Source organism: Schinkia azotoformans LMG 9581 (genome assembly GCF_000307855.1).
Lineage (GTDB): Bacteria > Bacillota > Bacilli > Bacillales > Bacillaceae_J > Schinkia > Schinkia azotoformans.
In genome coordinates this window covers 1-57,671 of sequence record NZ_AJLR01000005.1, presented here as the reverse complement: position 1 = coordinate 57,671, position 57,671 = coordinate 1, and the positions used below count along the sequence as shown (strand labels likewise).

56 protein-coding genes, 4 pseudogenes and 1 riboswitch are annotated in these 57,671 nt (G+C 38.1%); of the genes and pseudogenes, 19 read left to right on the top strand and 41 right to left on the bottom strand.

Features of this window, described 5'->3' with window-relative positions; genetic code table 11:
- Positions 1–42: 42 nt before the first annotated feature.
- A complete protein-coding gene (locus tag BAZO_RS00680) occupies positions 43–645 on the top strand; it encodes a lysozyme (RefSeq protein ID WP_004430922.1) in 603 nt (200 codons plus the stop codon).
- Between the two features lie 187 nt (positions 646–832).
- On the opposite strand, the gene BAZO_RS22825 is transcribed toward BAZO_RS00680, so the two are convergent.
- Positions 833–1,261, bottom strand: coding sequence for a hypothetical protein (locus tag BAZO_RS22825; RefSeq protein ID WP_004430920.1), 429 nt, complete (start codon positions 1,259–1,261; stop codon positions 833–835).
- A gap of 391 nt (positions 1,262–1,652) precedes the next feature.
- Between BAZO_RS22825 and BAZO_RS23340 the strand changes: the two are divergent.
- Together BAZO_RS23340 and BAZO_RS00670 are read left to right on the top strand one after the other, a co-directional pair.
- A pseudogene (locus BAZO_RS23340) lies at positions 1,653–1,859 on the top strand (IS1634 family transposase); the annotation flags it as partial.
- A gap of 274 nt (positions 1,860–2,133) precedes the next feature.
- Positions 2,134–2,862, top strand: coding sequence for a hypothetical protein (locus tag BAZO_RS00670; protein WP_004430918.1), 729 nt, complete (start codon positions 2,134–2,136; stop codon positions 2,860–2,862).
- Positions 2,863–2,941: 79 nt separating this feature from the next.
- On the opposite strand, the gene BAZO_RS00665 is transcribed toward BAZO_RS00670, so the two are convergent.
- From BAZO_RS00665 to BAZO_RS22610, 3 genes are all read right to left on the bottom strand, one after another.
- Positions 2,942–3,250, bottom strand: coding sequence for a M23 family metallopeptidase (locus BAZO_RS00665; RefSeq protein ID WP_268869811.1), 309 nt, complete (start codon positions 3,248–3,250; stop codon positions 2,942–2,944).
- Between the two features lie 612 nt (positions 3,251–3,862).
- The gene (locus BAZO_RS22130; RefSeq protein ID WP_157382027.1) at positions 3,863–4,195 is read right to left on the bottom strand and encodes a hypothetical protein; all 333 of its coding nucleotides are present in this window, start codon (positions 4,193–4,195) and stop codon (positions 3,863–3,865) included.
- 229 nt (positions 4,196–4,424) lie between these two features.
- Positions 4,425–4,577, bottom strand: a complete 153-nt coding sequence (locus BAZO_RS22610; RefSeq protein ID WP_004430913.1) for a hypothetical protein — start codon at positions 4,575–4,577, stop codon at positions 4,425–4,427.
- Positions 4,578–5,234: 657 nt separating this feature from the next.
- On the opposite strand from BAZO_RS22610, the gene BAZO_RS00655 reads away from it, so the two are divergent.
- Positions 5,235–5,672 (top strand): hypothetical protein, encoded by a 438-nt coding sequence (locus BAZO_RS00655; RefSeq protein WP_157382026.1) that lies wholly within the window; start codon positions 5,235–5,237, stop codon positions 5,670–5,672.
- A gap of 94 nt (positions 5,673–5,766) precedes the next feature.
- On the opposite strand, the gene BAZO_RS00650 is transcribed toward BAZO_RS00655, so the two are convergent.
- From BAZO_RS00650 to BAZO_RS00630, 7 genes and pseudogenes are all read right to left on the bottom strand, one after another.
- Positions 5,767–6,378, bottom strand: a complete 612-nt coding sequence (locus BAZO_RS00650; RefSeq protein ID WP_157382025.1) for a hypothetical protein — start codon at positions 6,376–6,378, stop codon at positions 5,767–5,769.
- Between the two features lie 67 nt (positions 6,379–6,445).
- Positions 6,446–7,075 carry a helix-turn-helix domain-containing protein gene (locus BAZO_RS00645; protein WP_004430907.1) on the bottom strand — a complete coding sequence of 210 codons (630 nt, stop codon included), beginning with the start codon at positions 7,073–7,075 and terminating at the stop codon, positions 6,446–6,448.
- Positions 7,054–7,357, bottom strand: a pseudogene (locus tag BAZO_RS23335) (transposase). Before BAZO_RS23335 ends, BAZO_RS00645 begins: the two are co-directional and overlap by 22 nt.
- Positions 7,358–7,625: 268 nt before the next feature.
- Positions 7,626–7,808, bottom strand: a complete 183-nt coding sequence (locus BAZO_RS22120; RefSeq protein ID WP_157382022.1) for a hypothetical protein — start codon at positions 7,806–7,808, stop codon at positions 7,626–7,628.
- Between the two features lie 95 nt (positions 7,809–7,903).
- Positions 7,904–9,145, bottom strand: a complete 1,242-nt coding sequence (locus BAZO_RS00640; RefSeq protein ID WP_004430901.1) for an efflux RND transporter periplasmic adaptor subunit — start codon at positions 9,143–9,145, stop codon at positions 7,904–7,906.
- 44 nt (positions 9,146–9,189) lie between these two features.
- A complete protein-coding gene (locus BAZO_RS00635; protein ID WP_004430900.1) occupies positions 9,190–11,550 on the bottom strand; it encodes an ABC transporter permease in 2,361 nt (786 codons plus the stop codon).
- On the bottom strand, positions 11,550–12,254 hold the full coding sequence (locus BAZO_RS00630) for an ABC transporter ATP-binding protein (protein WP_004430898.1): 705 nt from the start codon (positions 12,252–12,254) through the stop codon (positions 11,550–11,552). The genes BAZO_RS00635 and BAZO_RS00630 overlap by 1 nt, the downstream gene beginning before the upstream one ends.
- A gap of 280 nt (positions 12,255–12,534) precedes the next feature.
- Between BAZO_RS00630 and BAZO_RS00625 the strand changes: the two genes are divergently transcribed.
- Complete coding sequence (locus BAZO_RS00625; protein WP_004430895.1) at positions 12,535–14,025, top strand: peptide MFS transporter; 1,491 nt, start codon at positions 12,535–12,537, stop codon at positions 14,023–14,025.
- Between the two features lie 342 nt (positions 14,026–14,367).
- Positions 14,368–15,354, top strand: coding sequence for a diaminopimelate dehydrogenase (locus BAZO_RS00620; RefSeq protein WP_004430892.1), 987 nt, complete (start codon positions 14,368–14,370; stop codon positions 15,352–15,354).
- A 261-nt stretch (positions 15,355–15,615) separates the two neighbouring features.
- Here BAZO_RS00620 and BAZO_RS00610 read toward each other — a convergent pair whose 3' ends face one another.
- The 14 genes from BAZO_RS00610 to BAZO_RS00545 form a co-directional block, all read right to left on the bottom strand.
- A complete protein-coding gene (locus BAZO_RS00610; protein WP_004430891.1) occupies positions 15,616–16,101 on the bottom strand; it encodes a PaaI family thioesterase in 486 nt (161 codons plus the stop codon).
- A 152-nt stretch (positions 16,102–16,253) separates the two neighbouring features.
- Positions 16,254–18,806 carry a bifunctional diguanylate cyclase/phosphodiesterase gene (locus BAZO_RS00605; RefSeq protein WP_004430889.1) on the bottom strand — a complete coding sequence of 851 codons (2,553 nt, stop codon included), beginning with the start codon at positions 18,804–18,806 and terminating at the stop codon, positions 16,254–16,256.
- A 165-nt stretch (positions 18,807–18,971) separates the two neighbouring features.
- Complete coding sequence (locus BAZO_RS00600; protein WP_004430888.1) at positions 18,972–19,679, bottom strand: ABC transporter ATP-binding protein; 708 nt, start codon at positions 19,677–19,679, stop codon at positions 18,972–18,974.
- Positions 19,672–20,457 carry an ABC transporter ATP-binding protein gene (locus tag BAZO_RS00595; protein WP_004430886.1) on the bottom strand — a complete coding sequence of 262 codons (786 nt, stop codon included), beginning with the start codon at positions 20,455–20,457 and terminating at the stop codon, positions 19,672–19,674. Before BAZO_RS00595 ends, BAZO_RS00600 begins: the two co-directional genes overlap by 8 nt.
- Positions 20,447–21,394 (bottom strand): branched-chain amino acid ABC transporter permease, encoded by a 948-nt coding sequence (locus BAZO_RS00590; protein WP_004430884.1) that lies wholly within the window; start codon positions 21,392–21,394, stop codon positions 20,447–20,449. The genes BAZO_RS00595 and BAZO_RS00590 overlap by 11 nt, the downstream gene beginning before the upstream one ends.
- Before the next feature lie 12 nt (positions 21,395–21,406).
- The gene (locus BAZO_RS00585; RefSeq protein ID WP_004430882.1) at positions 21,407–22,282 is read right to left on the bottom strand and encodes a branched-chain amino acid ABC transporter permease; all 876 of its coding nucleotides are present in this window, start codon (positions 22,280–22,282) and stop codon (positions 21,407–21,409) included.
- Positions 22,283–22,386: 104 nt separating this feature from the next.
- The gene (locus BAZO_RS00580; protein ID WP_004430880.1) at positions 22,387–23,586 is read right to left on the bottom strand and encodes an ABC transporter substrate-binding protein; all 1,200 of its coding nucleotides are present in this window, start codon (positions 23,584–23,586) and stop codon (positions 22,387–22,389) included.
- 432 nt (positions 23,587–24,018) lie between these two features.
- On the bottom strand, positions 24,019–25,338 hold the full coding sequence (locus BAZO_RS00575) for a UDP-glucose dehydrogenase family protein (RefSeq protein ID WP_004430878.1): 1,320 nt from the start codon (positions 25,336–25,338) through the stop codon (positions 24,019–24,021).
- Position 25,339: 1 nt separating this feature from the next.
- Complete coding sequence (gene galU, locus BAZO_RS00570) at positions 25,340–26,266, bottom strand: UTP--glucose-1-phosphate uridylyltransferase GalU (RefSeq protein WP_004430876.1); 927 nt, start codon at positions 26,264–26,266, stop codon at positions 25,340–25,342.
- Positions 26,267–26,402: 136 nt separating this feature from the next.
- Positions 26,403–27,179 (bottom strand): HipA family kinase, encoded by a 777-nt coding sequence (locus BAZO_RS00565; RefSeq protein WP_004430874.1) that lies wholly within the window; start codon positions 27,177–27,179, stop codon positions 26,403–26,405.
- Positions 27,176–28,291, bottom strand: a complete 1,116-nt coding sequence (locus BAZO_RS00560) for a glycosyltransferase family 4 protein (RefSeq protein ID WP_004430871.1) — start codon at positions 28,289–28,291, stop codon at positions 27,176–27,178. The genes BAZO_RS00565 and BAZO_RS00560 overlap by 4 nt, the downstream gene beginning before the upstream one ends.
- A 76-nt stretch (positions 28,292–28,367) precedes the next feature.
- Positions 28,368–29,438, bottom strand: a complete 1,071-nt coding sequence (locus BAZO_RS00555) for a hypothetical protein (RefSeq protein WP_004430868.1) — start codon at positions 29,436–29,438, stop codon at positions 28,368–28,370.
- A gap of 249 nt (positions 29,439–29,687) precedes the next feature.
- A complete protein-coding gene (gene msrA / locus BAZO_RS00550) occupies positions 29,688–30,644 on the bottom strand; it encodes a peptide-methionine (S)-S-oxide reductase MsrA (RefSeq protein ID WP_004430865.1) in 957 nt (318 codons plus the stop codon).
- 112 nt (positions 30,645–30,756) lie between these two features.
- Positions 30,757–31,419 carry a sensor histidine kinase gene (locus BAZO_RS00545; RefSeq protein WP_081585612.1) on the bottom strand — a complete coding sequence of 221 codons (663 nt, stop codon included), beginning with the start codon at positions 31,417–31,419 and terminating at the stop codon, positions 30,757–30,759.
- A gap of 52 nt (positions 31,420–31,471) precedes the next feature.
- On the opposite strand from BAZO_RS00545, the gene BAZO_RS23275 reads away from it, so the two are divergent.
- Positions 31,472–31,627: an anti-repressor SinI family protein gene (locus BAZO_RS23275; protein ID WP_326154000.1), complete on the top strand. Its 156-nt coding sequence runs from the start codon at positions 31,472–31,474 to the stop codon at positions 31,625–31,627.
- A gap of 72 nt (positions 31,628–31,699) precedes the next feature.
- Here the strand turns inward: BAZO_RS23275 and BAZO_RS00540 are convergent.
- Both BAZO_RS00540 and BAZO_RS00535 read right to left on the bottom strand, forming a co-directional pair.
- Positions 31,700–32,836, bottom strand: a pseudogene (locus BAZO_RS00540) (glycosyltransferase family 4 protein); the annotation flags it as partial.
- On the bottom strand, positions 32,833–34,101 hold the full coding sequence (locus BAZO_RS00535) for a CotS family spore coat protein (RefSeq protein ID WP_235786679.1): 1,269 nt from the start codon (positions 34,099–34,101) through the stop codon (positions 32,833–32,835). The pseudogene BAZO_RS00540 and the gene BAZO_RS00535, both read right to left, overlap by 4 nt.
- A 394-nt stretch (positions 34,102–34,495) precedes the next feature.
- On the opposite strand from BAZO_RS00535, the gene BAZO_RS00530 reads away from it, so the two are divergent.
- A complete protein-coding gene (locus tag BAZO_RS00530; RefSeq protein ID WP_004430855.1) occupies positions 34,496–35,488 on the top strand; it encodes an NAD-dependent epimerase in 993 nt (330 codons plus the stop codon).
- 60 nt (positions 35,489–35,548) lie between these two features.
- On the opposite strand, the gene BAZO_RS00525 is transcribed toward BAZO_RS00530, so the two are convergent.
- On the bottom strand, positions 35,549–36,745 hold the full coding sequence (locus tag BAZO_RS00525; RefSeq protein WP_004430854.1) for a phosphoglycerate dehydrogenase: 1,197 nt from the start codon (positions 36,743–36,745) through the stop codon (positions 35,549–35,551).
- A 240-nt stretch (positions 36,746–36,985) separates the two neighbouring features.
- Positions 36,986–37,069: riboswitch (ZMP/ZTP riboswitch) on the bottom strand.
- 75 nt (positions 37,070–37,144) lie between these two features.
- On the bottom strand, positions 37,145–38,746 hold the full coding sequence (locus BAZO_RS00520; protein ID WP_004430852.1) for an FMN-binding glutamate synthase family protein: 1,602 nt from the start codon (positions 38,744–38,746) through the stop codon (positions 37,145–37,147).
- 274 nt (positions 38,747–39,020) lie between these two features.
- On the opposite strand from BAZO_RS00520, the gene BAZO_RS00515 reads away from it, so the two are divergent.
- Both BAZO_RS00515 and BAZO_RS00510 read left to right on the top strand, forming a co-directional pair.
- Positions 39,021–39,530, top strand: a complete 510-nt coding sequence (locus tag BAZO_RS00515) for an OsmC family protein (RefSeq protein WP_004430850.1) — start codon at positions 39,021–39,023, stop codon at positions 39,528–39,530.
- A 177-nt stretch (positions 39,531–39,707) separates the two neighbouring features.
- Entirely contained in the window at positions 39,708–40,136 is a 429-nt protein-coding gene (locus tag BAZO_RS00510; RefSeq protein WP_004430848.1) for a YugN family protein, read from the top strand.
- Between the two features lie 246 nt (positions 40,137–40,382).
- On the opposite strand, the gene BAZO_RS00505 is transcribed toward BAZO_RS00510, so the two are convergent.
- Positions 40,383–40,697, bottom strand: coding sequence for a thioredoxin family protein (locus tag BAZO_RS00505; protein WP_004430846.1), 315 nt, complete (start codon positions 40,695–40,697; stop codon positions 40,383–40,385).
- Positions 40,698–40,913: 216 nt separating this feature from the next.
- On the opposite strand from BAZO_RS00505, the gene BAZO_RS00500 reads away from it, so the two are divergent.
- Positions 40,914–41,684: a formate/nitrite transporter family protein gene (locus tag BAZO_RS00500; protein ID WP_004430845.1), complete on the top strand. Its 771-nt coding sequence runs from the start codon at positions 40,914–40,916 to the stop codon at positions 41,682–41,684.
- A gap of 144 nt (positions 41,685–41,828) precedes the next feature.
- Here the strand turns inward: BAZO_RS00500 and BAZO_RS22115 are convergent.
- Positions 41,829–41,955: pseudogene (locus BAZO_RS22115) on the bottom strand (M20/M25/M40 family metallo-hydrolase); the annotation flags it as partial.
- A 92-nt stretch (positions 41,956–42,047) separates the two neighbouring features.
- On the opposite strand from BAZO_RS22115, the gene BAZO_RS00495 reads away from it, so the two are divergent.
- Positions 42,048–42,767 carry a class I SAM-dependent methyltransferase gene (locus tag BAZO_RS00495; protein ID WP_235786678.1) on the top strand — a complete coding sequence of 240 codons (720 nt, stop codon included), beginning with the start codon at positions 42,048–42,050 and terminating at the stop codon, positions 42,765–42,767.
- 58 nt (positions 42,768–42,825) lie between these two features.
- On the opposite strand, the gene BAZO_RS00490 is transcribed toward BAZO_RS00495, so the two are convergent.
- On the bottom strand, positions 42,826–43,155 hold the full coding sequence (locus BAZO_RS00490; protein WP_004430841.1) for an LSm family protein: 330 nt from the start codon (positions 43,153–43,155) through the stop codon (positions 42,826–42,828).
- A gap of 282 nt (positions 43,156–43,437) precedes the next feature.
- Between BAZO_RS00490 and BAZO_RS00485 the strand changes: the two genes are divergently transcribed.
- Positions 43,438–43,842 carry a hypothetical protein gene (locus BAZO_RS00485; RefSeq protein WP_004430840.1) on the top strand — a complete coding sequence of 135 codons (405 nt, stop codon included), beginning with the start codon at positions 43,438–43,440 and terminating at the stop codon, positions 43,840–43,842.
- Positions 43,843–43,858: 16 nt separating this feature from the next.
- Here the strand turns inward: BAZO_RS00485 and crcB (BAZO_RS23330) are convergent, their stop codons facing one another.
- The 4 genes from crcB (BAZO_RS23330) to BAZO_RS00465 all read right to left on the bottom strand — a co-directional run bounded on the left by crcB (BAZO_RS23330) (position 43,859) and on the right by BAZO_RS00465 (position 45,505).
- Positions 43,859–44,218, bottom strand: a complete 360-nt coding sequence (crcB, locus tag BAZO_RS23330; RefSeq protein ID WP_004430837.1) for a fluoride efflux transporter CrcB — start codon at positions 44,216–44,218, stop codon at positions 43,859–43,861.
- Positions 44,219–44,221: 3 nt separating this feature from the next.
- Positions 44,222–44,602, bottom strand: a complete 381-nt coding sequence (gene crcB / locus BAZO_RS00475) for a fluoride efflux transporter CrcB (protein ID WP_004430836.1) — start codon at positions 44,600–44,602, stop codon at positions 44,222–44,224.
- Between the two features lie 105 nt (positions 44,603–44,707).
- On the bottom strand, positions 44,708–45,115 hold the full coding sequence (locus BAZO_RS00470; RefSeq protein WP_004430834.1) for a hypothetical protein: 408 nt from the start codon (positions 45,113–45,115) through the stop codon (positions 44,708–44,710).
- A gap of 60 nt (positions 45,116–45,175) precedes the next feature.
- Positions 45,176–45,505, bottom strand: coding sequence for a PepSY domain-containing protein (locus tag BAZO_RS00465; protein WP_004430832.1), 330 nt, complete (start codon positions 45,503–45,505; stop codon positions 45,176–45,178).
- A gap of 208 nt (positions 45,506–45,713) precedes the next feature.
- Here BAZO_RS00465 and BAZO_RS00460 point away from each other — a divergent pair, with 208 nt between their 5' ends.
- The 3 genes from BAZO_RS00460 (at position 45,714) to BAZO_RS00450 (ending at position 47,719) form a co-directional block, all read left to right on the top strand.
- The gene (locus BAZO_RS00460; RefSeq protein WP_004430830.1) at positions 45,714–47,027 is read left to right on the top strand and encodes a cation:proton antiporter; all 1,314 of its coding nucleotides are present in this window, start codon (positions 45,714–45,716) and stop codon (positions 47,025–47,027) included.
- 143 nt (positions 47,028–47,170) lie between these two features.
- Positions 47,171–47,491 carry a YbjQ family protein gene (locus BAZO_RS00455; RefSeq protein ID WP_004430828.1) on the top strand — a complete coding sequence of 107 codons (321 nt, stop codon included), beginning with the start codon at positions 47,171–47,173 and terminating at the stop codon, positions 47,489–47,491.
- Positions 47,492–47,494: 3 nt separating this feature from the next.
- Positions 47,495–47,719 carry a hypothetical protein gene (locus tag BAZO_RS00450; RefSeq protein WP_004430827.1) on the top strand — a complete coding sequence of 75 codons (225 nt, stop codon included), beginning with the start codon at positions 47,495–47,497 and terminating at the stop codon, positions 47,717–47,719.
- A gap of 523 nt (positions 47,720–48,242) precedes the next feature.
- Here BAZO_RS00450 and BAZO_RS00445 read toward each other — a convergent pair.
- From BAZO_RS00445 to BAZO_RS00430, 4 genes are all read right to left on the bottom strand, one after another.
- Entirely contained in the window at positions 48,243–49,424 is a 1,182-nt protein-coding gene (locus BAZO_RS00445) for a NupC/NupG family nucleoside CNT transporter (RefSeq protein WP_004430826.1), read from the bottom strand.
- A 99-nt stretch (positions 49,425–49,523) separates the two neighbouring features.
- Positions 49,524–50,198, bottom strand: a complete 675-nt coding sequence (deoC, locus tag BAZO_RS00440; RefSeq protein WP_004430825.1) for a deoxyribose-phosphate aldolase — start codon at positions 50,196–50,198, stop codon at positions 49,524–49,526.
- Between the two features lie 20 nt (positions 50,199–50,218).
- Positions 50,219–51,520 carry a pyrimidine-nucleoside phosphorylase gene (locus BAZO_RS00435; protein ID WP_004430824.1) on the bottom strand — a complete coding sequence of 434 codons (1,302 nt, stop codon included), beginning with the start codon at positions 51,518–51,520 and terminating at the stop codon, positions 50,219–50,221.
- Positions 51,521–51,763: 243 nt separating this feature from the next.
- Positions 51,764–53,314, bottom strand: coding sequence for a flavin monoamine oxidase family protein (locus tag BAZO_RS00430; protein WP_004430823.1), 1,551 nt, complete (start codon positions 53,312–53,314; stop codon positions 51,764–51,766).
- A 213-nt stretch (positions 53,315–53,527) separates the two neighbouring features.
- Between BAZO_RS00430 and BAZO_RS00425 the strand changes: the two genes are divergently transcribed.
- The 3 genes from BAZO_RS00425 (at position 53,528) to BAZO_RS00415 (ending at position 56,346) form a co-directional block, all read left to right on the top strand.
- A complete protein-coding gene (locus tag BAZO_RS00425) occupies positions 53,528–55,327 on the top strand; it encodes a spermine/spermidine synthase domain-containing protein (protein ID WP_004430822.1) in 1,800 nt (599 codons plus the stop codon).
- Between the two features lie 151 nt (positions 55,328–55,478).
- Complete coding sequence (gene speD, locus BAZO_RS00420) at positions 55,479–55,892, top strand: adenosylmethionine decarboxylase (protein ID WP_004430820.1); 414 nt, start codon at positions 55,479–55,481, stop codon at positions 55,890–55,892.
- Entirely contained in the window at positions 55,882–56,346 is a 465-nt protein-coding gene (locus BAZO_RS00415; RefSeq protein ID WP_004430818.1) for a hypothetical protein, read from the top strand. Before speD ends, BAZO_RS00415 begins: the two co-directional genes overlap by 11 nt.
- Before the next feature lie 70 nt (positions 56,347–56,416).
- On the opposite strand, the gene BAZO_RS00410 is transcribed toward BAZO_RS00415, so the two are convergent.
- Positions 56,417–57,409 carry a spermidine synthase gene (locus tag BAZO_RS00410; RefSeq protein ID WP_004430814.1) on the bottom strand — a complete coding sequence of 331 codons (993 nt, stop codon included), beginning with the start codon at positions 57,407–57,409 and terminating at the stop codon, positions 56,417–56,419.
- Between the last annotated feature and the right edge of the window lie 262 nt (positions 57,410–57,671).

Sequence of the window (57,671 nt, the reverse complement as noted above, 5' to 3'; positions counted from 1 at the left end):
AAAACTTAATAACAAAAAATCAATTAACAAAGGAGTTTTATTATGTCAAATTTTTCTTTAGGCACAGATGGGGCAAACCTTATCAAAAAATATGAGGGATTTAGCTTGAAATTTTATGGAGATCCATATGGGTATCCGACAGTTGGATGGGGACATTTGATAACAAAGACTAAAACATATACTAAAAATACAACAGGTAATCCAAATGATTCTCTTCTATCCCAAGCAGAAGCTGATGCTTTATCAAAATCTTTAAATCTGGGTTATACTTCACCAATTTCTCAGGCTAAAGCAGATACTTTCTTTGCTAATGATACTGTAAAAGCTGTAGGGGATGTAAATAAGTTAGTACTTCCTACAGGTTGTCAACTTTCACAATCTCAATTTGATGCACTTGTTTCATTAACATTCAATGGAGGTTCTAAGGTGCTTGAAACTAATGATGTACAAGTTATGCTTGCCACTCCGCAAATATATCCAAATTTTGTTGGACCAATTACACCAACTGAAATTGATACTTGTTCAAGATTAGTCAGCAAAGCATTTTCATATGACAGGAATTTACAAAGAAGAAGAAATGAAGAAGCAACTTTATTTTGTAAAGGCCGAGTATATACACACAAATACCCAGTATATACATTATAGTTTAATCGAGTAGAAATATAAAGCAATTTTTACGATATCAACAAGAAAGATTAGCCTTTAGGCTAATCTTTCTTAATTTAAAGACAAGATTCACAAGCATTTTCAGAATCACTACACAGGCCATCTTTCCCTTCTTGGAGATTTTCTATTCTATTAGCACAAAGTTTATTACATAACCTGAATTCATTTAATCAGTGACTTTTTTCAACTCAAAATTTGTTGCCTCTAATAACAAGATAAGCCTATCATTATTAACAATAAAAAAGCTTAGAGGTACACCAAGTTCTGCAGAGGGGCCACGTATTGATATCCATTTCACTTTATCATTTAAATTTATATTTAAAACATCAGGATCTAATTTAAATAATCTGTAAAAAGAAGTTGTATTATAGCATATCGATTCAATACTGTATAATGGATCTTTTATTTCATATTGATAATCATTATAGTTTTTAAGCCCTTTTGATGAAAAGAAGTCTTTTTTGATTATAAATTCATCCCCAATAATTTTTTGCCCTGTTGGATATTCAGAAGCATCATTATATGAATTTGCAAATCCTAAAAGTTTCTCAACTTTCCAAGTTCCATAGAAAGACTTTTCAGTTTCACTATCCAAATTTATCCGTTCATGAGAACAATATTCAGCTGTATTTTTTGGAATAATAGGCTCATCCGTTTCAGGTTCAGGCTCACTAGAAGGATTTGTTTGAGAAGTTTCTGCACTTGAAGAAACAGTTGCATTTTCTACGCTATTATTCGAAGGATTTGAAGTCCCGGAGTTGATGTCGTTTCAACACTTTCACAAGCCGATGATAGCATCAACATGAGCGTAATACAAACCAATAATCTTTTTTTCATATTGCACACCCTTTTTTGATTGTGTCATAATCTCCTTTATCTTGTTCATCTTACCCAACCTTTCTATGCATCATCACTATCATATCCTTAAAATGGAAAAATATAAATATAAAAATTATGAAAAGCCTTGAAAAACAGGGCTTTTTGTGGAGTTATTTGATGGTTTTTATGCTATATGTGCGAATTTAGAAGATCATGCTCCAGACATTATAAAGATTAATCACAGACGTTGGAAAATAGAAGAGTGTTTTTTCATCATGAAAAGCGAATTTAAAGCTAGACTCGTATACCTAAGCCGGGACGATAGGATAGAGGCTCATTTCACTACCTGCTTTCTATCAATGATATTATTAAGAGACACAAAAAGATAAAAAAAGCACTCCATTTTTATAACATATAGAAAAGCTTGAAATGCCCTAGTTATAAGGGATTCCAAGCCTTTTCTGTTCTCCAAGTGTCAAAGATGGGATTTTACCCCTTTAATATATTTCATATGAAGTATAGCCTCGTGTAATAAGAACCAAATAATTTCCGGTATTTTACAAACCTTACAGTAATATTCCGATTTTTTCATGTTAAAATTAGACTTGAATGCTCTATTTAAAATTGAATGGGGGTACAGATATATCCATGAAGAAAGAGATTATGCTATATTGTCTAATGATTTTTTTACTGGTTGGAGGGGTTGGTTGTAATCAATCTTCTAAAAGAGAAATTTTAAATGTTAACGGTCAGCGGCAGGAAGGAAATGTAACCTCTGAGGAGAAAAGTTTATCCATTAGCATTATTCCAAAAGATGAAGTACTAATTATATTAAATAATATTAAGAATCCAATTGAATTAAATGAACAGTTATTAAATAGTGATAAACAATCAATAGTTGATGCTTTTATCCAGATTGAAGAATGGACAAATAATGCTTTAACTTTAAGTGGTATAGGTGATGGTAGTTATATCGATTATAAGGCTAGAGAGGAAATTAAAAAGAAATTAATGGCTTATCATGATGTAGAACACATAGATAAACTACTAGCCTATTACTATCCTGAAAATCCTGAATATATACCTGCAGAACACTATGGAAAGGCTAAGGGCCTTTACCTTATGCGAGCGACTGAAGCTTGGGGTACCGGTTCACTGGACTTTGCTAACAAAAAAGGAACAGTTTCAAACATTAGTGTTAAGTATAACGAAGATAATATTTTAGTCACTTTTGAGGGTGAATACAAACAAATAGATGATGTTATTCATTTTAAGAGAACTTTTTCGTTAATTAAACAGAAGCGTGAAGGGAATTTTGTAATTCATAACTCCGCATTAGAAGAGCCCCTAGGTAACTTTCCATCATTACCGTTTTAAAAACATTATACTTTTTCTGTAACTGTACTTTATTAAAAATTTAAGGGAAGTCGTAGTATATCGGACTTCCCTTAAACAACTAAATATAATTCCGAGGATTTACAGGTGTTGAGTTACTGTTTGAATTTGTACATCCTGAACTTGGACATGTTCTCGTTTCAAAATGAAGATGTGTACCAGTTGATGTACCTGTATTACCCATTTCTCCAATTTTTTGTCCTGCTGTTACATAATCGTTAAGATTTACAATAATTTTAGATAAATGAGCATACCTTGTTTGGACATACTGCCCATTAAGGCTGTGATTGATATAAATTACGTTTCCATAACCGCTAAGTTCCCCATCTTTAAATACACCACGAACATTCCCATTCGCCATTGCATAAATTGGGTCTCGGTCTACTTTAGATGTTTTTGCTCAGATATCAATACCTTTGTGAGAACCTGAAAATTCTTGTGTTACTCTAGTTGATTCTGTTGGCCATGTATATGTCATTGTGCATACCTCCTAAATTAATTTAAATTGAGTTTCAGCAATGAGGCCAAAATAGAAAGTTGCCTCAAACTTTCTACTTTTTTGGTGCTGATATTATATAAAGGAAAAATGTCTAACTATTTTACAACCCAAATTACAAAAAATTTAATTTTGTCTATAGAATCCACAGGTTCTTTTTTTCAAATATGGAGGACTAATCCCACAAAGGCTTCAACCCTTCAAAATCCCAATGCAAAAGCCAAATTAAAAATCAGGTGGTACCCAATCCATCTGATTTTCCAATTCTAAGACAAAATAAAATTACTTCTCCCCCTTACCAAAGCCCTCCAGTAGAGGATTTTAAAGGAACACGGGGGTCGGTTTGCGTGTTCCATTTGGAACATGAGAAATTGAAAAAATACAAAAACAAATGGAGAAAAACGACTCGTTTTTCTCCATTTGTTTTATTTCAGGGGCTTATCAGACGACCCCCTCTTTAACTTAATAATACCTTTCATTATCACCCTAAAAATACCCTCTAGCAAAAATATCTTTATCATTCACATCTACTGGGGAAATCCCTTCTGAATATGAACCACTTATTTTGATTCCCTTTATTCCATATTTGAAAAATAGAGCACCTGTGGATTTATCCACAAGTAGTTCATAAGGTCCCTCTAATATCCAATATCCCGCTATTTCATCTTTATATTCTAATTTATCTATTTTTTGTCGAATCTCAGCCAATGCCCGATTTGAGCTATCACTACCATTTACATATTTATCATTCATTAAAAATGTGCTGTACGCCGTTTCCATGGCTTTTCCAGCTAACTTCAAAGCATCTTCTTTTGACACCTCATTCGCTCTATTATCAAGAGAAATTAATGGATTCCCAAAGGGCATAATGGGGACACAGTTCCCGACCCTCTGGCTCAATATGGTCACTATAATCTGATAACCCAGTAACCCCCACTTTATTTCATAGTCTATTTCATGTATAATAAGAATATAATAAAAAAGAGAAGCGTGCCAAACGCTTCTCAACGCAACTGCTACCATTAGGGTGGTGGTTGTCTATAAAGGTTTACTTTTTACGAGAACCACCCTTTTGCTTGCGACGGCGTAGGGTGGTTTTCTCGTGTACTTGTTCTAAAAAGTTTTTCCGAAAGAAATATGCACCAATTTCACGTACAATCCCCTTCAGAACTTCTCTGAAAAATTCAAGAAACGTTTCCATGATTATCACCTCCTTTCCAATAGGAAAGAAGAGTAACAACCATCCACCCTTTAGTATTCAGTTGCCTATTTATTTTAACACAACCTACTAATCAACCATCCTCACATTCTTCGACAAAATCCGGGACGTCACTGTAACGGGGCCTTTTAAAATCCCATATTCTACTATTCTCGACTTTTTTCGAGCGGTGACAGGCACCTAATAATAATAAAGAAATTGAATCCTATATAAATGAATTTGGTAATATTCTACAAATGTACAACGAAATGTTTAATACAAATTATTCACTGCTGAATATTGCCATGCATTAGTACCAGCATTGCCTTCTTTTTGATCCACTCAAATTTGCTATGTCAAAATAGGTATTTGAACCTAACCTTAAGGGGTGGTCCCATTTTGAGGTCTTGACAATGAGCCTCTGTGGTAATAGTTTTAGGCAATAAACGGCAGGTGAAAGCTTGCCCCCGGCAAGGAAGCCTACCATTACCACCTCTCATTGTAAAGACCATTTTCAATTCCTTGTAGTAGGTCCATAGTACTAGATCTCTTCATGACAGAGGTGGCTCAATTTGGTGTCCTATGTGGATCAATTTCATGGCATAGGTGGTTCATTTCAATGGCAATAATCAACTGCCACCTGTAGTTATTTTATTACCTATGAACATGAATATTAGTTATAGTTTCGTTAATTCCTTTGGCGATAAAGACCATATCATACTTCAAATTAACCCTGTAGATTTCACGAAATTTGCAGGTATTAATGACTTAATACCTCTTCAAATAGATATGGCATTTGGTGACAGCCAGTTTAATGACGCGAAAAATTATGCGAAATGGCTTGTATTTAACGGTAAGTTAGGAATTTATCTCGATAGTTCAAGTTCTAATGTATCTGAAACAACAATATTAGGAAACTTTTTGGTAAATATCCCCAAACAATATATGATGGATACTAAAGATGGTCAAATATTATTAAACATTGACGATAAAAAGTTATCGAATAATCTATTTATGAAATGGAAGGAGATTCTTTTAGATAACAATCAAAATGATTGGAAACAAATAAATGAGATATTGACGAATAACTTAGATTAGTTCTAAGCTATTCTTTATTTAGGATATGTTTAACTTGAAGGCTAAATAAAAACAAAGCATGAGAAAAATAAAATGTATTCTCATGCTTTATTTATTAAAATTCTTTAGACCATCGTTCATTTTCATACATAATATTTACACTTGCGTGTTCGACATTTAATTCATATTGGAGATAATCAATGAAAGATTCAAACATATCTTCGTTTATCTCTTCTTTTTTGTTATTTAATTTAATATTAAGCATAGGGGGGTAATTCATTTGTGGCGTAAATGCCATACCTTGTGGTTCTCCGAATGTTTCAGTTATATAACTGTAAATTTTCGGTTTTACTTGTTCTATGAATTTTGTTAATTCTTGAAATGCTATATCATCTTCCATTTGTTTCGTATGTCTATTTTCATAAACCAAGAACTTATTTTGTGTTTCTGTATTTAAAATCACTGCAGCATAGTCAAATTCACCATATTGCTCATCAGCGTCATACTCAAAACCAGAGATTTCATATTCCATAGTTGGATATTTCTCTTGTAAGTATTGTTCGGCTTGTGAAATTACCTTTGCTACTTCTTTTTCATCTGGTATTAACGATGCCCTAAAATAAGAAATTGAAAAGACAGTCCCGAATATTAGTAATATCACTAGTAATATCACTATTCCGCCAACTGAAAAAATGAATATGCTCCAACCCTTTAACCACTTATTCATCATTTCACCCCCCTTATCAGTATATCTGTTTATTTCGCGGATATTCATACTCCCTTCGGCTAGCCCGTTATATAAGGAAAATAAATGCATTTTCAACTGCATCTATATCTTTTTTCAAGCCGTTAAGAAAACTATTTAATTCACTTAATTCAAGACTTTCTGCCTCTTCTATCCATGCTTGTAAAGATTCCTTCTTTCCAGAAAGAAGAATCTCCTTAAAATACCAAACCAAGTCGTGTAATTTACTTAATAACGGATATTTGTTGAAGGCATTCTTGACTTGTTCATGAGTGAGTTGTTTAACTTTCTCCAGCGGTTTATAGAGTAACTTTAAAAGCCACTTTCTTTCTATAATCTCAGTAGAACCGGTAGAATCATAGTCTTTTAGATCTCTTTCTAGCCTTTTTTCCTTCGCTATGAATTGTCTGATGGCAGCTACTGAACCTTTATATCCTTTTTTACAAATCGATGCATGAATATCTTTATAAGGAATTCCATTCGAACGCATTGAAATAACTTCATTTCTAAAGGGAGAAAGTTTTCCGGAGCGCTGTACACCATATTGGCCGTGGATGGGGTTGAAATTGGGGGATAGGTAATTTTTTATTGTTTTCTTTGTATGCCCTGTCTCATCAACTATTTGTCTTATACTATATCCTTTATCATGTAAAGCCCTTACTTTTTCAGCTCTAGCCAAGATTTTTTCGATAGCTTCTCTGTGTTCTTGGCCACGTAACTACATTGCGTGATCGCATCCGTCAAATTTTTTACTAAATGAAACTGATCGCTGATGTGGTGAGCATCTGGATGAGCTTCTCGAATAGCAGAAGCATATGTGAGAGAGCCAAGCGACAACGTCATCTTTATCCCTTGAGTCTATTATATCTATGACTCTACCATCATTTAGATCGACCATGATAGTACCGTAACTTGATCTTTTTTTCAGAGCGAAATCATCGATACAGACAGCATCTATCATCTCCTTATTTATTATTGGTTCGTTTTTTTTTTTTTTGATAATTACAGATCGAACTCTTTTTAACATTGGCTATATGTTGCGTTAGATAAGTTGCAGCTGACACAGAACTTTGTGTCAGCGAAATTTCTATAATCACTTCTAATAATCGTTTAGTTTTTTTAGCTTTATTATCTATAAAGGAAAAGGATTCTGCAAAAGTTGTACGATCACATAGTGGGTTATCACAAAACATTTTTCGATTAGTTAACGTAATCATTACCTTTTTATCTTAAATAAGCAAATCTTGGAAGGTCCGTTTATAGCGAGAGTGGATTCGAGAAGATACCGTTTGACAAGATGGGCATGTACATTCTTTTTGAGTAGATTCAACATAGAAATGAATGAAATTTGCCGTGATGTCAGTACTTGTACAAATTAAATTATCGTCAAGTAGTTTCACTAATTCATCCATCGTACGACCCTCCAGTTATTCTTTCTTAATTTTAGTATAACATGGTAGAATACTAATTCAACTAACGCTGGAAAGAACCAGTTTGACGCTTACATCTATTTAACTTCCTTTCCCTCTTTTATCCCCTCAAGCTGAGGATTTTTGACAACTAGATCACCAGCTTTTAGACCTTTTTCAATCACAACCAACTCGTCAGTCTCCATGCCTTTTTCAACCTTTTGTATCGTCACTTTCCCATCCTTTACTAGCCATAATGCATCGCCATCATCATACGGAAACAACACAACCTTTGGTACGGCTAGTTTATTTTCTTGCTCTAATGTAGTGAACTTGACATCCAACGCATAGCCCGGCCGCAGCTCTGGCGCTTTATTTGCCTCAGGGGCTACCGTTACTTTCACCTTATGCTCGGTTAATCCCAACGCCGAAATTTTTTCCTCAGCTGCCGGTGCGATGGCTGTTACAACACCGGGAAATTCCAAATCGCCGTTTTTTCTTTTTTGAATCAATGTAACCGGCATGCCTTCTTCTATGGTTATGACATCCTCAGTTAAAAGAAATACTTCAACCTGCAGCTCATCATTAGAAGTCAACGTCATTAAAGGGGTTTGCGCTGTTACCATTGCCCCTTCCCGAACAGGCAATTCATTCACGATCCCGCTGATTGGCGCAACAATTCTATTGTTTGAGATTAAATATTTAAGATGATCTATTTGCTCAGTTAGTGATTCTTTTAAACCTTTAAAATACTGATCCGTTCCTGCCAACGGCTTAGATTGTTCTTCTATTAGCTTTAACGCTTGTTCCTGCTGCAACAGGTTATTTTCAAGCTGTTCCACTCTATTTTGGGCGTCATCTAATTCTTTTTTTGAAACGGCCCCGCTGTCGTATAATGTTTTGATTCGATTATAATTTTGCTTTTCAAGTTCGATTTGCCGCTTCGTTTCATCCATCATTAACTGCTGCTGCTTTTCTTGAGCTACATACGGGGTCCTTTTTGCCTGTTTTTCCTGACCGTTGATGCTTTCGAGCTGAGCCTTCAACTGACTGAGCTGCGATTCGAGGTCCTTTGATTCAATCTGAACAAGCAAATCTCCTTTGTTCACCTGTTGTCCTTCTTTGACAGGAATATTGATTATTTTTCCGTTAATGACACTGTACACAGGCCGCTCGACCGCTGCTGTCACAAGCCCTTCTTCCTTAAAGGACTGGGATATCGTTTGTGCTTTAACTTCAAGCAGCTCTGCTTCAAGGGGTTTTGTAGAATTATAGACAAAATAGCCGCCTATACCTAATGCCAAAATTGCTCCGATGATCCACTTTAAATGTGATTCCATTGTGCCTTCTCCTCCCGGAACACGGGGACGGTTCGCGTGTTCCACTATTCTCTTTCCTTCAAAACCGCCACCAAATCAAGCTGCTTTACTTTCCTAGAAATCGAAGCTTGCGAAACTGCTATGGCAAAAATCGTTCCGATAAAAGCGAGCACAATCGCATTGCCGCTCGTTCCCGGCGGTATTGTATACAGATCATTACTCATACTTGTCGACATCATTTGATTCATTAAAAACGCCAACGGAATCCCGGCTATCATTCCGGAAAAACCAATAAACCATTGCTCGACCGAAACAACCTCCATCACTTCCTTCGGGGTCATCCCCATCACACGAAGGGAAGCTAGCTCTCTTTTCCGCTCCGCCAACGAAATAATGCTAGAGTTATAGACAATGGCAAAGCCAGTGATAATTGAAATAATCGCCATCACCCACATCGCATAGGTTGCTGAACCCATCAATTCCTCGTATTTATCGATCATTTCCTGGCGAACCTCAATGGTACTAATATATTTTGACGCTCTGTACTCATCTTTTAATGACGGCATCGCCCGCTTATCGATTGCAATCAGGGCAGATGTCATCATCTCGCCTTGCTTTAACAGCCCCAGTAGCGCATCCTGATTCATATAAATATTGGCCCCTAAATATTGTGGAATAATTTTTTCAATCTTAATATTCAGCTTTTCGTCCTTCGCAAAAATACTTTCCACCTGGAGCACATCGCCAACCTGAACACCAAGCTTATCAGCAACCTGTTCAGAAACCATCATTCCTGACTTCGGAACCTCAAGGCGGTTTCCCTCTTTATCAAATACATTGTAAAGCTCCGAATCAACAGAAATCCCTAATGCAATCACATCTTTTTTATGATTTAAAAATTTCAATGAAACTGGTATTTCGAGAAATGGCTCGACTCGTTTTACCCCGTCAACATCGTTCAGCTCACGGATGACATCTGAGCGCGGCATTGGTTTTACAAAGGTCAACTTCACATCCTGCTTTTGCACCCTTGTAAACTGATCCATGATCATCGTTTCTGACATACTTGATAAAGAAAAAAAGGACGCCATCATACTAAAAGTAAAAATCATTCCGATAAGTGTGAAAATACTCCGGTTTTTGTTTCTCAACAAATTTCGAATGGCCATCCGTCCCTGGACATTGAATGCCCGCCAAAACCCAGGGATTTTTTCTAAAAATGTCTTTTTTACAAAAGTCGGCACAACAGGGTGCATTGCCTCTGCAGGTTGAAGACGGATCACACCTCGTACACCTTGAAAGGAGGCGACCGCACTGAAAAGCACCGCCATTATGATGCCAAGATAAAAATACTTCATGGAGGTATGTGCCCCAATATTGGGGAGGTTAAAAAACATCTGATAGATCTGTAAATAATATTTTGAAACCCAAATGCCCAAAACCCCTCCGAGCACTCCGCCAAAAATACCTATAAATATGCCATACCATAAATAATGAAACAGTATTTCCGATCTGCGATAGCCAAAGGCCTTCAATGTACCAATTTGACCTCGTTGTGACTCAACAAGCCGTTTTAACATGATATATAAAATAATCGCTGCGATTATTAGAAAAATCACTGGGAGGCTACTTGCCATTCTTTCGAGCTGCTTTAGTTCTTCTGTCAGCATCGCATTACTAAGCTGGTCTTTGGCAGCATAAAGGCTCTCCAGCTCATAACGTTCTAAATCTGACTTGACCGCTTGTTCAACATCCTCATAAGTCACGCCCGGTTTAAGCGTGAACGAAATATCATTTACCAAGCCTTTTTGATTAAAAAGCTGCTCCATATCCTCATATGGTACGTAGGCCACTTCGAAGGTCAGCGGATCTGAAGCCACACTCTGAAGCTCCTTCAGAGCATAAATATACTCGGGACTCATCCCCGTACCACTAACAGAAAGCTCCACTTGCTTCCCTTCAATAATTACATTGATTTTATTGCCAATTTGCAACTGGTGTGCCTCATAAAATTTATCAGCAACTAAAATCTGCTGCCGATTAGTTGAAGGAAACGTGCCCTTTTCAAGCTTAATGCCATTCAACTCATTTCCTTCCGGGGCATTCAAAGAAATCAATCTAAGATAGACATTTTCCTCCGTATCCGGCATCAACACCCTAACATCTTTTACAAGACGGCCACTGACTACATCAATTCCATCTATTTCTTCCAGTGCTTGAGCCCTTGTAATCGGAATAGCTTTTACCTTAGCAAAACCATCGGCAAAGCTGTATTCCTGGTAAAATTGATCTTTTGCATTAAACAAACCGTCTTTTGCAATCGACATCGATGTATAGGTCATCAGACCAATGGCGATGACAATTGCACAGGCGATATAGGCGACTTTATTTTCAAGAATATCTCGGAACATTTTGCGCCACAACATTACCAAGACACCTCCTCCGGGTCAAGAGGGTGTTCGTTCACTTGAATTTTTTCAAGCCTTCCATCTTTTATAAAAAAAACACGGTCTGCCATATCGGCAATGCCAGCATTATGAGTAATGATCATCACCGTTTTACCCATCGTTTTATTGAACTCACGCAGCAGCTCCAGCACCTGAATTCCAGTAGAGAAATCTAAAGCCCCTGTTGGCTCATCACATAATAAAATCTCCGGGTTTTTGGCGACGGCGCGAGCAATCGCCACCCTTTGCTGTTCACCCCCCGACAATTGTGCCGGAAAATGACCGGCCCGGTCAGCCAACCCCACTTGAGCCAAAACCTCCATCGGATCGAGGGGGTTCCTCGCAATTTGGGTCGACAACTGAATATTCTCAAACGCCGTTAAGTTCGGCATTAAATTATAAAATTGAAAAACAAAGCCTACTGCATTGCGCCGGTATTCCGTTAAAATTCTCTCGGTCGCCTGGTGTAATGGCTGTTCTTGATAGTAAATTTCTCCCGAGCTTGCCGTATCCATGCCGCCGATTAAATTAATCATTGTACTTTTTCCGGACCCACTTGGACCTAAAACGACAATAAATTCACCTTTATTTATTTCAAAATTAACATCCCTCAATGCTTGGACAGTAACCTCACCCATTTGGTAGACCTTCGATACTTTTTTTGCAGTTAATAGAACGGTCATAATCTCACTCTTCTCCAAAATGAAGTTCGAAAATGTATAGAAATCTCACCTTTACCATACATTAAAAGTTAGGAAAAAGATGTTAATTTTTTTTAACAATTAGTTAAAGTTTCATTGTTTTCCTGCAATTCAATTAATTGGTTATATTAAAATAATTTTATAAAATTTAAAAATATATGATGAAACTATATTTATCAATGCTTACAAAATTTTATTTTGACAATTTTGAGTAATTAAAAGTATTATAAAATAGTATCAAATTTTTTATGGAGGTTTCACTATGGCTAAATGGAGTAAACAAGAAATAGTGAATAGCGTCCCACAAAAAGGATTCTTTGGCCATCCTAAAGGGTTATTCACGCTATTCTTTACTGAATTTTGGGAGCGTTTTTCTTATTACGGAATGCGGGCAATCCTTGTTTTCTATATGTATTATGAAGTGTCAAAAGGCGGATTAGGACTGGATGAAACTACAGCGCTTTCAATCATGTCGATTTATGGATCGTTAGTCTATATGTCCGGTATTATTGGAGGCTGGCTGGCTGACCGGATATTCGGTACACAAAAAGCCGTTTTCTACGGTGGGATTTTGATCATGTTTGGTCATATCGCCTTGGCTATTCCTGGGAACATAGCAATGTTCTTTATTTCAATGGTACTTATCATTCTTGGTACAGGTTTATTAAAACCGAATGTTTCCAGCGTAGTTGGTGATATGTATGCGGAAACGGACGACCGCCGTGATTCTGGTTTTAGTATTTTTGTTATGGGGATTAATGCTGGTGCCTTTATTTCACCGTTAATCGTTGGCTCTGTTATGAAGACAAGCTTCCATTTAGGATTTGGGATTGCTGCAGTCGGTATGTTTGCAGGATTAGTAATGTTTGTGTTAACAAAGAAGAAAAACTTAGGTTTGGCTGGTACTCAAGTAGCAAACCCATTATCACCTGAAGAAAAGAAAAAAGTATTTACTAGAATTGGGATCGGGATTGCACTCATTGTTATTTTATGTGTTGTTTTAATTCCTGCCGGTATTTTAACAATTTCTGTATTTATAAAACTCGTCGGTATTCTTGGCATCTTAATACCAACTATGTATTTCGTTGTAATGTATCGCAGTTCAAAAACGACGGATGTTGAGCGTTCTCGACTACTTGCTTATATTCCATTATTTATTGCAGCCGTTATGTTCTGGTCGATCCAAGAACAAGGTTCAACCATTCTTGCTAATTATGCAGACAAGCGTACACAATTAGATTTTGCTGGAATGCATATTTCTCCAGCATGGTTCCAATCGTTAAACCCATTATTCATTATTATTTTAGCTCCTGTATTTGCATGGTTATGGGTGAAGTTAGGTAAGCGCCAACCAACAACCCCACAAAAATTCTCATTGGCGTTACTATTCTCTGGACTTTCATTCTTAGTCATTCTTTTACCAGCCTATTTCGGCGGTACAGGGGGATTAGTAAACCCATTGTGGTTAGTTCTTAGCTATTTAATCTGTGTAATCGGTGAATTGCTGTTGTCACCTGTTGGTTTATCAGCCACTACCAAACTGGCGCCAGCTGCATTCTCAGCTCAGACCATGAGCTTGTGGTTTTTATCTAATGCAGCGGCACAAGCAGTTAATGCACAGATCGTTAAGTTCTATACACCTGAAACAGAAATGGCTTACTTTGGAGTAATCGGCGGTGCTTCCATCGCATTGGGAATTATCTTATTGGTGATCTCTCCAAAAATTCAGGGGTTTATGAAGGGTGTTCGTTAATTTTGATACAAAAGGCTGTCCCCATTTGGGAACAGCCTTTTTTCTGAGTCAGAGGGTCGGGTTCTGTGGCCCGCAGGGAACTGTGGCCCACAAACCCACTGATCCAACACAAGATTCATCTCACTCCGATATTGATTTTATCCAAACAATATATTGTTTCAACTTTTAATCAAATATAAAATAGACGTGGGATATCTTGGCGCCTTTTACAAAAATATTGTATTCAACAAATTTGGACAGTTGAAAAAATGGATGGTATACTAAATCATCATGACAGAATCTAATTGAGAACGTTTGTCATTTGCGAGTGCTTATTTTTATTTTATATTTGGAGGAAATAATATGGGAAATCAAATTAGACTTGGGATTGTAGGATACGGAAACATTGGGCGAGGTGTACAAGCTGCTGTTAAGAAAAATAGCGACGTTGCTCTTTCATATGTTTTTACAAGAAGAGCGCCTGAAAGTGTTAATGTGAATGATGCAAGTATTAAAGTACTTTCTATTGATGAAATTGAAAACTACACAAATGAAATTGATGTATTGATTTTATGTGGCGGTTCTGCAACTGACCTTCCCGAGCAAGGCCCTGCATATGCAAAACTATTCAATACAATCGACAGCTTTGATACTCATGCTAGAATCCCTGAGTATTTCGAGTCTGTTGATGCATCAGCTAAGCCAAATAATAAGACAAGCATCATTTCAGTAGGATGGGATCCAGGTTTATTCTCGTTAAACCGTTTAATGGGAGAAGTCGTAGTACCTGATGGTGCTACCTATACATTCTGGGGTAAGGGCTTAAGCCAAGGCCACTCAGATGCGATCCGCCGTGTTCAAGGCGTTAAAGCCGGCGTCCAATATACTATTCCAATCGAAGAAGCTGTACAGCGTGTACGCAATGCTGAAAACCCTGAGCTTTCTACTAGAGAAAAGCATTTAAGAGAATGCTGGGTAGTGGCTGAAGAAGGTGCAGATCTTGCGGAGATTGAAACGGCTATTAAAACAATGCCTAACTATTTCGCAGATTACGACACAACTGTAAACTTTATTTCTGAAGAGGAATTAAAAGCAAATCATTCAACAATGCCACATGGTGGATTCGTCATCCGCAGTGGCCAATCTAGCGATAATACGAACCATGTAGTAGAATATTCAATAAAGCTTGACAGCAATCCTGAATTTACTTCAAGCGTCATCGTTGCTTATGCACGCGCGGCTTACCGTATGAACCAAGAAGGTCTATATGGAGCAAAAACTGTATTCGATGTTGCACCAGGCTACCTTTCTCCTAAATCAGCAGCAGAATTGCGTAAAGAGCTTTTATAATAAAAATACAAGGGCAATCTAATTAGTCGATGCTGACTATTGGAGGCCCTTTAATTTTGCCCAAAAGCTTTGCCTGTACGGATATAGTGGCTGATCTAGAAGGAAAAGCAGGACTCCGGTCACTAAAAGGTTATTTAGAACCCGTATCATGAAAAAAAGTATCGCTCTAGTCACTAAAAGTCCGTGAACGTGCCCAATACCCGTGTCAAAGCCCAAAAGGGGCACGTCCCCTTTCGGACTGCCCCTTGGTTTTATTACTTATTAATCCTTCTTTGCAAACGTACTCGGCATAACTACAGCAATGACTTCACCGCGGGCACAAAGCGTGTCTTCTGCATAAACTTCGGCATTGACCTTCCACTTTTTCGGATGAATTTCTTCTACTGTTCCAATCGCTTTTAATGGTCCGCCATTGGGCGTCGGCTTTAAAAAGTCCACGTGTAGGGAAGCGGTTACAAAACGCGGCGGATCTGCTTCATCTCCTGGTTCATGTCCATTCTTTCGATGCAGAGCAAGTGATGCTGATCCTGTGCCATGGCAGTCTACAAAGGATGCGATTAAGCCTCCATAAACAAAGCCCGGAAGTGCTGTATGTTCAGGCTCAGGGTTAAAAATAGTGACCGTATTTTCCCCTTCCCACCCTGTTCTAAAGTGATGACCACTTTCATTCAGTCTTCCACAACCATAACACCATGCAAAATCGTCTGGATAATCGTCTTGAATCGCCTTTACTACCTTTTCCTCCATTACAAAACCCCCATTCCCAGCCCAAGCCTAGCCTCGCTTTGCTTGTCCTGTTTTCAGAATATTATAACACATTTTGGTAAAAAAGCGATGCCTTAATTTTAAAAGCATCGCTCTGCTAACCTTAACCATTATTATAAATATTACAGCTTATCTCATTCCATTCCTTTTTCTACATAAGCTTCTACAACTTCTTTTGCCTTTTGCCCAATCGCATTAAATTCATCATACAATTTATCTGGCGGGAGCGGCTTACTAATTAAGTAGCCTTGAACTTGTGTGCAATGCCGGCTTTGCAGCATTTCTTTTTGAAAAATAGTCTCCACACCTTCAGCGATGACTTCAAGGTTTAAGAAGTGCGCCATCGAAATGATCGTTGATATGATCGTTAAATCACTGTCTTTATTCACGATGTCTTGAACAAAAGACTTATCGATCTTTAAACGGTCCACAGGCAAATGCTTTAAATAAGATAAAGAAGAATAGCCTGTTCCAAAATCATCGACTGCGATCCGAATGCCCAACTCCTTTAGGTCATCCAAGGTTTTCTTCGTATGTTCGATATTCATCATCATACTTTCTGTTATTTCCAGCTCTAAATACTCGGCCGGCAAGCCTGTTTCCTCTAAAATATCTTTGATCGAATCTACTAAATTTTGCTGATAAAACTGTCTGATTGATAGATTGACTGAAACCCGTAAAGGAGGAATGCCTCGGTCCTGCCACTCCTTCACTTGCAGGCAGGCTGTACGTAGAATCCATTGGCCAATAGGAATGATTAACCCTGTTTCCTCAGCAATCGAAATAAACTTAAGCGGTGAAATCCAGCCGTGGACAGGATGTTGCCAGCGCAATAAGGCTTCAAGTCCAATAACCTGGCCTTTAAAAATATCTACCTGTGGTTGGTATACAACATGAAGTTCATTTTTAGATAACGCATGGTATAAATCATTTTCAAAAACAAGATGATCCAATGCCTTTCCATCCATTGACAACTCATAAAATTGTACTGACTTATTTTTGTTTTGCGCCTCCACAAGGGCACTATTGGCATGTTGCAGCAAAATGTCTAGATTTGCCCCATCTTCAGGATAAAGAGCCACCCCGCATCTCATTGTCACATTTAATAGTAAATGCTGAGCTTGAATCGGCTCTTTGAAGCTTTGGTGGATTCGATTATAAATGGTTATGACTTCCTGCTCATCTCCTGTTGGCAGAACAAGAACAAATTCGTCCCCTGTCAGTCTGCATAACTGCATCTCTTTTGAAATGTTCTCATGAAGCCGGTTGGCCGCAGCTTGGAGAATCAAGTCTCCAAACGAATGGCCTAATGCTTCATTAATATTTTTAAAACGATTAATATCCAGTATAAGGATAGCCGCCTTATTTGTTGGAAGGCTCTTAACTGTTTCGTCCCATCTTTCTTTTAAATAACGGATATTCGGCAGCTTCGTTAATTCATCATAGAAAGCCATATATTGAATTAGTTCCTGGTCTTTTTTCATCTTAGTAATATCACGGAAAACCAAGATCGATCCCGTCTCTTGACCTTCCTCCTGGAAAGGGGAAGCAGCATATGAAACAGGAAAAATAACGCCATCTTTACGAATGAAGTAATCTTCATTAATCCGATATACTTTTCCCAGTTTACCAGCCCTTAACCCATAACATTTTTCACGGGGAATATAGCCACCGTCTTTATGCCGATGAATATAATCATGAACATTCTTTCGTAACAGCTCTTCCTCTGACCAGCCAAGAAGCCGTTCCGCCTCATGGTTCATATACGTTAATTCTCCATTACCATTCATTACAATGAGCCCTTCACCCATATTAGAAGTAATCGTTTGGAGAAACCTTTCATTTTGGATTAACAGGTTTTCCGTCTCTTTTTGTTTTAGAAATGGTTCTTCCACCGAAGATTGATAGACCGCCCTTTGCAAAAAATAGAAGCCTGCCAACTGAAACCAGTGGCCTATAAAGTTATTAACATCGTAAACACTTTTATAGGTTGTAAAAAAATAATCAGCGGTCATCAAATACACCGATGCCATTACTAACATAGAATTGAAAACTTCCTTCGAACGAAAGCGGACAGCAACAACATAAATAATTATTAACTCCACAGCCATTCCGGCATATTGAAGATTGTTTTTTAAAGTTGTTGTTCCAACTCCTTCTTTTACAAGGTCCGGAAATAAAGAGGTTGGGTAGTATAGGGCGATTAACCAAAATACAGCATACACCAAGGCTATGGTATAAGCTACAAACCTTTTGCTGGAGCTTACCAATCTATCCTTTGAGGTCACAATGAATAACAATCCTACAACCTCTGTTAGCCTTGACACCATAAAAAACCATGTGGCTTTATAAGCAGAGCTTTCAGATAGAAAAAACGGCATCCCTTTAAATGTGATAGCATGCGCCACTTCCAAGAGGCCAACCGCAAAAAATAACGCTCCGATCCACAACCGATAGCTTGATAGAATGTGAGGAAAAACCATCCACGATTGAATCGCAATTGAAAAAGCAATGGTTATGATAAAAAACTCCATAATTAAATGGATCGTTAAATAATTTTGTTCACCAAAAACTCCATACAATGATTCCCGAAAGAACACGGTTAAGAGTAAAAAAAGGACTGATAAGGCAATAATCGTTCCGTTTCCATTTTTTAATGTTAAACAATCTTTTAGAATCGATTTCATAGGGATACCTTCCTTCTAAAAAGGCGGTTATTTTATAGTAACTATACGCATATTGTACTATATCCTACGGTAGTTATAGGAATAATTTTTTAAAATAATAGTAAAAAAGAAGGAAGCAGGGGACGGTTCTTTTGCTTCCTTTACCGTCCCCTTGCTTCCCCTTCATTATATGCCACCGAGATAGGCTTGCTTAATTTGTTCACTAGCTTGCAGTTCTTTCGCTGTTCCTGATACGACTACACGGCCGGTTTCAATAACATAAGCCTGGTTTGCGATTGATAAAGCCATATTGGCATTTTGCTCTACCAATAGGATCGTTGTACCAGTACGGTTAATTTCTTCAATTGTTGTAAAAATGGTTTTAACCATGAGTGGTGCAAGACCCATTGATGGTTCGTCAAGTAAAAGCAGTTTTGGTCTTGCCATGATTGCTCTCCCCATTGCAAGCATCTGCTGTTCTCCCCCTGATAAAGTCCCTGACAGCTGTTTGCGGCGTTCCAACAGTCTTGGGAAAATTTCATATACTTTATCGAGGTCGTTACGGATTTCTTTTTTATCTTTTCTTAAATAGGCACCTAATTCTAGGTTTTCTTCAACGGTCATATTCGCAAATACGCGACGGCCTTCGGGTACATGGGAAATACCCGATTTTACGATAGTTTGAGCTGGTTTACCAGCGATATTGCCGCCCATGTATTGGATTTCGCCATTTTTCGGCTTTAATAAACCTGACAATGTTTTTAGAAGAGTACTTTTACCAGCGCCGTTTGCACCGATTAAAGTTACAATTTCTCCCTCACTTACTTCTAAAGAAACCTCTTTAAGAGCTTGAATATTTCCATAGTAGACATCAATTTTGTCAACCTTAAGCATCGCCCGCGACCTCCTCTCCTAAATAAGCTTCAATAACCTTCGGATGGTTACGGATTACTTCCGGTGTACCTTCAGCAATAAGCTGACCATGGTCCAGCACATAAATTCTTTCACAAATCCCCATTACTAGTTTCATATCATGTTCAATTAAGAGAATCGTCAAGTCAAATTGGTTGCGGATGAAAGCAATTAATTCCATTAATTCATGTGTTTCCTGCGGGTTCATACCTGCAGCAGGCTCGTCCAACAACAATAGCTTCGGACCGGCTGCAAGGGCCCTCGCAATTTCCAATCTTCTTTGCTGTCCATATGGTAGGTTTTTTGCCTTTTCATCTTTTAACTTATCTAATTGAAAGATTTTTAGAAACTCAATCGATTTTTCCTCCATCTCTTTTTCACCGGAAAAGTGAGATGGCAAGCGGAAGACTGAGCTAAGAATGGAATGCTTCGCCAACGAATGATAGGCAACCTTAACATTGTCTAAAACAGACAGTTCGCTGAATAGACGAATGTTCTGGAACGTACGGGCAATTCCTTTTCGGGTAACTTTATAGGGTGGAAGTCCATTTAGGCGTTCACCGTTAAATAAAATGTCGCCTTCAGTTGGAACATATACACCCGTAAGTAAGTTAAAGCATGTTGTTTTTCCCGCACCATTTGGTCCAATCAGACCAATCAGTTCACCCTGATTGATTTCCATATTTACCTCAGAAACCGCCTTTAGCCCACCGAATTGGATGCCGGCTTTTCGAACCTGAAGCAAAGGTTTATCGGCCATACTCGTTGCCTCCTTTCGCATTCTTCCACTTAAATAAATCGGTGATTTCACGCGTACCCATTAAACCTTGAGGACGATATAACATCACGATAACAAGCACAAGACTATAGACGATCATCCGTGTTTCCGGATATTCCTGTAGGAATGTTGAAACAACCGTCAATAAAATTGCAGAAATGACGGCACCCGACAAGCTTCCAAGTCCACCTAATACAACAAAAATTAAAATATCAAAGGATTTGAAGAAGCCGAAATTCCCCGGCTGTATAATATAGAAGTTATGTGAGTATAAGCCCCCGGCAATCCCGGCAAAGAATGAACCTAACGCAAACGCAATGACTTTATAATACGTGGTATTAATCCCCATGGCATCGGCTGCAATTTCGTTTTCGCGAACGGCAATACAAGCTCGACCATGCCTTGAATTTGTAAAGTTCATAATAACTAGGATCGTAAAAAATAAACAAATAAAAGCATAGGTCCAAGTCGTTAAGTGTGAAACTTGCATTCCTGCCGCTCCACCCACATAATCAATATTTAAAAAAATAATCCGAATGATTTCAGCAAATCCTAATGTTGCAATTGCTAAATAATCGCCCCGTAAGCGCAAGCTTGGAATACCGACAACAAGTCCGGCAAGCGCCGCAACTACGCCACCAACGATTATCGCAACCGGGAAAGGCAGGTGCAATTTCATCGTTACAATCGCTGATATATAAGCACCAACCGCTAAAAAGCCGGCATGTCCGATCGAGAATTGACCGGTGATTCCAATTACTAAATGAAGACTGACAGCCAAAATCACATTAATACTGATAAAAATGAGCGTGTTCGTATAAAACGGATTTAGCATGCCGGAATTAATCAAAAATTGAACAGCTCCATAAAGTAAGACTGATAGAATGACAAATAGCCAAAACCCTTTTCCTTTTTTCATTGTGGATCTCACCTACACTTTCTCTCTCGTATTTTTACCGAAAAGACCGGATGGTCTAAAAATCAGAATTAATATGAGAATAACGAATGCTGCTGCATCTCTCCATAGAGAATAACCCATTGCTGTTACAATCGACTCTACTACCCCTAACAATAATCCGCCAACCATCGCCCCTGGAATGATCCCAATTCCACCTAACACAGCGGCTACGAATGCTTTAATACCAGGGATTACCCCCATTAATGGTTCAATTTTCGTATAATAAGCACCAAAAATGACGCCTGCTGCTCCTGCTAGGGCTGAACCGATCGCAAATGTTGCAGAAATAGTTGTATTTACGTTGATCCCCATCAATTGTGCTGCTTCTGTATCATAGGAAACGGCACGCATCGCCTTCCCGATTTTCGTACGTTGAACAACAATTTGTAAAATGATCATAAGAATAATTGAGATAGCTAGAATTAAGAGGGATTGACTGCTGATTTGAGCGCCGAAGACATCAAAAGTTTTGTTAGGCAATACACTTGGGTAAGTTTCTAGCTGGGCACCGCGAATATAAATTGTGCCATATTCGATTAGGAAAGAAACCCCAATTGCCGTAATCAATGCTGCAATCCTTGTTGCGTTACGAAGTGGTTTATAAGCAATTCTTTCTATTAAAACTCCAAATATTGCGCATGCTGCCATCGCTATTAGCAAGGCGGGAAGGAATCCTAAGCCCCAACCAACAATGGCATAAAATCCAATAAAAGAACCAACCATGAAGACATCGCCATGGGCAAAGTTAATTAATTTTATAATTCCATAAACCATCGTGTAACCTAAAGCTATTAAAGCATAAATACTCCCAAGCGATATACCATTTACGAGTTGTTGGACCCATTCCATAATTTCTCACTCCTTCAAATAAAATCCAAACATGTTCGGACAAAAAAAGGGAAATGGAAGAATTTCCTCCCATTTCACTCATTTCATCCTTCTCTCAGTTAATCTTAAGGATTAACTTTAGTTTTAAACGTTTGCTTTCCATCTACATATTCAACAACAGTGGTTGCTTTAATTGGATGGTGGTTTTCATCAATTGTAACTGAACCTGTTACTAGTGCTAAATCTTTTGTTGCTGCTAAAGCATCTTTAACTGCTACTGGATCTAAGCTGCCAGCACTCTCAATTGCAGCTTTTAATAGGTAAACTGAATCATATCCTAAACCGTTAAATGCATCTGGTGATTTTCCATTGTACTTCTCTTTAAACTTTGTAACGAAGTCTTGAATCTTTTGGTCCGGATCTTCAGCAGAATAGTGGTTTGTAATAAATGTGTTATTTAAAGCTTCAGCACCAGCTAATTCTACTAATTTTGGAGAATCCCAGCCGTCGCCACCCATTAATGGAATTGTAATTCCCATTTCACGAGCCTGCTTAATGATTAAGCCTACTTCTTCATAATAACCAGGAATAAAAATGAACTCCGGATTTTTTGATTTAATACGAGTTAATGTAGAACGGAAGTCCGTATCTTTTGCTACATAAGCTTCCTCAGCTACAATTGTTCCACCAGCTGCTTCAAACGTTTCTTTAAATGATGCTGCAAGACCTTTTGCATAATCACTAGCGTTGTCAGCAAAAATGGCTGCATTTTTTACACCTAGTTCATTTGCGAAGTTGGCTGCAACTGTTCCTTGGAATGGGTCGATAAATGATGTACGGAATACAAATTCATTTACTGATCCATCATCCTTTACAGTAACAGTTGGGCTAGTTCCTGATGGAGTAATAAGAACAGTTTGTGTATCGTTAGCAATTTGGGCTTGTGCCACTGTATTTCCACTTGTAGACGCGCCAATAATTGCGTTTACTTTATTTTGGCTTGTTAACTTAATAGCAGCATTTGTAGCTTCAGCTGCATCAGACTTGTTATCAACTTTAATTAATTCAATTCGCTTACCATTGATACCGCCAGCCGCATTGATTTCTTCAACAGCTAATTCAACACCTTCAGTGTTAGATTGACCGTAAGAAGCAACTTGACCTGATAATTCCATATTTACGCCGATTTTAATAACTTCAGCATCTGATCCTGCTTTATCTCCGCCACCTGAAGTTGCCGTTTCTTGACCGCCGCCGGAACAACCAGCAAGTATGCCCGCAAATAGCGTTGTTGTGATAAGAAGCTTTGAAAAACCTTTTTTCATCCTAATAAATCCCCCTTTTAATTATTCAATTATTCCGACAATATAGTCCATGCTGCTTCATTCTATTTTTCTATTAAGCGACAAAATCTATCAAAAACCCTTTATCAGAATAAAGAAATAATTAAGATTATTGTTTCGCTAATAGTATTGTAATTCAAAGTTTCTTTTAAGTCTAGTAAATTTTTTGCCTATTTTTATATTTCTGAAAATGATTAAAAATTATATTATAATACTCTTTTTTTATAAATTAATATAAGAAAAGGGCAGCTTCATGCTGAGACTGCCCTTCAATAATAATCACTATTAGGAAGCATTTAAATAAACATGCTTGCAATTAATTACTCTATTTCCATTTTTTATTAGGACATGAACAAAAAAGTGTACCATCGGAATGCCTTTTCCAATGATACACATTTGCGTTATTTATCTTCATTATTGTTTTTCTATAATTACTGCAGGCTTTCCAATTGGGTAATACTCTAATGTCTCACAGGACTTTAGTTTCTCTATTCCATAACAGTTCCGGCCGTCGAAGATGATGGGTTCTTTCATTTTTTGTAACAGGCGAGTGAGATCTATTTGTTTAAACTCATCCCATTCTGTTACGATAAACAAGGCATCGGCCCCATCTGCAGCTTCAAAGGCAGAATTGGCATATCGGATAATATTACCTATTACTTTTTTAGCGTTATTGGTGGCAATCGGATCATAAGCTACGACATCGGTTCCCATTTGCGATAGTAAGTGGGCAATTTTGATGGATGGGGCTTCTCTCATATCATCTGTTTCCGGCTTAAAGGAAAGACCCAGCATCGCAATCTTTTTCCCTTTTAAATCTCCTAGACGATTGATCGCCTTTTTAACCAGGAGATGTTGCTGCTTTTCATTGATGATGATTGTTTCCTTTAACATCGAGAAATTAGTGCCGTAAATATTGGCTGTCTTCAGCAATGCTTTCACATCTTTAGGAAAACAGGAGCCCCCATAACCAATCCCAGGATTGAGAAAGGCCTCTCCGATCCGTTTATCCTTTCCCATTCCTTTGGCAACATCTTGAACATCGGCTCCGACTGCCTCACATAGGTTGGCGATTTCATTAATATAACTAATCTTCGTTGCTAAAAAGGCATTGGATGCATATTTAATCATTTCTGCACTTCTAATAGTTGTAAATAAAATAGGGACATGTAAAGGGAGATACATTTCCCCGACTTTTTTTGCTGCTTCTTCATGATCTGAGCCAATGATAATTCGATCGGCATGTATCGTGTCGTGCATTGCGGAGCCTTGCCTTAAAAATTCAGGATTTGAAACCATTTTAATCGTTATATCTTTCTTTAAGCGCTCTTCAAGTATTTTTTTTATATAATCATTTGTACCAACGGGTACAGTGCTTTTAATAACAACAATGGCATTATGATTTAAATGCTCGGCAATGTCTCTCGCTGCCTGCTCGATATAGGATAAATCTGCTCCACCATCATCACCCTGAGGCGTTCCCACCGCAATGATAATAATTTCCGCAGCCTTTAATCCTTCTAAGTGGGATGTCGTGAAGTCGAGTCTTTCTGCTCCGATGTTTTTAGTAAGTAGCTCTTCAAGTCCTGGTTCATAGATAGGGGAAATGCCTTCTTGAAGGTTCTTTATTTTTCGTTGATCAATATCAATACAGACAACATGGTGGCCAATTTCTGCTAAACAAACACCTGTGGACAGTCCAACATACCCTGTACCCAATACCGTTATCTTCATTTCAATCCTGCTCCCTATTGACGCAATCTATATTTTCTTTGTTAATCTTATTATTTTCTTTTTCAATCAAATTTCTTAAGTACTTGAGAAGTTCTGCTCGGATATCCTCCCGCTCTAGCGCATAATCAAGGGTTGCTTTAATGAACCCATTTTTATCACCAATATCATAACGGGTTCCTTCGAAATGATAGGCAAGTACGGCCTGATGCCTGTTAAGCTCATTTATAGCATCCGTCAGCTGAAGCTCATTGCCGCGGCCAACCGGGAGCCTTGCGAGAATATCGAAAATTTCAGGTCTTAACACATAACGCCCCATGATTGCATAATTTGAAGGAGCTGCTTCCCTACTCGGTTTTTCCACTAAAGAATCAAGATAAAATAGATTCGGCTCAATACTCGAACCTTTTGGCTTGATGATTCCATATTTACTTACCTCTTGTTCCGGAACAGCTTGAACAGCTACTACTGAGCTGTTGCAATACTCGAAGACATTGATGATTTGTTTTAAGCAAGGTGTTTCCGACTTCACAATGTCATCACCTAATAAAACAGCAAAAGGCTCATTTCCGATAAAGCTTTTTGCACAAAGAATGGCATGTCCAAGCCCTTTCGGTTCTTTTTGGCGGACATAAAAGATATTGACGAGATTGGAGATGTTCTGAACCTCCTCTAAAACAGCCATTTGGTTTTTTTTCAATAAGGCATCCTCAAGCTCATAGGATTTATCAAAGTGATCCTCAATTGATCTCTTCCCTCTGCCGATTATAATGACAATTTCCTCAATTCCAGAAGCCACCGCTTCTTCGACAATATATTGAATCGTCGGTTTATCAACAATCGGCAGCATTTCTTTTGGTTGTGCTTTTGTTGCCGGCAAAAACCTCGTGCCAAGACCGGCCGCCGGAATAATAGCTTTTCTGATCTTCATATGCTGCCTCCTTCTTGAATACTTAATCCCCATTCACAATATATTGATATTCATTCAGATGGCTAATGGACCCGTTCAAACGCCTATGGTCAGCCCGTTAAGTTAAAAAAACTCCCGCCTGAGGTACAGGTAGGAGTTAATCGTAGCTTTTTAATGGGTGATAGATTTTTTTAATAAATCTTTGCGTTAACTCTGGAAGAACCTTCTTCCTCCTTCTAATTAAAGCGCTAACCATCGCCTTTTTTTCTTCTTTAGAAACAGCCCATTCTTCCGGAATTAGGTCAACAATTTCTTCCATTAATAAAACAGGAATGGTCTGGATAATTTCTAACTGTTCACTGAAGTTTTCTTCTTCCTCAATAAAAAGTGTCATGATTTGATGTGTGGCACTTTTTAAAAGGGTAGTCGGTAAATTCTCCAAGTCTGGAAGATCCCAATTGTACGTTCCGAATACCTCCGCATGATCAATAATCGATAACCCGTGTATGTTTGGGGTGACTTCGTGTAAAAGGATATTTTTACGTGTTCGATCCGTATTGCACAGCCAATAGTCAAATAAAATAATGCCTGCTAATTGCACCTGGTCATTTGTCAGATTTGATACGTCTAAAACCTGATGCCCATCAAAACAATTTGGTTTGTACAATGAGGCATATTGATATTTAACGCTGCCTAACCCAGCAAGCTCCTTGATATTGTTGGAGAACTCTTCCGGGATGTCTACAATCCGTGCGTAAGGAATTGGCAGTTCAAGAAAACGTGCTAAACAGTAAGCAACCCATTCATTTGGCAGTGATTTTTCAAAACCAGGTTGGAAATACTTAACGACATAATCATTCCCATCGCTAAACGTAATTAAGTGCGCGTTTGATTTTCCTTCTAGTTTTTTCTGATATCGAACAGGCTCTATCAAGATTTGTTCACCTCACCATCAGAACCTTCACTATTACCCACTAGCTTTTTTAATAATTCAACATATTGTTCAGCAACAACCTCAATAGCAAAGTGGTCTTGAACATGGGTAATCGCAGCACTGGACATTTTTTTATGAAGATTCAGATTGTCCAAGATATCATATAGTTTAGTAGTCGCATCCTCGACATTTTGCCCATGGTATAGGAGACCGGTTGCTCCATCACGCACGATTTCTGTAATAGGCATCATTTTGGATGCCACTACCGGAACACCGCAAATCATCGATTCAATAAACGTATTGCCAAATGACTCCGACCTTGTCGTTGCAAGGGTACATCCACCTGATTCACGAACTTTGGCATAGACATGAGGCATTTGCTGGTATGGAATCACAGGGAACCACTTCACAATATCGGTTAACTGTTCTTCCTCCCGCTTGGCGGCAAACTCTTCACGTTGCACACTTTGTGCGCCGCCTATGACCCAAATTTCGATATCATCGCGTTCACTTTTAATTTTCTTTGCAATTTCTAATAACATCGGCCAATTTTTCCGTTTATCCAAGCGCCCGATATAGGCGACAATTTTCTTATCATTTGGAACGATTGGTGTACTATTAAAATCAATTTCCTCCTTCGGTAATGCTCTAAAAAATGTTGTATCCACTCCGTTATATATAACCTCTATTGGGATTGTGTCGATCAATATGGAGACTAAACGTTTTTGATATTGTGATGGGACGATGATCGTTAAAGGTTCAACATTTCTGAAATTTTTCAAATGGGGAATTAACTTAATCAGCTCTGGTGTCCGAGCTTCAACTATTACGGGACCTTTGTACTTTGCTTTTTTAATCCATTTATAGGCAGCGCCTGTGTCGACGACAACAATAGCATCGTAACCGTTCTTTTTTATAATTTTAATAATCTTCTCGTCTTCTTTTGTTAAATAAACGGGAGCTACATCTTGCATAATGTGCAACCCGCCATGGTCGGTTGTATATAAGAATTCTGTTTCAATGCCGTACTTTTTAAAATAGATCGAACGATTTCGCCATCCAGCATTCACCCCGCCAACAGTGAGCAGCCTCCAAATTACAAGTACTTTCATATGCGTATCTCCTCGTTTATTACTCTAGGGTAGCCTCCTCATACGGCATTAGCATCATGATTTTTAATTTATCCCCCTATTTAAAACGACGTTTGCGGCGGCCTCTTTCATCAAATGTAATTTTATTCCATTTATTCCCTTGATGCTCATTTTTTTCCTTTTTGTCTTTATCTTCACGATAGTTCTTTTCATCGTAACGACCCTTTTCTCCCTGCTTCCCTTTATCCATACTCCAAGTCCTACCAGTCATTTTCCCGATGTCAACTTGCCTTCTTGGTTCGTATCCCCTGTTGGGTTTCATCTCATTCTCGAATTCAAGTTCACGTCTATCCCAGTATTCATCGATTTTATCCATGATATCATCGGGATTATGACCTATTGCCAGCATAGTCTTTACCCATTCTTCTTTAAAAACCTTGTGAACTAAACCTTCAAGGGAAGAAGCATAGGATGAATCGTTATTTTTGGTAAGAAGCTTTTGGCTTTGTTTTTTCAATTCCTTACCTTTGTATTGACTTAGGATGCTTTGATATATTTCCCGGGATATTTCCTCCATCTGGATATAGTGCTTCCATTCTTCATGTAATTCAGGCGCCATCTCCGCTACATGGGTTAAAAACAATGTTTTATATTCTTCGCCTAATGACGTTAATAATTTACGAGGATAAGGGTATACCCGGTCACGCCAAACCGTTCTTGCCACATCAATCACTTTTAAATTTCCGTCTGGTTGAACATAAATTTGTCGCTTATGGTGGTCAATCCGCTCGAAGCCAATTTCTTTAAATGTTATTAGCATCTCAATCAATTTGGAGGAAAGCTCCTTCGTCAAAGGCTGAGATTGCAAGTACTCGCGAACATCGACGCCTTTCACAATATCCATTGCAATATAAAGCGGTCCCTTGGCATGGACTTTTGGAAACAGATCACTGTCCTTTCCAAGTGATAAAGCATAATGTTCCCGCTCACAGTCCTCCTCATTACCGAACACCTTCACACAAATGTCATCCGTAAATTGAAAAACAGCCCCTTGGCGCCCTTTTCCCATCATTTTTAATGGCGACTTATTGATGACTTCAACATCTGCATTCTCGATATTTTGAACCTTTATTTTTTTAATACATTTTTGTAAAAATTCAGTATCCACACTATTCACTCCTTCCTAATCAGGATTCCTTTTGCCTATTCATCAATGTAAAAATCCTTGTTAGAAATTGAAATATAGTCTCCTCCCTATATATAATTCAGGAGTACCATAAAATGTAAAGGTAAACATCCATTTTTTTAAAAATAGTTTGGATTATGATTTGCAATTGGGGGTTATTGGGGTAAATCTGGGTTATCTATAATCAAACAGGGGTGGAACTCCATTTGGTGAGGATAAATCCTTTTACCCTCACCCAAACAACTTCAAATACTGCCCATACCCTTCTTCCTCTAGTTTTTCCTTTGGAATAAAACGAAGAGCGGCGGAATTAATACAATAACGGGCACGGTCCAGCCCTGGTCCATCATCGAAGACATGGCCTAGATGGGAATCAGATTGCTTTGCTCGAACTTCAATTCTTCGCATGCCGTGCGACGTATCCAATCGCTCCTCTAATTCGATTCGACGGATTGGCCTAGTGAAACTTGGCCAGCCGCAACCTGCATCAAATTTATCGGTTGAACTAAATAATGGTTCACCGGAGATGATATCAACATAAATACCATCCTCAAAGGTATTCCAATATTCATTACGGAACGGCGGTTCAGTTGCACTATTCCTTGTTACTTCATATTGAATCGGTGTTAGTTCCTTTCTTAACTCCTCATCGCTTTTCTGCTCTTTCCAATGCTCCCGAATAAAGCGGGCCCGACCGGAGCCTTCTTTGTACATATTGTAGTGAAACGGATTCTTTTTATAATAATCCTGGTGCTTTTCTTCGGCCGGATAAAATGGGCCAGCGGGTAAAATTTCCGTTGCAATCGGCTTTTGAAAACGCCCGCTTGCAGCTAACTCAGCTTTAGAGACCTCCGCTAATTCTCTTTGTTCCTCATCATGGTAGAAAATCGCAGTCTGATAAGACTGACCTCTGTCATGGAACTGACCGCCCGTATCAGTTGGATCAATCTGCAGCCAATACAATTCAAGTAACTTCTTATATGGAAAAACAGCCGGGTCATAGGTGATCTGCACGGCTTCATAATGTCCTGTTGTATCTGAGCAAACCTCTTCATATGTAGGATTTTCAGTATGCCCACCTGTATAGCCTGAGACTATCTTTTCTATTCCAGGCTGTTCATCAAACGGAGATACCATACACCAAAAACATCCACCGGCAAATGTCGCTAATTTATACTGTTCCGACACTTTAACTTCCTCTCCTTTGTCAATGATTAATTGTTTAAAGCCCTTTTTGAGCTATTGTATCACAACCATTGCTTGCTTCAAAAATGTCCTGCTCCTATATTCCATCATGCTCCTACATTCCTTCAAGCAAAGGCAACATAAAATAAAAGCAACTTCCCTCTCCTTCTTTGCTTTCCACGCCAATCATGCCATGGTGATGCTCAATAATCTCTTTTGAGATGGAAAGGCCAAGTCCTGACCCATTCTGCTGTTGATTTTGGTTTTTACTCTTATAAAACCGATTGAAGACAAGATCAAGCTCATCTTCTTTTACAAACCTTTTGGCATTTTTAAGGATATTTACAATAACCTGTTCAATCCGCAATGGATCAATAAAAACGATTAGCTCCTCCACTGTATCGGAAAGCAGGTCGTGATATTTGAAAATAATTCCTTCCTTTTCGACATCTAACTTCGTTTTATTATAAAAATTTAGAACATAGTCCTGGATGTTTACCTTTTGTAAATCGTACTTAATCTGCCTGTTTTCAACATTAGTCATATCATGTAAATCATGCAGCATTCGTGATAAATAGAGACTTTGATCATAGACTAATTGAATAAAATTCTTTTTACTAGGAATAACGCCATCCAACATCCCCATCGTATATGCGCGAATATTTGTTAATGGTGTCGATATTTCGTGGGAAATATTTCGAATCCATTTACTCCTCGATTGGTGTGCTTCTTCTAAGCTTTCATTGGCGACTTGAAGCCGTTTATTAGCATATTGCAACTCTTTGGTTAAGGTTGAAATGGGAAATATTTTGTAGGAGTGAATGGAAGGAATGCTGGATCAAGAATGGATAAAACTTATTTTACAGGCAAAGCATTTGGGATTAACCATAGAGGAAATCAGAAAATTCCTTTATAAGGAACAGGAAAGTAAAACAAAGAAAACAATGAATCTTTCAGTCGGGAATACACAAAAAAGCCGAGTATAGGTTAATAAAATACAACCTATATTCGGCTTTTTTATAAGTGGGACACAGTTCCCGACCCCATGGCTCAGTTTATGCCTTTTTCCAAACATTCAATAATTCCTCTGCCACACGGTCCCATGTGTAAAGGGAAAGGGCGAGGTCTCGGCTTTTAATGCCCATCTTTTTCATCATTGTTTTATCGGAAAGGATTTCTGAAATTGCTTTTGTAAAGTTGGCTGGGTCTTCCGGATTGTCTACGATGAGGCCATTTTCCCTCGGAAGAATGACCTCCGGATTTCCGCCTCTTGCTGTTGTTACGATTGGGAGTCCTGACGCCATGGCTTCGTAGTGCACACGGGCCAGTGGTTCCTGCCAAACAGATGTGCATACGAATAGATCAGCAGCAGCGAACCAGTTTTGAATCTCACTTTGCGCTACAAAGCCCGTTGATACAACAGGGATTGACAGCCTTTTCGCTAATGCTTTTACATAAGCAATATAATCAGTAATATCATTTTCACTAAACCATTTACTGCCAACGATTACCAAGGCGATATCCTTATTTTTCTTAGCTATGTCTGGGATTGCTCTAATTAGTTTATCTACACCTTTGCTTGTTGACAGCCTGCCGGCAAAAAGAAGGACGGTTTTGTTTTCTAAACTATGTTCTTTACGAATAGTTTCTCGGATTTTTTTCATATTTGGATGGGTAGCAGGTAAAAAGCGGTCAACATCAACACCGGAATAAATCGTATTAAGCTTTGGTGCAGCTTCGGGATAAAGCTCTTTAATTACATTTCCAACATAGTTGCTTACTGTTACAATTTGGGAAACTTCCTGTAAAGCTGCTGCTGCCTCTTCGGGCTTAATTTTTTCACGATTAAACATGTCATTATGCATACTTAATGTAATTTTTGAGTTTGGTGCAACGTTTCGAACTGGGAGAACTAGGCGGGGACGATTATAGATGTGAATTAAATCATATTGGTTTGATTGCAGATGTTGCAAAACCCCTTCTTCATAAACCTCTAATGCTTTTCCCGGTATGCGGACAAAGTGAATCTTATCCACCGTTTCTTCGTCCGGAAGGGATAGATCGTCAACCCCTAGAACAGTAATATCGTGGGCCTTTCCTAAATACGGAAGGATGCCGGCAATATATGTTTGAATGGCACCGCCGCGAACAGGTGGAACTGGAAGTTTTTCAGTACAGATCATTAATACTTTCATTTTTTCTTTTTCCCATCCTTTTTGTTGTTTTTCTTTTCATTCTTTTTCGATTTGCCATCTTCTTTATTGCGTTTGTCCATATTCCGACCTTCTTGTTTTACTTGCTTTTCTTGCTTTTCTTGCTTTTCTTGTTTACTCTCTTCCCTGCTTCGGCTCTCCTTCGTTCTTTCAACTTTACCCCAATCATTTTTAATTTGTTCAAGTACTGGCCATTTTGTCTTATCCGTTTCGACAATGGTGTTAATCATGGCTGCTGTTTCTTCATTCAAAAAGACCTCTGGTTCATAGACTACTTCCTTCACATTCTTATAAAATTCGTTCGGCATTGCTAAATCAATCATTAAAATTTCATAGAGTTCCTTTGAAATTGGGTTGGCTTCATGATAGGCTTTGATCATTTCCCGCACCCATGTTACATCCCATGTGTATAAATCTGCCATCGTACCTGTAATTAGTTTCCTTAAGTCACGGATCGGAATGTCATAGGCTACCCCGTCAAGGTCAATCACCCACATGCCATTCTCACCCATTTGCCCGTTTGACCAGCCATAATCCTGGTGAACGAGTCCCCAGGCTTCATTACCAAGCTTAGTTAATTCATTGTAGCTAGATTGATTTAATGCTTCTAATCCTCTTTTTGCCTGCTCTTCAAACTGATCTACCACACTTAATAGAAGCGAGCTTGCAGGCATTTCACTATAGGCATTTGCTAGATTGCGAAACCAATCCATTTTGTCTATTACTTTTTGGTAGTTCTTTGGCCATTTATATAAGCGTGATGGCAGCTCCGATTTCGCAGGTGGGACATAGCCTTGGCTTAAACGATGGAATTCACCTAGGGCACGACAAAGATGTTTGGCACCCTCTAAATCTTTTGTGACAGGGTACAGCGGTTCAATCCATTCGGCTACAAACCAGCACTTCCCTCCCATTATAAGGTAATCTTCCCCATCCTTCGTTTTTACAAGTGGAGGCACGTTGGCTTTTTGAACATTAACCAAATATTCCTGCGCACCAAGGCTAAACATGCTTCTCGTTGGCCTCCGGTGTAATAGCTTCAAGCTTTTTGGACCGGCATCCGTTTCAAGCTTCCAGATTGCACCGCCTTTATCGGACTTGGTTGTAATGCAAGTCATGCTCTTTACAGATAGGCTATAGTGCTTTAAAACATCCTCTGCCATTTTAATAATATAATCCGGAACATAAAACTCCTCCCCGGTATCACCCCGTAGCAGTTCTTCTTCCAGCCAGGGTTCGATGAGAATTGCTGGTTCCTTCGTGGTTTTCTCTATCTTTTTATTCGTTGATTTTTCCGTCTTAACGGCCTTAACCGTCTTTTCTGCTTTTACGTTTTCTGATTTCGAAGTTTTTTCCGCCTTTGAGGTTTTTTCCGCTTTAACGGTTTTCACCTTCTTATCTTTTTTGCTCATTTTTCTCCTCCTATGAGTTTCTTTTAGGATGTTTACCTTTTACCAATCTATGGAGTTTAAACAAACATGTATAGACAGCCTCATTAGAAGCTCCATAATCAAAAAGACTATTTTTACACACCATTTACAAAATTTTTACAATTGTGCAAATCCCTCAAACATAGGGTACCTTCTTATCATAGGAATATAGAAAGTCCTTTGGATTAAAGAAAGGAGGAGAAACTTAATAGTGAAACAACCTATTAATCCTATCTTGGTAACAGGAAGTGCCGGATTTATCGGATTTCATTTGTCAAAAAGATTACTAGATGAAGGATTTTCTGTAGTTGGCCTCGATAATTTAAATGAATATTATGATTCAAAACTAAAAATAGATCGATTAACGATATTAAAAAACACGCCCAATTTTACTTTTATAAAAGGTTCTATCGAAAACCTGGAACTGTTAGAAAGTCTATTTGAACAATATAACTTTCCTATAGTTGTTCACTTGGCCGCTCAGGCCGGCGTTCGGTACAGCTTGGAAAACCCACATCAATATATACAGTCGAATCTTGTTGGGTTTACGAATATATTGGAATGCTGCAAAAAGTGGAAGGTTGAGCATCTCTTGTATGCCTCATCAAGTTCAGTATATGGAAATAATAAAAAGACACCTTTTTCAATCGAGGACCGTGTTGATTACCCGGTTAGTATTTATGCTGCAACCAAAAAGGCGAATGAGCTGATGGCTTATACGTATAGCCACCTGTATAATTTGCCGGCAACGGGGATGAGATTTTTCACAGTATATGGACCATGGGGACGACCGGATATGGCATTGTTTACGTTTGCTGATGCGATCATCAATCAAAGGCCGATTTATGTTTATAACTACGGCAATATGAAGCGGGACTTTACTTATATTGACGATGTAGTTGAATCTATCATGCGGTTATTGAAAAAAGGGCCGCCAATAAATTCCGCAGCTCCACACAAAATATATAATATTGGTAATAACAAGCCAGAACAGTTAAATAGATTTATAGAAACACTTGAAAAACATCTCGGTCAACAGACTCAAAAAGTAATGTTGCCGATGCAGCCAGGAGATGTAGTAGAAACCTATGCTGACATTAGTGAATTGGAAAAGGACATTCATTATCACCCGCAAGTGTCCATTGATGAAGGAATCAAAAGATTTGTAAACTGGTTTACCCATTACTATAAAAACAAACAATAAAAGCCGCGTCCTTTGTAAAAAGGGCACGGCTCTTTTATTTAATCTAGTTCACTTGTAATCTTAGAAGATATTAATTGTTACTACGTTAGCAATTTGGTTAATTTTTTCCTCAATGCCAGGAAGAACGTCACCATTTACTTCACCGTCAAGGTCGATCATTGTATAAGCGTAATCGCCACGGCTTCTATTCACCATATCAGCAATATTCAAGTCGTAATTTGAAACGGCAGCAGTAATTTGACCAACCATGTTTGGAACATTTTTATGGAATACAGCCAAACGGCGTTTTCCTGTGTACTCTAAGTATGCATTAGGGAAGTTCACAGAGTTTTTGATATTACCAGTTTCTAAGAATTCCTTCATTTGACGTGCAGCCATAATCGCACAGTTTTCCTCAGATTCTTCAGTAGACGCTCCAAGGTGAGGAATGCAAACTGTATTTTTCATCTTCAGTACATTTTCATTTGGGAAGTCAGTAATGTATTTTCCAACTATACCACTTTCAAGTGCGTCAGCCATATCAGCCTCGTTTACAAGCTCACCGCGTGAGAAGTTCAAAATATGAACACCAGGCTTCATTAATTTAAATGCTTCTGCATTGAACATGCCTTTAGTGCTTTCAACAACTGGCACGTGTACAGTAATATAATCTGCGTTTGCAAATACTTGTTCAAGTGTCATTGCACGTTTTACATTACGAGACAATTTCCAAGCTAAATCAACAGAGATATATGGGTCATAGCCAATTACATCCATGTCTAAGTCAAGAGCATCGTTAGCCACAAGTGCACCGATCGCACCTAAGCCAATAACGCCAAGAGTTTTACCTTTAATTTCTTTACCGACGAATTGCTTCTTGCCAGCTTCCACAAGCTTTGGAATTTGATCACCTTCATCTACTAATGTCTTAGTCCATTGAATACCGTCAAAAACATTGCGTGAAGAAGCCATTAATGATGTTAACACAAGCTCTTTTACTGCGTTAGCATTTGCTCCCGGAGTATTGAAAACAACGATTCCGCGCTCTGTGCATCTGTCGATAGGAATATTGTTTACACCGGCACCAGCACGAGCAATCGCCTTTAAGTTATCGCCTAATTCTAAATCATGCATGTTAAAGCTGCGTAAAAGAATGGCATCCGGATTTTCACTGTCGTTATTAATTGAATAATTTTCGTTAAATACATTTAGTCCACTTTCCGCGATGTTATTTAACGTTTTGATTTGTTTTACCTTGTCTAATGTTACTATGCTCACCGTAATCTCCTCTTTCCTTTTTTTATATTATAATAGTTTAATAAATTTCAAAATGAAACATACCCATGCTGCCATCAGCCAAAAGCCTTTGACCCTTTTGTCCGAAAAATTCCTCTAAGATAATAGTAACCTAATTAACTGAAAATATCGACATTAAATTCAAATGTGCATTGAGTTAAAAATTACTTACTTATCCTGTTTATCCCCCCTAAAAGCATAAAGAGGTAAGGGAGAATCCCTTACCTCAGCCCAGGCGAACGGCCATTTCCGTCACTATATGCTCCCTCGCGGTTCGTCCGCGTCTCGCCAGTCACATATAGCTTTATGTTTAACTTTATCTTATCAAATTCTTGATTAACCTTCAAGCCAAAATCCGTTTCAACATTTTTATTTTTTTTATTATTTTGCCACTTCTTCCTTCACAATCATTTGATAGATGTCTTCAAGTGACCATGTCTTGCCTTTTTCATCTTTATAAACAACATGTTCGCTTCTGAAATGTACAGGGGAATCCAACCCTGCAGCGGCAGCCAAGCGAAACAGCCCTTCCCTCATCGCAATTACATAATTGGCTGTTCGATGCTTTTTCTCATCAATAACTAGTGCTTTTTGCAAGAAAGGGTCCGTTGTAGTAACACCAACAGGACAAGCATTGGAGTGACATTTAAGTGCTTGAATACAACCAACCGTGATCATAAACCCTCTGGCGATATTCACAAGGTCTGCTCCCATCGCAAGGGCAACAGCTACGCGGTCTGGAGAAAACAACTTCCCTGATGCGATAATTTTGACACGGTCACGAACACCATGTTGTAATAAAGCGTGATCCAATAGTGGTAATGCAGATTTAATTGGTAACCCCACGCTATCAGCTAATTCTTGATAAGTAGCACCAGTCCCGCCTTCCCCACCATCAACCGTTATAAAGTCCGGTCCTTTTCCGGTAAGTTTCATTTGTTTTGCCAACTCATCCGCTTCATGACGGCTCCCAATTACAACTTTAATTCCAACCGGCTTTCCAGTATGCTCACGTATCCTCTCAACAAAATCAAACAAAGACGGAAAATTTGTAAATTCGATGAAACGGTTTGGACTATCAATGGACTTAAATGGTTCTACCATTCGAATTTTTGCAATTTCCTCCGTCACTTTCTCAGCATCGATATGGCCCCCTCGAGTCTTAGCCCCTTGTGCTAATTTAAGCTCAAATGCCTTAATTTCGGGGATTTTGCTTTTTTCTAATAAAGCATCCCAACTAAAGTTCCCTGCTTTATCACGGACACCGAATAAACCAGGCCCAATTTGCATAATGATATCAACCCCACCTTTAAGGTGGTATTCAGATAGACCGCCTTCGCCTGTATTCATCCATGTCCCCTTCGCCATTCCCAACCCTTCCGAAAGTGCAGTAACAGCTCGTTCACCCAAAGATCCATAGCTCATCGCCGACATGCCAATCTGACCTTTTACTATAAAAGGTTGTTTTACATTTCTGCCAATCACAATGGCATCACTGTCATCCAACAAATAGGCAATCGATTCATCCTGTTCAAAATGTTCCTTTCTGCGAGTAAATAAAGGCTCCTTCACCAATAAATAGCGATTGGTTGTCACCTTCGTCTCCCGGTCCATTTTTAACTCTTCCGTTATTTTTGGGAACATTGAATTTCTAATATAATATCCAGCTTCTTCAAAATCCCGTTTGGAACCAAAGCCAATCACATCACGCTTGTACTTTGCTTTTTTGACTATGTGCTCGTATTGTTCTCGAGAAAGGGGTTTTCCTTCATTGTCATTATTAAATAAATACTGACGTAATTCCGGTCCAATCGTTTCGAGAAAGTACCGGGCACGTCCGACCACCGGGTAATTTCTGAGCACCGGGTGTTGCTTCTGTCTTTGATCGATAAAATACAAATTAATCACGGTAATAATTAAAACCAACAGTACCAATGCACAAAAAACAAAGGCAATGACAGTAAAAACATTCGCAATTTCCAACCATAGTACCCCCAGTTATAGGCATTTAATATTCAATATACTTATAGTTTCCAAATATGTGATTAATATGCCACTTTTTTACGCTTACGAATCCCATTAAATAAAAACGGAAGCAATGGTTTTTCTTTTGCTTCCTTTATATTGCGGTTATTTTATTTTAATTTTATGAATTAATTAATTATTTGGACATATATATATTTGTTGTGCTAATATTTTTATAACAGACTAAAAAGATAGGCTTTTATGATTATAAAAAAAGTGAGGGAACAATTCTATGAAAAGCGAAGAATTACGCAGTCTTCAAGCACCACTTAAGGAGAAATATCGTGTGAATCCCGGGGAGGCGATGATTACATTACGTGCCCAAGGACAAATTGGTGAGGGTGTTACGTGTCGGGTTGATACTGGAAAAGCACTTGTTGAAGCGGGACTCCACCCAGCAACAGGAGGAAATGGTTTAGCTGCTTGTTCCGGCGACATGCTACTTGAGGCACTAGTTGCTTGCGCAGGCGTTACTCTTAAAGCTGTGGCAACTGCACTCGAAATTGAATTACGCGGCGGTACAATCAGTGCAGAAGGAGATTTAGACTTCCGAGGAACGTTAGGCGTTTCTAAAGAGGCTCCAGTCGGCTTTTCATCCATTCGACTTAACTTTGATCTCGATACAGATGCTTCAGAAGAGCAAGTGACGACATTGCTGCGTTTAACAGAACGTTATTGTGTTGTAAAGCAGACCATTTCGAATCCTACTAATGTAGATGTCTTGCATAGTGTCAAAAACTGATTCATTATTATTTTACAAAAGGTAGTTTTATCACATTTAAAGACTTGCAGAGTTCTCGCAAGTCTTTTCATAATTCCTCCTTCTAGGCTTCAGTTAAACTTTTATTTTAACTAATGTATCACATCCAATATTAGGTAAATAATAATGATGGACCTATATTGAAGGAGAGAAAAATGAATGATTAAATTACAAACAAACATTGAAGGTAAAAGAGCCTATTTTGGGGCAATCAAAAATATTTTTCAATCACACGGGTGTAGTTTTTGCAGTAATTTTGATTACCATCAAGGGAAATTCGATGCTTTATTATGGCGTGAAGGTGGAGAATCTATTTATTTAAGAATGCCTATTTATGTTGTCAACGGGGAGTTGGATTATTCTAATGCATTGATCGAATTTGGTACACCTTTTGTAATTAAGCATGTCGTCAATATTGGCTTAGATTACGATGAAAACTCACTTCTTACCGCAACCACAGGGCTTAATCAATTTCAAGATCCCCTGGACACCGACGGTTATATCCGTGATAAAAGCAGATGGGCCAAGGCAGGGGAAGAAACCGTTAATATGATCATGAATTCAATTAATGGGGTTTTGGTGTCTTAATTTTTGTTTTGTACCTATATGACTAAGTCGATAATTTTTATTTGCTAAATGAAACAGCACTTTGAAGAAGATTTTTTCTTCAGGGGCTTTTCTTGTCCGAACTCACCTCGGCTTCAGACTCAATTTGCAACTTTAAGTTATTCTTTATCTGAATCAAATCCCCGTTCCCCTCAAAATAAAAGGCATACACTTATGACTTTCGGTGGATGCCTTTATTTTTTATGGATGTGATAAACAAAAGCCTATTTATTTTAATCCACTAATGAAGTTTTCGATTTCTTCTTGTGTTTTGCGGTCTTTGCTAACAAAGCGGCCCAATTCCTTCCCATTCTCAAAAGCAACAAAGCTTGGAATTCCATATATATCAAGCTGCTGGCATAGGTCGATGAATTCGTCACGATCTACGTGAACATAAACATAATCATTAAACTTTGATTCTATTTCCGGCAAGAACATATCGGCAAACCTGCAATCAGGACACCAGTCTGCTGAAAAAACAAATATATGCTTCCCTTCATTTTTAAATTGCTCAAATTCCTCCATGGATCCTAAGTTTTTCATGTAAATTCCCCCAAGTATTTTTTTTGCAATATTTATTCTATCACTTTTTATTCGGTATGGCGGCAATTTAGCCTGTAACCGGTGCAAAGTCATATCCTTGTGATTCTTCAAATTCTATAATCCTAAAACCAGACATACAATAGTACAGATGAGTACAAGTTCCCAATGACAAAATGATGAAAAAGGCTTTTTCCAAAAACGAGGTGACAGAACAACATGGCATTCAACCCTCCAGAAAAGATACTTAAAACTGCAATAGTTGCTGGTGTAAAAAAAGTAAATTTGCCACTCTCCAGTACTCTAATTCTTGGTTTTTTGGCAGGTGTCTACATATCATTCGGTTTTCTATTACATATCAGGATCACAGCAGGCCTCCCCATACATTGGGGCTCGATGCCGGATTTCATCGGGGCGGCTCTTTTCCCACTTGGTCTGATCCTTGTCCTTGTTGCAGGAGGGGAACTCCTTACGGGAAATTTCATGGCTGTTACAACCGCTAGACTTTCTGGAAAAATAACAACATGGCATATCGCCAAAAATTGGTCCATCATTACCATCAGTAACTTTATTGGCTCCATTTTCGTTGCCTATTTATTTGGTCATCATCTTGGATTAACAGAAACAGAACCCTTTATAACTAAGACCATTGCCGTCGCTGAAAGTAAACTGAATGAATCTTTCCAAATGGCGCTGATTTCCGGAATTGGTGCCAACTGGCTTGTCTGTCTTGCAGTCTGGCTTGCCTATGCAGCAAAAGACACAGCTGGTAAGATCATTGGCATCTGGTTTCCTATTATGGCATTTGTCACAATCGGCTTTCAACACGTGATTGCCAATATGTTTATCATTCCAGCGGCCATCTTCGCAGGCGCTTTTAACTGGTTCATGTATTTAGAAAATTTCATTGCTGTTTTCCTAGGGAATGCAATTGGTGGAGCACTTTTTGTTGGTAGCTTCTATTGGATGGCCTATTCAAAAAATTTATAGCTGAGTCACACCCCGAGCTATGTCGATGTATTCACGGCAAAACGTGGGGCATGACAGGTATTTATTTTTATAAAATATCCTAGTACCCGCAAACAACATAGCCTACTAATTTAGCGGCGGGTAATCAGGGATAAAGGTTAACTCTATGCTTTTTGCTCCACCGGGCGGTACCTCTTCCGCAATGCTGGTGAATGATTTTGATTGTACCTGGGATTTCATCTTTTAATTGAATAAGGCAATCAACTAGAATAAGTAGATAAGCCGTATAACCCGTACCGTTAGGTTATCCAACTTTCCTTTATATAAAAATAGGGAACCAACATTTTTTATTTTCATATTATACAAATAGCATAAATAAAGAAGGTGGTTCTCATTAGCTCTTCGACTTATTTAGATTTTTTATCTAAAATGGGTGTTGGCGGCGCTCACCCCGGTGGCCTAAATCTAACCAAAGAAATTTTTAATGGTGAGAAAATAAATAGCAATTCTCATATTTTGGACGTAGGCTGTGGAACTGGTCAAACAGCTGCCTATTTAGCTGCACATTACGGGGCAAAAGTAACGGCGATGGATATCAATCCCATTATGATAGAAAAAGCCAAAAGTAGAATGAAGCAATACCAATTGCCAGTAGAAGTTATTCAAGGCTCAATAGAAGATTTCCCTCTGAAGGATAATACATTCGACTTTATTCTTTCCGAATCCGTTCTCTCTTTCGTAAATAAGCCTAGGGCTCTTAAAGAAATATTTCGATTGTTAAAGAATGGCGGGCGCTTTATTGCAAATGAACTTACCATCAATAAACCGCTTAATCCATCGAATGAGAAGGAAATTAAGCAATTTTATGGGTTAGATTCCCTCTTGGGAGAGACGGATTGGGTTGCTTTATTTGAACAGACTGGTTTCAAAAATATAAAAGTACTTATGCAAAAAAATTCTATGTTTCAAAATGATTCAATGCCTGAGTTCCAATACTCAAAATATATTGAACCAAATCTTTATACAATTATGATTCAACATCTCAATATACTAATGAAGTATCAGGGAATTTTGGATAATAGAATTTTTTTATGTACGAAATAGCATTTAAATAAAAAAGGCTTACAGTCTCCTGTAGGCCTTTTTGTTTCGGAATTTAAATTTAGATAAAGAACGGGAAAAATGGCCCAAATCTTCTTATTCCAAAGAAAGGGAAGCCAAATAATCCAAACGGTCCATAGAAGGGGAAGAACAGCCTATTGTCGCTACTTGCACCTTCCGTGTGCATTGACATTTGGGATTGATCTGTCCGTGGCATAAGGAGATACATTTTATCATGATCATAGCTGTGAAGGATGCCCTGAAAAACAGAACCATCATTTAATTCAACTTGAATAAGTTGATATAAATGTTTTTGGCACTTGTCATGAAAATTCATATCCCTTTGTAAATAATAGGAATTATTTTGATTTTGGTAAATGTTTGATTGCATTAGATTTCCTCCTCAAATTTACTCCTTTACAAGGTATTCCCGAAGTTCCCTTTGTGTTACGGATTTTTGTCATTAAGGAGGAAAGCGAAAAATTAAGGTTTGGTTTTTATCCCACTTATGAAAACTCTTAAGTAACTCCCATACCGTTAAGGAGTCGCTGCCGAGGAGTTAGGAAGCACATTAAAGGATAGAGTTTTTGGATGATTTTATTACTATCATTCGCCGTTACGTTCATAACCAAATCAACATTAAAATAGTACAAAGGGTGGTGATAACGGTTAAATGGGTATTTTTAGTTTGATCACTGTAGCTTGGGCCTTTTTTTATTTATTAAGGTGGATTCATTTAAGAAAAAGGAAGCAAGACACAGGAGAGCAATTTATCAGATGGGGTTTGAGTGTAGACAATTGCTATTTCTATAGCCAACCTTTTATAGTCACCAATCAATGCATCACCATTATTGGATTTCAAGAGATTGATGATAATAAAAGCCCCATCTTTTATTCGGTGGTAAAAATGAGTTGGTGGGGAAAAAGAACAGTGTATGCCCATTGTCTTATCCACGGAAATTTTAAGGATACCAAGGGTTTTCAAATAACTATGGAGAATATCCCCAATGGGGAAGATTATAAAATCGAAGTTTTCAGTAGATATAGAATGGCTTTGGGCCGATTTCAGCTAAGGTAAAAATATTGATATCCAATTACAACAAACTAGTAATGGAATATCCCAGGTATGCTAAAAAGATTCCAAGGATATAACTGCTGACAATATAGAGGAAAAATTGAAAATCCCGACCATTCTTTTTTAACATAAAGAGTTCAAAGTTAAAAGTTGAAAAGGTAGTGTATGCCCCTAAAAAGCCTGTACCCACTAAAATGCGAATGGAACTTGAGATCCAATCGCTTCCTAAAAGGAGACCTATAAAAAATGAACCCGTCATGTTCACTAGAAAAGTCCCCAAAGGAAACAAAATAAAAGTTGAAAAATATTGATTAAAAAAATACCTTAATATTGCCCCGAAAAATCCCCCTAAACCTACAAGCCAAATTTGATTAACCATTCCTTACACTCCCCGTCTTTTATTTGTAGAAAGAGAGAATCCAGTGTATGCTAAGTAATATCCGCCTATTGAAGATGCCAATATATAAGTACATGCCGGGATCAGAAATCCTTCTTTAATAAATTGTATAACATCTATACTGAAGGTGGAAAAAGTAGTAAACGCTCCAATAATTCCTGTTCCAACACCAGTTACAAGCCATCCTGGTAATTCATAAACTTTAGCAATTCCCTGTAAATATCCTAATATAAAACACCCGATTAAATTTACGCAAAGCGTTCCAGCCGGATAGGAGTATCCTAGGTTAATAAACCAGATGAGAATGAAATACCTCAGTAAGGCACCGATGACGCCTCCTATACCTACCGCTAAATATATATACATGGAACACCCCGCCTTTATGTATCTGTTTTATGTTTATGCAGAGCAACAAAAAAAAGAATCAGATCTGTACTCTGATTCTTCTCTATGCTTTAAATTGCCATTGTCTTAATCTTTATCATTTTTTTCATTTTTATCATCGTTATCATTGTTATACCATTCTTCTTCCCATTCGTCGGATTCATGCTCTGAGCACCAGCGATAACCTCGTTTGTAAAAGGTTTTAATATAGTTATTCAAATAGATATGTCTTATCTTTGTTTGATACGGTGTCAATGCTCCAACTTGGGAATAGACGTAAATTAAATCACTGTAATCATTATAAATCCTACGATAAATTTGCTCCAGTTGCTTTCGTTGTGCCCAAGTCAGTTTCACTTTTTTTGTACAATCCATTTCTGGATCATTCAATTCGTTATCGGTTTGGTTAGTAGCTACAGCATTAGCCCTTGTGACGACTGGTGTGTAGTCAAAAGCCCCAAAAAGGAGCCCAGAAATCATCAATACTTTTAACATTCTTAGAGAACCTTCTTTAACGTAGATTTTTAGGATATGAACGCTATTGAATAAATTTTTTTAGTCATCATAGCGTTCATCGTCATCATCGTCGTCATCCCTATCCCCTTTATTGCCCTCTCTCTCCACTTCTAACACTTTACCAGTAGATTTATCTATCTCCACTTCATACTTTCCATCCTTTGCTTGGATGATGATCTCATATTTGCTCTTTCCATCATCATCCTGCAAGTAGGCATTGAGAATTTCTCCTTTTACCTGTCCCAAAGCAATTTGTTTTGCCTTCTCCATACTTATTCCCTTAGATTCGGCCTCTTGGGCATTGACAGATAACAGGTTAAAACTAAACAGGGTTAAAAGCAAAATAACAGTGGTGACTCTCTTCAACATTTTCATTCCTCCCTTTTATTTTTAGTTTGTTACATTTCATCAAAAATTATTTATAAAAATTCAACTCATTTTTTTAATCCTTTAACAAAGTTAGATTTTCTTAAAGTATAAAAAATTATTCTTTTCCATGTTCTTTACCCAAGCTATTTATGTAGCATGTCATAGTTTAACATTAGAAACAAAAATAAAACAAAGGAGTGAAAAACTGGTGTTTAGTTTAACAAGTGCAGAAATTAGTCATTTTTTGTTAGCGATGGGATGTTTGTTAGCAACCGCACATTTATTAGGATTTCTTGCAGAACGAATATTCATACCACGTGTAATTGGTGAAGTAGCGGCCGGTTTAGTACTAGGTCCGACCTTATTAGGGCACTTCTTCCCAGATGCATTTCAGTGGTTATTTCTAGGATTTCCAACTGAGGATAAATTGTTTGGACTGCTTTACCAATTTGGTTTGCTCATGCTAATGTTTACCTCTGGTCTGAAGTTCCAAACCCAATTTAATAAAGAAGATATTAAGTTAACTTCCGGGTTAGTAATAGGAGCCACTATTCCCGCTTTCATTGTAGGTTGGTTTGCCGCGGATCTTTTTAATATAGCTCCCTTTATCGGTTCGGCAAATAATCCCTTAGCAATGAAGATTGTAATCGCAATATCTATCGCTATAACCTCTATCCCTGTCATTTCCAAAATATTTAATGACCTTGGCATTATGCATACCCGATTCGCTAAAATTGTTGTTGCATGTGCTGGAATTCATGACATCTTTCTCTGGGTTGCCTTAGGTTTTGCGACAACCCTTGCCAGTCAGAGTGGAGTATTCACAGTCAGTACAGCCATGTCAAGTCTCGGAACATCCATTGCCTTTATAGTGGGTACCTTTCTCCTAGGGTATTTCCTGTTTAAACGCTTAACCATTACTAAACAAAATCTACTATTTAGATCTTCGAATTTGGGTTACTTCCTGTTTATTATGTTTATTCTTGCTTCCATCGCAGGTAATCTTCATGTTGAAACGATTTTTGGTGCCCTATTGGCGGGTATTGTTGCTAAAGTTGCTTTACCGAAAACACTCTCAGAACGGGTCGAACAAGGAGTATCTAATATTTCATTTTCTTGGTTCATCCCTATTTATTTTGCGACAGTAGGGCTGCAATTAGACCTAGTAAGACATTTTAGCCTACTATTTTTCATAGGCTATTTATTATTTGCAACACTAACACAAACTTTGGCTGTTTATATCACATCCCGTATTATGAAACAAGACCGTTTCACAAGTTTAAATTTAGGAGTTGCTATTAATGACCGTGGCGGCCCCGGAATCGTTCTTTCCTCCGTTGCCTATACCGCTGGGATCATCAACCAAGAATTTTTCGCCATCCTTGTTATGCTGGCCCTAGTAACTTCTTGGATTCCCGGTACATGGCTCCGAATTGTAGTGAACAAAGGCTGGAGACTTATGCCTGGTGATGAAAATTTGGTTCTAAAATATACGAATGAAGAGGATAAGAAATGGGTGTAAATTTTAAAAGCTACACTATAACGAGATGTAAGATTTCTCCTTAAAGTGTAGCCTTTTTGAAAGGAAAAAATAATAATACTTATCCCCCAATCGAAGTAGAATAAGGATGTAGTAATCATTTAGTTAAGGGGGCTAATCTTTATATGATTATAGTAACAACAGAAAAGATTGCGAATTATAAAGTTACAGAAGTGTTAGGTCCAGTTTTTGGTTTAACGGTAAGGGCGAGAGGGATTGGTAAAGATATCTTGGCTTCCCTAAAGGGAATTGTAGGCGGGGAAATAAACCAGTATACAGAGATGCTTGAAGATGCGAGAAAACAAGCAATCGACAGGATGGTGAAAAATGCAACAGCAATGGGGGCAAATGCTATTATTATGATGCGCTTTGATTCTGGTGAAATTGGTCAGAATATGAGTGAAATTGTTGCATATGGAACAGCTGTGATTGTGGAAAAGGAATAACCAATGAAATGGATTTTAGGATTTTACGGTATCCAACTTCTCATTCTGCTTCTTCTAATCATCGGGTCTTGGCTTATATGGGACCGCCGTTTCAAAGCAAAACATGGTCAACAAGTACCTAAAGGCTTCGTTAGAACAAATGAAGTATCTATTGATCCAACTACAAACAAAAAATTAGTCGTTTATTTCAATCGAGAAACCGGTGAGCGTTTTTATAAAGAGGAATAAGTATGCGACCATTCATGGTGCATCTCAATCTACATTAGAATAGAATACAGCTTTCTCCCCGTACAGAGTATCTCATCGCAACGGTCTATAGGCAATCAAAATAGAAGTAAAGGACAATCTCACGAAGCATGGAGGTTGTCCTTATTGTTTATCTGTTAAGCTTATTTACTTATAGTACGGTTCTCTGCACTAATCATACCAGCAATTAATCGTTAAACTTGTTTATCCGTCATACCTGTCATCTGTCTGATTTCTTTATTTGTTAAATTCCGCTCTTTTTAAAATTTACCCTCATTATATTAAAGTATCCATAATCGTTTTAAATCCCTTTTTTAGTGGAGAGGCAATAAATATTAACTCAATATTGTTTCCTACTTCACGGTAAATTCTTGATACACCTAAGTTTGATCTGTTTACTAGTTTAAGTCTATCTAGTAAATCCATTAAATAATCAACTCGGTTTCATTACCTTTCATTTATGCCTCTGAAAATTAGTGAATTATGGCTTTCAAATCTCAACCATCTATAAAACAATACTTACAATGACAGCTGATAGCACACTTACTAATGTTGCACCATATAAAAGTTTTAAACCAAACTTAGCCACTACATTTCCCTTTTTCTCATTTAGACTTTTTACGGCACCACTGATTATGCCAATTGAAGAGAAGTTAGCAAAAGAAACAAGGAAAACAGAGATGATCCCTAATGTACGCGGGCTAAATGTTTGTGCCAGTTTTGCCAAATCCATCATCGCGACAAATTCATTGGTTACAAGCTTTGTGGCCATAATGCCTCCTGCCTTGACCGCCTCTGAAAAAGGAATACCCATAATAAAAGCAAAAGGCGCAAAGATATAACCCAGGATTTCTTGAAATGAAATACCGAAAATTAATTCAAATAAATTATTTATTGCAGCCATTAAAGCAACAAAACCGATTAACATGGCACCGACAATCACCGCTACTTTAAAACCATCAAGGATATATTCCCCTAGCATTTCAAAGAATGATTGGTCTTCAGCATCCTGTATTTCCAGAATATCCTCCTCCGGATTAACAGTATACGGATTAATAATGGAGGCGACGATAAATCCACCAAATAAGTTTAAGACAAGTGCCGTTACTACATATCTTGGCTCAATCATTGTCATATAGGCACCGACAATCGACATCGATACCGTTGACATGGCCGATGCACAAAGAGTATATAAGCGATTAGCCGGTAAAAGGCCAAGCTGCTTTTTTACTGTAATAAACACTTCGGATTGACCAATCATGGCCGATGCCACTGCATTGTAAGATTCCAATTTCCCCATACCATTTATTTTGCTAAGTAATAAACCAATTGCTTTCATAATAAACGGCAGGATTTTTAGGTATTGGAGAATTCCAATCAGGACGGAAATAAATACAATCGGCAGCAGGACATTAATGAAGAATGGAGATTCCCCTTTATTAGCTAGACCACCAAACACGAAGGATACCCCGGCGCCTGCGTATTCCAGTAATTTTACAAAAACCCCAGCAAAAACTTTAATTAATTCCAGACCTAACGCTGTATTTAATAATAAAGCAGATAATATTATCTGAATAACAACCATAAGAATAATTGGTTTTATTTTGATGGTTTTTCGATTATTGCTTGCCAAATAAGCCATTCCAAACACAACAAGCAACCCGATGACCGCAATGATGTATTTCATCGTTTGTCCTCCAGATGGTGTAAAAATTCGTAGTTGATTAGTCACTTCCATCAATTCAAAAAAATTAATTCGTTACAAGAACCAGTCTATTACCGTTAGTTAATAAGAAGAAGATGAAGTTTCACCGTTTACAATCTCCACGCCTGAACTTGCGCCAATGCGATTAGCACCTGCTTTGATCACGGCTTCTGCATCTTCCAAATTTCTAACACCGCCAGAAGCCTTAACACCAATTCCAGGACCGACTGTTTTTCTCATGAGAGCAACATCTTCAATAGTTGCTCCGCCAGTGGAAAAGCCAGTAGATGTTTTGACAAAGTCCGTTCCGGCTTTAACCGCTAATTCACAAGCTTTCTCTTTTTCTTCATCTGTCAATAGACAGGTTTCAATAATCACCTTCGTCAACGCTTTCCCTTTCGCCGCGTCGACTACCGCTTTAATATCTGTTTCCACTAAATCGTACTGACGGTCCTTTAATGCCCCGATATTAATAACCATATCTACTTCATTTGCACCATTTTCAATCGCATTTTTTGTTTCAAATGCTTTTACTTCCGGCGTTGTTGCACCAAGTGGAAAGCCAATAACGGTACAGACCTTTACTTCCGGTGTGTTATGAAGAAATTCAGCTGCTGTTTCCACCCATGTAGGATTAATACAAACGGAAGCAAATTGATATTGTTTTGCTTCCTCAAGCAGCTTCATCACCTCAGCTTTTGTCGCATTGGCCTTTAATAATGTATGATCAATCAATCCCGCTAAATTTTTTGTCATGTTTTTCATCCCTTTTTCGATTATTGAATTTCTGTATAAATCAGTGTCGGTTTTACTACCTTTTTATCAGAAAGTTGGTATGCGGAGTAAATTTTCTCGATAACTTCTTGAACGTTTTCATTATTGCTATGAATCGTTACTAAAGCCTCACCAGCTTGAACATAATCTCCTACTTTTTTATGAAGCACAACACCTACCGCTAGATCAATAACAGACTCTTTCGTTGCCCGTCCTGCACCCAGCATCATGGCTGCCAGCCCAACTATTTCAGCCGTAATTTCAGAAACATAACCAGTTTGTTTAGCAGGAACAGCGATTGTATAGGAAGCCGTTGGAAGTTTAGATGGCTCATCTACAACCAATGCATCTCCACCCTGTGCAGCAAGAAACGTTTTAAAACTTTCTAATGCCTTTCCGTTTCGAATAGATTCCTCCAGCATTTCGCGTGCTTGCTTATAGTCAGTTGCCTTTTCGGCTAATACAACCATATGACTGCCAAGTGTCAAACATAGTTCATATAAATCTTCAGGTCCTTGGCCTTGCAGCGTATCGATCGCTTCTTTCACCTCAAGGGCATTTCCGACGGCAAATCCAAGCGGCTGGCTCATATCTGAAATAATCGCCTTTGTTTTCCTGCCGACACCATTACCAATATCAACCATTGTCTTAGCTAATTCCTTTGCATCCTCAAGACTCTTCATAAATGCCCCGCTGCCAGTTTTGACGTCAAGAACAATGGCATCAGCCCCCGCAGCAATTTTCTTACTCATAATGGAACTTGCAATAAGAGGAATGGAATCCACCGTTGCCGTAACGTCTCTTAATGCATACAATTTTTTATCAGCAGGTGTTAAGTTGCCGCTTTGGCCAATCACAGCGACTTTATTCTTATTCACTAAATCAATAAATTCTTCATTCGTAATTTCTACATGAAAACCTTTAATAGATTCCAACTTATCAATTGTACCGCCAGTATGTCCAAGACCTCTTCCTGACATTTTGGCAACCGGAACACCAACTGAAGCAACAAGCGGTGCTAACACAAGTGTAGTCGTATCACCAACCCCGCCGGTACTGTGTTTATCTACTTTTATTCCTTCAATTCCGGAAAGATCAATTTGATCACCGGATTGAACCATTGCTTCTGTTAAGTGAACACGCTCTTCCTTTGTCATGCCTTTGAAAAATACAGCCATAGAAAAAGCCGACATTTGATAGTCTGGAATCTCTCCATTCGTAAATCCATTTATCAAAAATTGTATTTCTTCTTTCGTTAATTCAAAACCATCACGTTTCTTTTCAATTAAGTCAACCATTCTCATATGACTTCCTCCTAAACTGATGAATATACCTAATTCTTATCTGGCATAGATCCATATCAAAAGCATTTTTATTCCTAATTAAAAAATCTTAAGGACACTCCTTAAGATTCAACAGATGAAAAGGATTTATTCGTAATAATAAAGATCAACATAACAGTAGTTACCTACTGAACAAATTATGTTGATATAATACTTCTTGGGATATGACTAAGAGAGACAGATCCTAGCCTGTCTCTCTTTATTTTACTTTACTTTTAAATCCTCCAGTACCTCTTGTGATGCCCTCTCTCCAGTTTCAACTGCTCCATTTAAATATCCTTGGAAAGCTACTGATGTGTGCTCACCTGCAAAGAAGATGTTACCTTCACGTTCTCCCGCAATTCCAGCAAATTTCGTATATTGACCAACTTTGAAATATGAATAGGACCCTCTTGACCACTGGTTACTTAACCAGTGGTCAACTGTAGATAATCCTTTCCAGTATTTTTCGCTTCCTGGCAAAACAGGTTTTAGCTGCCCGAAAAAGGATTCTGTGATCTCTTCTGTTAAAGCATTTATATTGGCAGCCGTTCCTGCCCCCGTATAGTTAACAAGAATGCCCGACTTACCTTTTTGAGCACGAGAAACCTCCCAAGTATTCTGATACCCGGTATCCGAAAATGTTCCACCATTGGTTCCAAGCTTTCTCCAGAACCGATTTGAAAATTGTGCATGAAGTTTCGTATTTACTCCCACTCCAATCTCCTCAATGGCCGTTACCTTTAAGGAACTAAATCCTGCATCCTCGTAATCAATCAATCTTAATATTCTAAAGGGAATAGTTAAGACAACCTTTTCCGCAAAAACTTCCCACCTGCTTTCACTGTTTCGAAAGACGAGTCTTATTTCACCTAGACTATTTTGTTCAATCTTCATCAACTCTGCATTAAATTTAATTTGTCCATCCAGCTCCTTAGCTAATAACTCTGGAAGTAGGTCATTTCCACCCCTTATATGGAATTGTTCATCTGAATCTCCAAATATATTCAAGGAGCCTTTTGGGGAAAAACCTAACAAATAGAGTAGATTTAATGCACTTTGCTGATCGGCATCTGCTCCATATTCAATTGTATAGGCTAGTACCAATAATTGACCAAACTTTGAATGGATGCCACCAGGCACAATTTCATTTATATAATCAACGATAGACATATGATCAAGCTCAAAGCCGCGCTCTGTAAAACTATTATAAAGTGTAGTTTCTCCCACTTCTTCAAGATCCTTTTGTAGTTGAGGATAAACTCCTAAAAAGTCCTTTGTTGCTTCTTCTAAAGTGTATGAGGATCCCTTAAGATAGTAACGCGGTTCTGTTCCTTTTGTCTCAGCCTCAATTAAATTATCTAATTTTAAATTAAACTCTTCAGCAAGATTTCGAATCTCCATGTGACCAGTATTGATCAATTCTCCGCCACGCTCGACAATTTGATTTTCTTTGAAAGCACCCCTTCTTGTCCAACACCGCCCCCCAACCCGATCCGTCGCCTCGTAAATAGTAGATAAAATCCCCGCCTGCTTTAGACGATATGCACAAGTAAGACCTGCTAAGCCCGCTCCCACAATAATAATTCTTGGAGCATTTTTCATTTCTCTTTTTAGATTAGAATATTGTCCTTCTTCCATGTTTGGATAGACAGGGCTTTTTGAAATATTTCTATCAGGTTGAATCCTTTTTTCGTTCCTTTTTTGTTTCTCCATTTCCATATGTGCCGCTGCAAAAGCTCTCTGCACCATACTAGCCAATGGCGTATGTGCCAAATAAAATCCTCCCCTTTATTTACTATTGAAAAATAGAAAAATGTTTTATTGGCAATATATGCTTGGCTACATTAAATTGAAATAGTTCATGTTAATTAACTTTAAATATATGATGAGAATTCCCCTATTATTGTTTCATGTGAAACATCATTCACGAAACTGTTCGCTTCTTCATATAATTACAATAAGTTACTTACTAGAGGTGATATAATATTGAGTAATAATAACAATCAGGATTCCTTCCGTGGTGATATTTACGATTTGATTGAACTTCAACAATTATTAGCTGGTCCTCACAAAATCATTTTTAAGGGTGCAAGTCCATATCAGAATGTGCTTTTGATAGAAACAATGAATATACGTTTATACCAGAATAATGAACTTAAATGGAATTCAATGGATGAAAGAATTTTTCATGAGGCTTTAGTACATCCATCCATGCTTTTATCGGAACGGCACGATCGTATCCTAATCATCGGCGATGAAAGTGGATTAGCATTACGAGAAGTCCTTAAATATCCAAGTGTTAACCATGTCAATCTAGTGGCACTATCCCCCGAAATCCTTTTAGCCGCTAAAAATACTCCAGAAATTATTGAGCTTAACGAAGGTTCCTTCTCTGATAAACGTGTTCAAATCTCAGATACCAATATAGATGATGTTCTTATGACAGAGAAGCAGAAATTTGATGTTATTATCGCCATTCTGCCAGAAGAAGAGAGCCTTTTTTTTACCCAGGAATTCTTTCTCCAACTGTCCAACCAGCTTACTGACAGCGGGCTAATGGTTTGTACGTCCTCATCTCCGAAAGATGCCTCTTTGGAATACTGGAGTATTTCAAAAACATTAGAAAGCGTGCCATTATACAATCTCAACTACCACGTCCATGTTCCCTGGTTTGGTGATTGCGGATTTCACCTGGCTGGAAAGAAACCCTTAAGATGGAGTGAAGAGAAAAAAATTGATGTGCCGAACCGTTCCCTTCCTAATAATCTAATGCCATGGTTTATATTTTCGGAACAGGTCATGTCATTCAAGAATAAAGCCATTGTTATTGTCAACTCCTTAGATTCCCTTTCATTACGCAAATTATCTTCCTCAAGTGAAGCCTCTACCACTCCAGCAGAGCAAGAGGCTGATGTCGATCCGGAAGAACTGAAAGAGCTTCATCATCTTCTCTCCAATCCTCACCGTATTTTATACGAAGGAATAGAGGGGGATCATGTATTAGTTTTGGAAACAACTGATGTTCGTCTTTATCTAGATAAGCAACTACAGTTCAGTTCATTAGATGAGGAATTCTATCACGAGGCTCTTGTTCATCCTGCATTATCCATAAGCCAAAAACGGGACAGCATCCTTATTGTAGGCGGCGGTGATGGGTTGGCTATTAGAGAAGTCCTAAAATACCCTGATGTAAAGCATATAGACTTAGTAGATCTTGATCCATTAATGCTCGACATGGCTAGTAATATTTCTGCAGTTGTTTCCCTTAATAAAAGCGCCCTACACGATAAGCGGGTATTCATTCATCAGCAGGATATTCAAGTATTCCAACGAAACCAAAAGGACCAATATGATGTCATTATAGTAGACTTACCTGACCCAGGCGATGAAGTCTTAAGCCGCTTGTATACTGTGGAATTTTTTAAGGAATTATTAAATCTTCTAACGGAAGACGGTATTCTTGTTTGCCAATCTCATTCACCAGAATATGCTCCATTAGTATACTGGAGTATCGGGCTTACACTTATGGAGACAGGAATGCATGTCCAAAGCTACCATATAAACGTTCCTTCCTTCGGAGATTGGGGATTTCATTTGGCAGCAAAAAAACCTTTGGCCGTAGATGATATAAAATTAACTATCCCGAATACCACAACACTCCCTGAAGACCTTTCAACCTTGTTTGTCTTTTCTCCTATGTTACAGTCGGTTTTAATGGAAGCACAGATAAATAGTTTGTCTGATTTAAAATTACATGAAATTTATCGGCAAGAATTTAGTCAGTAATAGGGACTTAAAAATGTGTTCTTTTTAATAAAGAACGCATTTTTCCTTTTATATAAGTCCATTTTCTAATAACCTAGGGCAACCATACAAGTTATTTTTCTAATATTACATACCATAGTTTAAAAGGTAAACGGAAGGGAATGATGGAATTTTGGTCAAAGAAGGAAAGCATATTATTATTGATGGATTCGAGTGCGATTCTTCACTTTTGGATAATATCACATATTTAGAGAAATTGTGTAAACAAGCAGCTCTAGACGCAGGCATGGAAATTTTATATTCTTACTTCCACCAATTTGAACCTCAAGGCGTAACAGGAGTACTAGTTTTATCGACTTCACATTTGTCCGTTCATACATGGCCTGAAGAGGGATATGCTTCCTTAGATTTTTATACATGCGGAAAGCAAGATCTTGATCGCGAAGTGGAATTTCTCTTAAAAGGATTGTCTTCAAAAAAAGCAATGGTGTACTCCATTTTACGCGGAGTTTCATATCCTCAGCTAATTAAACATTTAGAATACCCTGAACAAATGATTTATCAAGGCGAAGTCTATGAGAACTAAAAATGTAAAACCCTATACTTATGGATCCTTGTATAAACAAGATCATCCTGACGATGGAATTCTCCCTATTATAGCTGGAAACCTTGTTAATTTTAATATAGCTGGCCCTTACCAAAATACTAGACCTAATGTCGCTACAAACAGAATTACAGTTTTTAAATCAGGTGTATATCATATAACAGCAAATGTATCTGTTATCTTAGAGGAAGAACAATTTGCTGAATTCACTATCAACTTAAGTTCGAATAAATCTGAACCACATCCACTTGTTGGATCCATTTTTGACGTAAATGGCATCAGTATTATTACAGGAACAACTGTTCAATCATTTTTGAACGCTGGTGATGAAGTGGGGATTTATATTGCTAAAGCCTTTGCTCCTGGAGACAAACCATTAAAATACAACAGGGCCGCACTAACTTTATTTTTACTCGATGAATTTCTAAAAAATTAGCCAAGCAAGCATTGACTTCATCAAAGCTTGCTTGGCCTGTTTTTTTTACTTTTTTATTAGCAAACTGGCATTAATCATCCCAGCAATCATCTACAATTTCTGCAAGTACTAGGTTATGATCCGTTTGAATTTTATTGTTTGACCTGCTTTTAATATAGTTATAGGGAAAATGAAACATATCCTGAACTCTCTCCTTAGATAGGAAACGTGTAGGAATAGAAGGGGTGATATCGTCAGGCAATAATGGACGATTTGCCGCCATACAAAATCCATAATCGTCTTCATATTCCGCAATGACATCAAAATGATAAGGCAAAACATGAAAACCTGCATTCACTAAGGTAGCTTGCACACACCAAAGGTACTCTGGTATCCAGGCTAGTGAGGGACAAGAGATAGTAATCACGCCACCTGGTTCCAATCTTTCTTTTAAAAGCCTAAAGAATTCCCGACTGAAAAGCCTGCATAGTTCTGGACATTCCTCGCTCGGCTCCGGAATATCTATGAAAATGGCATCCCATTTCCCTTGAGTATCTTCAATAAATTTTCGTCCATCTTCGATAACTGTTCGTACTTTTGGGTGGTTTAATGCACCTTTATTAAATTTGACGAGAGGTTCTAAATTTTTACCAAAATCCATCATAATGGAGTCTATATCTAGTGTCGTGATCTCCTTCACTTCAGGATACTTAAGAGCTTCTCTTGTTGTAATGCCACCACCACCACCAATTATAAGAATGTTCTCCCGTTTAACAGTGACTGCCATCGGCAAATGAATTAATGCTTCAGCATATATTTCATCGTCCTCTGTTGTTCCAAACATTACATCTCCATTCGCATATACAAGCGTTTGCCCTTGATTGTCAACCAAGGCGATTCGTTGGGTCGGTGTTTTAACACGTTTGATAATACGATAATCTCCATCAGGCTCCTCATCTTCTGATACATAATCTCGAATAGAACCACTACCCAAAAAGCGCCAATAGAGCCAGACTAGAACTTCAACGAGAAGGACAAGAGCCGCACCTGTGACAATCCAACCAAATTGATTTAAGCCAATCATTTTTTCCCTCCTTCTTCCAACATATAAATATGTTATGTATTGAAAGAAGGAGTGACTGAGGCAATTTAAAAGAAATTTTTCACTAATCATTATTTGCCCTGTGACGGGAAATTCGCCTAAAATATCATTAGAAATCGCCTTTTTAGAAACCTCATTTACTTATGATAAGGTTCACCCCACCTATTTAACCAGCAGTTTATTACAAAAATATATAATATGGAAACTAATAAAAAAACAGTGCCTGTGGTCAAGCCCCCATTAA

What these genes read in the sequence shown, in the direction of transcription:
- galU (WP_004430876.1), bottom strand. Translation starts at nt 26,266, where the DNA reads ATGAAGATCAGAAAAGCTATTATTCCGGCGGCCGGTCTTGGCACGAGG.
- BAZO_RS00655 (WP_157382026.1), top strand. Translation starts at nt 5,235, where the DNA reads ATGAACATGAATATTAGTTATAGTTTCGTTAATTCCTTTGGCGATAAA.
- BAZO_RS00500 (WP_004430845.1), top strand. Translation starts at nt 40,914, where the DNA reads ATGGCATTCAACCCTCCAGAAAAGATACTTAAAACTGCAATAGTTGCT.
- BAZO_RS00450 (WP_004430827.1), top strand. Translation starts at nt 47,495, where the DNA reads ATGAAATGGATTTTAGGATTTTACGGTATCCAACTTCTCATTCTGCTT.
- BAZO_RS00580 (WP_004430880.1), bottom strand. Translation starts at nt 23,586, where the DNA reads ATGAAAAAAGGTTTTTCAAAGCTTCTTATCACAACAACGCTATTTGCG.
- BAZO_RS00620 (WP_004430892.1), top strand. Translation starts at nt 14,368, where the DNA reads ATGGGAAATCAAATTAGACTTGGGATTGTAGGATACGGAAACATTGGG.
- BAZO_RS00640 (WP_004430901.1), bottom strand. Translation starts at nt 9,145, where the DNA reads ATGGAATCACATTTAAAGTGGATCATCGGAGCAATTTTGGCATTAGGT.
- BAZO_RS23275 (WP_326154000.1), top strand. Translation starts at nt 31,472, where the DNA reads ATGCTGGATCAAGAATGGATAAAACTTATTTTACAGGCAAAGCATTTG.
- BAZO_RS00585 (WP_004430882.1), bottom strand. Translation starts at nt 22,282, where the DNA reads ATGGAATGGGTCCAACAACTCGTAAATGGTATATCGCTTGGGAGTATT.
- BAZO_RS00600 (WP_004430888.1), bottom strand. Translation starts at nt 19,679, where the DNA reads ATGCTTAAGGTTGACAAAATTGATGTCTACTATGGAAATATTCAAGCT.
- BAZO_RS00625 (WP_004430895.1), top strand. Translation starts at nt 12,535, where the DNA reads ATGGCTAAATGGAGTAAACAAGAAATAGTGAATAGCGTCCCACAAAAA.
- BAZO_RS00505 (WP_004430846.1), bottom strand. Translation starts at nt 40,697, where the DNA reads ATGAAAAACTTAGGATCCATGGAGGAATTTGAGCAATTTAAAAATGAA.
- BAZO_RS22120 (WP_157382022.1), bottom strand. Translation starts at nt 7,808, where the DNA reads ATGGATGAATTAGTGAAACTACTTGACGATAATTTAATTTGTACAAGT.
- BAZO_RS00445 (WP_004430826.1), bottom strand. Translation starts at nt 49,424, where the DNA reads ATGAAATACATCATTGCGGTCATCGGGTTGCTTGTTGTGTTTGGAATG.
- BAZO_RS00610 (WP_004430891.1), bottom strand. Translation starts at nt 16,101, where the DNA reads ATGGAGGAAAAGGTAGTAAAGGCGATTCAAGACGATTATCCAGACGAT.
- BAZO_RS00415 (WP_004430818.1), top strand. Translation starts at nt 55,882, where the DNA reads ATGAGAACTAAAAATGTAAAACCCTATACTTATGGATCCTTGTATAAA.
- BAZO_RS00455 (WP_004430828.1), top strand. Translation starts at nt 47,171, where the DNA reads ATGATTATAGTAACAACAGAAAAGATTGCGAATTATAAAGTTACAGAA.
- BAZO_RS00595 (WP_004430886.1), bottom strand. Translation starts at nt 20,457, where the DNA reads ATGGCCGATAAACCTTTGCTTCAGGTTCGAAAAGCCGGCATCCAATTC.
- BAZO_RS00605 (WP_004430889.1), bottom strand. Translation starts at nt 18,806, where the DNA reads ATGAAATCGATTCTAAAAGATTGTTTAACATTAAAAAATGGAAACGGA.
- deoC (WP_004430825.1), bottom strand. Translation starts at nt 50,198, where the DNA reads ATGACAAAAAATTTAGCGGGATTGATTGATCATACATTATTAAAGGCC.
- crcB (WP_004430836.1), bottom strand. Translation starts at nt 44,602, where the DNA reads ATGTATATATATTTAGCGGTAGGTATAGGAGGCGTCATCGGTGCCTTA.
- BAZO_RS00410 (WP_004430814.1), bottom strand. Translation starts at nt 57,409, where the DNA reads ATGATTGGCTTAAATCAATTTGGTTGGATTGTCACAGGTGCGGCTCTT.
- BAZO_RS00575 (WP_004430878.1), bottom strand. Translation starts at nt 25,338, where the DNA reads ATGAAGATAACGGTATTGGGTACAGGGTATGTTGGACTGTCCACAGGT.
- BAZO_RS00630 (WP_004430898.1), bottom strand. Translation starts at nt 12,254, where the DNA reads ATGACCGTTCTATTAACTGCAAAAAAAGTATCGAAGGTCTACCAAATG.
- BAZO_RS00510 (WP_004430848.1), top strand. Translation starts at nt 39,708, where the DNA reads ATGATTAAATTACAAACAAACATTGAAGGTAAAAGAGCCTATTTTGGG.
- BAZO_RS00650 (WP_157382025.1), bottom strand. Translation starts at nt 6,378, where the DNA reads ATGAATAAGTGGTTAAAGGGTTGGAGCATATTCATTTTTTCAGTTGGC.
- BAZO_RS00560 (WP_004430871.1), bottom strand. Translation starts at nt 28,291, where the DNA reads ATGAAAGTACTTGTAATTTGGAGGCTGCTCACTGTTGGCGGGGTGAAT.
- BAZO_RS00435 (WP_004430824.1), bottom strand. Translation starts at nt 51,520, where the DNA reads ATGAGAATGGTTGACTTAATTGAAAAGAAACGTGATGGTTTTGAATTA.
- BAZO_RS00470 (WP_004430834.1), bottom strand. Translation starts at nt 45,115, where the DNA reads ATGTTAAAAGTATTGATGATTTCTGGGCTCCTTTTTGGGGCTTTTGAC.
- BAZO_RS00515 (WP_004430850.1), top strand. Translation starts at nt 39,021, where the DNA reads ATGAAAAGCGAAGAATTACGCAGTCTTCAAGCACCACTTAAGGAGAAA.
- BAZO_RS00465 (WP_004430832.1), bottom strand. Translation starts at nt 45,505, where the DNA reads ATGTTGAAGAGAGTCACCACTGTTATTTTGCTTTTAACCCTGTTTAGT.
- BAZO_RS22610 (WP_004430913.1), bottom strand. Translation starts at nt 4,577, where the DNA reads ATGGAAACGTTTCTTGAATTTTTCAGAGAAGTTCTGAAGGGGATTGTA.
- BAZO_RS00635 (WP_004430900.1), bottom strand. Translation starts at nt 11,550, where the DNA reads ATGTTGTGGCGCAAAATGTTCCGAGATATTCTTGAAAATAAAGTCGCC.
- BAZO_RS00485 (WP_004430840.1), top strand. Translation starts at nt 43,438, where the DNA reads ATGGGTATTTTTAGTTTGATCACTGTAGCTTGGGCCTTTTTTTATTTA.
- BAZO_RS00490 (WP_004430841.1), bottom strand. Translation starts at nt 43,155, where the DNA reads ATGCAATCAAACATTTACCAAAATCAAAATAATTCCTATTATTTACAA.
- BAZO_RS00590 (WP_004430884.1), bottom strand. Translation starts at nt 21,394, where the DNA reads ATGAAAAAAGGAAAAGGGTTTTGGCTATTTGTCATTCTATCAGTCTTA.
- crcB (WP_004430837.1), bottom strand. Translation starts at nt 44,218, where the DNA reads ATGGTTAATCAAATTTGGCTTGTAGGTTTAGGGGGATTTTTCGGGGCA.
- BAZO_RS00670 (WP_004430918.1), top strand. Translation starts at nt 2,134, where the DNA reads ATGAAGAAAGAGATTATGCTATATTGTCTAATGATTTTTTTACTGGTT.
- BAZO_RS00680 (WP_004430922.1), top strand. Translation starts at nt 43, where the DNA reads ATGTCAAATTTTTCTTTAGGCACAGATGGGGCAAACCTTATCAAAAAA.